The following is a 55,838-nucleotide window of genomic DNA, read 5'->3' on the forward strand; positions in this document are numbered from 1 at the left end:
GTGAGGGCCTTGAGGGTGATCAGGGAGCGTTCGATGGGCTCCTTGTACTTCCCCTGCATTTCGGAACGCGCCACCCAGTCGATCCAAAACGATTGAGTCGTTTCGAAGGCCCGGCGTGCGTCGATCTGCCGGGGTTCCCGTTCGTGGCTAGGAGCCCAGCGCAGGACGAAGGGAATCCTCTCGCCTGCCCGCACCGTGAATTCGCTAAAGGTGCGCTTGTCCCGGCCCTGAAGGGGGACAGGAGTGGTGAGGTAGGCCGAATCCGGCCCGGCCACTGCACTGATGCCATGCTTGCTGCGGCGAACCCAAGGAACCACGGTGCCGTAATCGAAGCGCAGGACCAGTTCCATCTCCATGGTGACCTCACCGGCGAGGCCCTCCACGATCCTGACCAGATCCACGGCATCGTCCCGTACCGGCATGAAGTCCGTGACGCGGACCGCTCCGCCGTCGACTTCCCATTCGGATTCCAGGATCAGGGTGTCTTCGCGGTACCGGCGCCGGGTGCAGTTGCCCTGGGCGCCCTTTGGCGCAAGGAGCCAGCGGCCGGCCTCAGGTGAATCCAGAAGAGCCGCGAAGCAGGCCGGGGAGTCAAAACGGGGGAGGCACATCCAGTCAATGGATCCGTTGCGTCCCACGAGGGCTGCCGTGTGAAGATCGCCAATGAGGGCGTAATCCTCAATCCTGGCCATGGATCAGTTCCTTACTTCGGTGCAATCGATTACGCCTGACCGTACCCTGTCCGTTTGGCTGCCTCAACGCTGACGCGGCTCTTTCCAGGTGATGACCATGCTGGCGGGACCAAATGATCATAAGTATCCTGATGTTACGGACGCGTCCGCTATGGCCGCGTGCCGAACGAACTTGAGGAGCTCGTTATGAGAATTGGTTCTTCCATTGCCCTGATTGCCATCGGAGCTATTCTGGCTTTCGCGCTCGCCCCCGGACTCATTCCCTTCTTGGACCAAGTCCTGGTGGGATACATCCTGATGGTGGTCGGCGTCTTGGGGCTGATCATCTCCATCGCCATGTCGAGCCGCACCCGGCGCACCGTCGTCGAGCGGCGCGTTGCACCGGAAACGATTGTTGAGCGTCGTCCCGAAATCTAGCCGGCTCGCCCGAAGCGTGAAGCGCTCGACGGCGGAGGGTCGCCGTCGTGCGCCAACGCAGCGGGACGTCACAACGTAGGCTTTTGACATGGAAAACTCATTCGTCGTTGAACCTGTAAATGTGAACGAGTATCTGCTCCGCTGGGCAGCAGAGGGGCAGGCAGGCGAGTCCCTGTTCCATACCAACCCGGAGTTCCTCGCGGAGGTAGGCCTGGATGGCTTCGACGAGCAGCTGGTCGTCGAAGAAACCGCGGATTACCTGGCAGAACGCCAGCCGGTGATCGACTTTCCGCAGACCGTCGATCTCGAAGAAATCGCCGCCGCGTACGGGGATTATGCCGAAGAGCTAAAGGCTCGGCTCGAGTCGCGGTAACAGTCCGCGGGTGTTTCCTCCGCGAGTGATTCCCGGGGTCACCACAGTAGGTCGACGTCGAACTCTTCCGGGCGACGTCCGGTGGCGAGGGCCGCAGCCTCACGAACCGCCTGGGCGGCTTCTCCGAGACTGGGGGACTGGACCACGAGGTCGGGAATTTGCGTGACGTGCAACTCAAACCAACTATCGGCGGCCCTTGTCACCATCGCTGTCAGGGCAATCGCGGTCATAACGCAGGTTCCTGCCCTTCCAGGACAGTGATGACCGGGAGGTTAAGGTCGAGGCCCTCCCGGGGCGCAGACTAGCGTAAGCCACCTTCTCGACTTAATTGAGCATACAGAAATTCGTATGCTTAATGTCGGTATTCGGGGAGGAAATTCCGGCTAAATCAGGCGTCGACGTCGGCGCTCACGCGCTCGCCGTTGAAGTACTCCAGCTGCCAGTCGCCGGAGGCATCGTAGGTGGCGAGATTGAGTGCAGCATTGTGTACGTTGCCCAAGGTCCGGCCGATCGCTCGGCTGAGAGCCAAACGAATCAATGTCCCGTGCGCCACCACCAATACCCGCTGGCCTTCAAATTCCTGCGCCAACGCTTCGAGCGCCGCCAGTCCACGGCTTGCTGCATGGTGATCGCTTTCGCCCCCTTGGAAGCCGTCGGCAATTCGGAGGGCTTCCAACTCGGGACCGGCCTGCAACCCTTCGGCGCGGCCGAAGCTGCGTTCAATAAGTTCGGGAATGTGTTTGGCCACTGTGAGCCCCAGTTCGCCCGCGATGATCCGCGCTGTCTCCGCGGCGCGGTCCAGCGGGGAGGAAACCACCACATCCCAGGCGTGGCCTTTCAAGGCACTTGCGGCATCACGGGCCTGGCCACGGCCGACGTCGTTGAGCGGGATATCCGTGGCACCCTGCAGCCGGCGCTCGGCGTTCCAGTCGGTCTGGCCATGGCGGACGAGGGCGAAGGTGGTGAGGGTCATGCCTTCCATTCTGCACTGCCATCGCTGGGGGTGCACTTTGTAAGTCTCCTTATAGACTGCTGATGTAACTGTTCTCGACGCTTAGGGGAAGTACATGAGCTACAACGGAAGTCCATCCGAAAAGGCAGTTCCTGCCGGAGAGTTGGACCGGCGTCACGTGGGCCAGTCGGTGAGTTTTCAAGCCAACGACTTCACGGTGGTTTTCGGTACCATCGCCGGGATTGCCCGCACGGAGGCGCAGGTCTACTTGTCCCTTGCCGGAGTCGGCGGCGGCACGCACCTGAAGGACGAATATGATCTGCCTATCTCCCAGGAGGTCTACCTTCAACTGGATCCACTGAGCAGTGCGGAAAAGGGCTTTTCTGAAGCCGCGAGCCGCATCAAGGACAAGCTTGACGAGCTTGGCAAGAACCTTCGCGACCGGGACCAAGCCAAGGATTCCGAGTAGTCGCCCAGCGAATATATGGCCACCACGGCCGATGACGCCCCGCCGAAGCACTGGCGGGGCGTCAGCCATTTGGTACCAAAAAGACCCGTGACATTGCCCTACCCCCTTAGTACTAAGTATCCTGATGACTTATCCAGCGAAACTGGATGACGCTGTTTGGGCTGGGGGTTGCTCGGGCCGTGCGGGCTGAAGCAGGCGGCCACGCGGCCATCGCTGAAAAAATATGATCGACGGCATTGCCTGGCATTGGCGGACAAGTAACTGTCCGAAGCATCCAGGTGAGCCTGAAGGGCGTGACAATTCGTGGGCAACAATGAAGAGGCCGGGAACATCCCCGGCCCCGATCTCGATCGCGGTGTCCTTGACGGGCGCTATCAACTTGGTCCGATCCTGGGCCGTGGCGCCATGTCCACCGTTTACCGGGCTACAGACCTGCTTCTGGGCCGTGACGTGGCCATCAAGCTCTTCCTGCCAGGCTCGGGGGATGAGTCCTTCCGGGCGCGCCAGGAAACCGAGATGCGCCTTCTTGCGAGCTTCGACCACCCCGCACTCGTGGCTGCTTTCGACACGGGCGTCGACACGCGTAATGACGAGGAGCGGGCGTATTTCGTCATGGAGCTTGCCGAGGGCCGGGACCTCCGCGCCGTGCTCGCCGATGGGCCGCTGCCAGTGTGGGAAGCCGCGAATATCGGTTTTAGGATCGCTGAAGCCTTGTCCGAAGTCCACGCCCGCGGGGTCATCCACCGTGACATCAAACCCGCGAACATCCTCGTCTCGGGCGGGGATGTTCATACCCAATCCGTGAAGCTCGCGGATTTCGGCGTCGCGCTTGTCATGGACGACAACCGCCTGACAGCCACCGGATTCACGGTGGGCACTGCCCAATACCTGAGCCCCGAACAAGCCCAAGGACTCCACCTGACTCCAGCGAGCGACATCTATTCCTTGGGTTTGGTCATTTTGGAGGCCCTTACCGGCAAAGCCGAATACCCTGGCACGCCGGTGGAGACGGCGACGGCGAGGCTGCACCGGTCTCCGCACATTCCCCCGGGGCTGCCGCGATCGTTGCGTTCCTTGCTCGCGGCGATGACAGACATGGACCCCCTAAAGCGGCCCGGCGCCCACGAGGTCGAACAGACATTGGCGGTGGAGCGGACGCGCCCTGGCCGCCCGGCCGCCGTCGTGGCGCCTCTGCCGCCGATGCCGTCCAGGCCGCCGCTGGCGGTCCGGACCAGGCGCCAGTCCGCCGTCGCCGGTGCAGTGAGCCTGGGCAGGCGGCGCCCGAAGACGGTTCGCGGTTTGGCCGCTGCAGCGGTGACCGTTCCACTGGCGTTGTTGATGTTCGCGCACGGGCTGGTCCCCTCTGCGAATATCCCGCCCGCCCAGCGCGCAGACGTCAACGTGTCCCAAGCCGATCCGCAGACATCGGCACCGGCGGAGCCCGCTGGTCAGGGCTCGACCCAGCCAGTGGAAGCCGTGCCGACGGCCGCCCCGGTAGCCGTGCCAACACCCCAGGGTGTCCCGGCAGCAGTAGTTGATCTTCCAGCTGCGGTGCAACTTCCCGCGCCGGCTCCCGTGACGCCTGCCGCGCCTGCAGTCGTTGAGCCGGCGAACCACCCCGCGGGGAACGCCAAGGATTCCGGCGGCGGGAAGCAAACCAAACCTGAGAAGGCAAAAGACAAATCGCAGAAAAACGGCCCCGGCAAGTAGGCCGGCGCCTTATGCGGGCGATTTTATTGCTGCGCTATTACCGACGCCGGTAACGGCGGCTACGCGCCGGCCGGAAAGCTGATCGCCACTGTGGTTCCGCCACCCGGAGTTTCCGTGAGGCTAAGCTCCCCGCCGTGGGACTTCGCGATGCTGCTGCAGGTGGCCAGGCCTAAACCGGAACCGGGTCCATCGCCCTCGCGTCGCAACCGCACCAGAGGTTCCAGGACCTTGGCGCGGTCCTCAGGATTTATGCCCTTACCGTTGTCGGCTACGAAGAGGGTTGCACCCTGGTAGTTGGATACGCCGCTGATCCGGATGCGGAGCTCCCGCTCTTGACTCCGGTAGTTCATGGCGTTGGACAAGAGGTTTTGAAGCAGGACCCGGAGTTGGGCTTCATCGGCGGAAAGTCTGAGGTCCTGGACTTCAACGATGCCGTCATTCTCAATGCCGAGGTCGCGGATGACGTCTACAGCCACGTCCTGTAAGGACAACTGGGTCGGTTGGATTCCGCCCCCAACCCGGGAGTAGTTCAGGACGTCTTCCAGCATCCCCAGCATCCGCCGTCCGCTGGCACCGATCCGGTTCAGGTACTCGGCCGCCACGCTGTGGCCGCCGATGTCGGGGTCGTCTTCCACCAATTCCACATATCCAAGAATGGTGGTGAGCGGGATGCGGAGATCATGGCTGACACGGCCCGCGAACCCCGCCAGCTTGGCGTTGCTCTCTTTGAGCTCGGCGTAGGTCCTGTCCAACTGGACCGTGCGGTGCTGGAGTTCGAGTAGCTCCACCACTTGTTTGGCGAGTACTTCCAGCATGCCCACCTGCTGGGGGCTGAGTTCATTGGTCTTGTTCGAAAAAACGCACAAGGTCCCGGGAACGAAACCCGATTCCGTTTGAAGGGGCACAGACGCATAGAAGCGCACCTTCCCAATGTCCCCGGTCACAAAGGGATTGTCCGCGAACCGGGGATCCTTTGACGCGTCTGACACTATGGTCCGCTCGCGGGACAGGAACACCTTGGCGCACATGGAATCCTCGCGGGAGCAGACGCCGGGGTCCACGCCCCACGCCCCGATCTGGTGCTGGTACTCCGCGCTAATGATGTTAACGACGCCGAAGGGGGCCGAACATAGCTCGGCGGCGAGCCGTACGAGGTTCTGTAAAGCGCTCATGACGGCGGTGTTGGGCAGCAAGGTGGAGTCCGTTGCCGGGTCCAGTCCGTACTCCCTCAATTCGAGGTCACGGCTCGAATCGTCGGTAAAGGACAACCGGCCCAGCACTTCCGTCATATATAACTCCCCCAAGCGTCTTTAGGATTCCTCGCCGATACTATCGGGAAATCCGATGATCCCGGATCAGGCAGCGGCGAGGTGGAATGTGCTGGCGAAGCGATTCAAAAGATCGCCTGGCCCGTGCAACACCCTGACCACGCCTGTGGCCACGGCCTCATCAGGGGTTAGCTCCCCGGAGATGATCCGGTGAATGTCCGGACCGGCTGCAAAGGCAAGGTCGGCCGCTCCTTCCCATCCGGGGTCCTCACGACGCGTCACTTGGAGGGTCCCACCGGAGACCCTCACCAGCAATCCAGCGGAACCGACGTCGGCCTCATAGGAAGTGGCCGGGAACCTAGCTGCCACGTCGGGCTGGAACGCCGTTCGGAGGGACATCGTCATGGAATCCGGGGTGATGATCTGCTCCTCCCGGGGATCACCCAGGGCTTTGAAACCCCAGGCGCCCAGCGCAAGCACGATCGGTTCGAGCTCCCGGCCATACGGCGTCAACTCATAAACGATAACCCGGGAGTGCGGGATCCGGCGGATGATGCCGGCGGACTGTAAATCTTTGAGCCGGGTGGCGAGGATATTGCTCGGAATGCGGGGAAGGCCCCCTGCGAGCTCCCCGTATCGGCGTGGCCCCACCAGTAGATCGCGGACTATGAGCAGGGCCCAACGTTCACCCACGAGCTCCAACGCGCGGGTGATCGCGCAGTACTGCCCATAGTCCCGTGCAGCCATGCGGTATCAGGCCTGCTGGGTCATGTAAGCCTCAGGCCCCTGCTCGGCCGCCATCGGTTCCATGTAGCCGAACTCGAGCACATTTCCGTCAGGGTCAGTGAGTTGCCGTTGGTACATGAAGCCGAGATCCGTGGCGGGGCGATCTTCCGAGCCGCCTGCAGCGAGGCCGTTGGCCACCGTTGTGTCCACGTCTTCCTTGCTGTCGAGGAAGATCGCGGTGGCCACTGACACCGCTGCCGTAGGATCCCCGATGGGACGGTCCGTGAATGTCTGGAAGAACTCACGCACCAGGATCATGAAGTAGCTGTGGTCTTCTTCGACCACAACACAGGCCGCGTTGTGGTCAGTGAACATCGGATTGATGCTGAACCCGATCGCCGTATAGAACGACTTTGCCCGCTCGAGGTCTGTCACGGGCAGGTTGACGAACATTGCAGTCATGGTGGTCTCCGTCTGGTTGGTCCGGTACTGGACACAACCACACTTGCAAAAAACAAGTAGTGCGTCAAGAAGTTTCGTTAACAGACTTCGGGCGGACGCTGTGGCGTGGCCCGACGGGACGTTGCAGGCTTCGCAGAGTCTGGCAATCTTGAGCGAATCTTGAGATGACCCGGCGTCGTTCTTGAGGGGCCGGTCTGATGGTTGAAACATCAGCCAATACAGCTGATGGGAACTTCCAGGAAGGACCACCGGGAATGCCTGACCTGATCACGACCCCCTCAATGAGCGCCGGCGCTGCCTCGTCTGTGAAGTCCGGTCCGCTTGCCTGTGCCGAAGATGACTCGCGCCCCGCACTGGACGTCCTCGGACAAACGCGTTCCGTGTCGGCTGTCCGGGAGCAGTTCAACCCGTTTGGTGTTGGCCTAAGAAGCATCTGGCCGCAATCGGTGTGCGGTTTCTAGGACCTTCTGCTCGGCCTTCTTCCCATGCACATAGCCCTCGGGGGATTCCGGTGGCACCATGGTGTGCAACTAGAAGATAAGGAGGCTTGTCATCAAAGAGGAGATGAAGAAGGCCGCTGACGTGGCCGAGGAGGCTTCCAAATCCCGGACCTTCGAACGCGTAGCCCGCGCAGGGTATGCCGTGAGCGGTATCCTGCACGTCCTGATCGGCGTCATCGCCCTCCAGTTGGCGGTAGGGCGGGGTGGTGAAGCCGACGTCACAGGCGCGATATCCCAGATGGCCAGTCAGCCGGCAGGACCATTCCTCTTATGGGCTTGCTTTGCTGCGTGCGCGGCACTGGCTCTATGGCAACTGGGAAACGCCATTCTCGGTTACCGGAGGGGAGTCGATAACAAAGTATCCACAAGGCTTTCAGCGGCTGGACAGGCCGTTGTATATGCCGCTTTGGCGGCCACACTCATCTCCTTCGTGGTGGGCAAGGACAAGAACAGCCGGGAATCTACTACTGACGTCACCGCCAGCCTGATGAAGGTGCCGTTCGGCACGGCCATCCTGATTGCTGTAGGCGTGGGCATCATGATCACCGGCATAGTTTTCGGGGTGCGCGGCTTCACTAGGTCGTTCAAGAAAGATCTCGCTCTTTCTTCCAAGAAAGAAGACCGCGATTTCCAACTCAGTGTTGGCGTGATCGGTTACGTTGCCAAAGGTATTGCGCTGTTGCTCGTTGGATTGTTGGTGGTCATCGCAGCGGTCACTGCACGGCCCGAGCAATCCACCGGCCTCGACGGAAGCCTGAAGGCCCTGAGGGAACAGCCATATGGGCCATACCTCTTGGGGGCTGTGGCCCTGGGGCTTATTGCGTACGGCCTCTTCCTGATGGTCAAAGCCAAAACGCTGCGCACCTAGCTGCGACATCCGCTTAACTGCAAGAGCCCCGGAAGATGCGCAATGCATCTTCCGGGGCTCTTGGCGTTACAGGCTAGTTTTGCGTCTGCCCGGAACCGGACGCTTCCTCATCCGGTTCCGATGAGAAGGGGCGGTCCTTCGCCGTATCTTCGGTGTTGCGTTCGTCCAACTCGGCATCAGCCGAGGGCACGGTCTTCTCGGCGTAGTCGCCGGCCGTGTAATCGCCCCCGGCGTCGTCGCGCAGAGTCTCGGGGGATACTCCCGCATCACCGTAGTCACCCTCGACGTACTGGCCGTCGAGTTCCTCGCCGTTGGCGTCTGGGTTCTGGTGCTTAGCCACGGTGAGTCCGGCGTCCTGCGAGGAGGCCATAGATCAGCAGAACAATGATGGATCCGCCAATAGCCAAGAGCCAAGTGGTAAGCGAGAAGAAGTCCTGGAGGCCGGTGTGGAAGAGAACGCCTCCGATCCAGCCACCCAAGAGGGCGCCGACGACGCCCAACAGAAGGGTGATGAGCCAGCCGCCACCCTGACGGCCCGGAAGGATAAGTTTTGCAATAGCGCCAGCCAAGAGGCCGAGCAGGAGAAAACCAAAGAAACCCATTTTTGGTCCCACTTTCTTGTTGATGTAAATTCCATGAACTTCCATGAACATTGTCAAGAGGTCCAGTTCATCGGGTGCCTGTTCCAATGTGGAGGCACCGTAAAGGGGCCCCTGGAGGCCCTATGGAACGCGGGGATTGGAACTGTTATGCCATCCCGATGAATGTCTTAAATAAAGCCAATAAAACACTCCTGCCGATGGGGTCGGTCCGTAGCACTGCACAAGCAACGCTAGCGGGTCCCCGGTCGAGTAGCAAGTAACCTGACTATTTTGCGTTACGGCCAAAAGCGTGCTTCCTTCGTCTAGATGCCGCGGATTCGGGGCGACGTCGGCTTGGAAATCCCGATGCCAGCGGTGCGCTGTCAGGTCTGTAGGGGGGCGGCGTGATTGGCGCGGCTCGGTGTGGTTGACCCGCGGGATCTGCATCATCGAAGGCCCTGGACATATGTGATTTCGTGCACGGGGTGGATGCTTTTCCTGAGTCGGAAGCCGCTCTTTGTCCATGATGATTCTGCAATTACAAAGGACTACAAAGGACTCGGGAGAATGAATGAATGTTCACGTGACAGTGGATGGGTGGCAGACTAGGGTCGAAAGATAGTCACCTCGGAAGGAGTGGTTCCCATGAAAGGGAAAGTAATGTTCGCCGTCGGCGTGGCTGTCGGTTACGTATGGGGTTCGAAATCCTGGTCGGAGGTCTACGGCCGGGTTCGCGGAGGGACAGAAAAGGTCCTAAAGAACCCGGACGTCCAGGACGGTGTGCATCAAGCCGCGGAGGCGGTGCAGGAATCGGTACCCGACATTTTGGACTCGTTGTATGAGGCGGGGAAGAAGCTGATCGATAAGGCTGAAGCCATGCTTCCGGGCTCCAAGGGGTCCGAGTCGGCAGGGGACTCGATCGCCACCATGAAAACAGTTCCGGCCGCACCTGCCACGCCAACCGTGGCATCCGATGTTGTGTCAGAGCCTGGTGTGGAGGATGCTGCAGGTACGGGCCGGGCGGACCAGGGCAACTCAGCTCCCTAAACGCCATGCCTGACTGGTAGTCCCTTTGCTAGTCCCTTTGCAGAAAGGGGTTGACGGCGGAGACCTTCGCGGACATAGTTATCGTATACGATTTCGTACTCGATAAATCTTGCCCCAAGGAGGTGCCGTGACAGTGGAGTTTCGGACCCAAGACTTAAGCCAGTCCATGCTGGCCCGGACGCGCAAAGTCATAGCCGTCCACATCAACTACCCCAGCCGCGCAGCGCAACGTGGACGCACTCCCGCGCAGCCTTCGTATTTCCTGAAGCCTCCGACATCCTTGGCGCTGGGTTTCACAGACAATCCGGGGATTGTTGAGCGTCCAGCTGGATGTGAGCTGCTCGGTTATGAGGGTGAGATCGCGCTGGTGATCGGCAAGTCAGCCCGACGGGTCGGCTTGGATGATGCGTGGAGCCACGTCGAATGGGTCACCGCATCCAATGATCTGGGCGTTTACGATCTCCGCTACGCGGACAAGGGCTCCAACGTTCGGTCGAAGGGCGGTGACGGTTTCACTCCGGTGGGTCCGGCGCTCATTCCGGCCGATGCCGTTGACCCTGCCGGGCTGCGGATCCGCACGTGGCATAACGGCGAACTGGTCCAGGACGACACCACCGAGGACCTGCTGTTCCCGTTCGCGCAGCTCGTGGCGGACCTCTCCCAGTTGCTCACCCTCGAGGAGGGCGACATCATCCTCACAGGCACCCCTGCCGGTGCCTCCGTGGCCAAGCCGGGCGACGTCGTCGTCGTCGAAGTCACAGGCGGTGACTTCAGCACCGGCCGCCTGACCACCAAGGTCACAGAAGGTACGACGCCGTTCGCGGACTTTGGTGCCCAGCCCAAGGCAGATGACACGCAGCGCGAAGAAGCATACGGTTCCCGGGAGGCTGCCGGTTTGCCTGCTGCTGGTCCTGCCACGAGTGTGCTGACCCCTGCGTTGAAGGCGAAGCTGGAAAGCGTTGCGACTGCCACCCTTTCGTCCCAGTTGCGTAAGCGCGGGTTGAATAACGTGAGCATCGATGGACTGCAGGCAACCCGTCCGGACCGAAAAGTGGTGGGCTTGGCCCGGACGCTCCGGTACGTCCCCAACCGCGAGGACCTGTTCAAGGCCCACGGGGGCGGGTTCAATGCCCAAAAGCGTGCTATTGACTCGGTCAATGCGGGCGAGATCCTCGTCATGGAAGCCCGCGGCGAGAAGGGCACGGGAACTGTGGGGGACATCCTCGCCCTCCGCGCCCAGGTTCGTGGTGCTGCTGCCATCATCACCGACGGCGGTGTCCGTGACTACTCTGCCGTGGCTGACCTGCAGATGCCCACGTACTTCGCGAACCCACACCCGGCAGTGTTGGGTCGGCGCCACATCCCTTGGGATACGGACATCACCATTGCCTGCGGCGGCGCCACCGTGCAGCCCGGGGACATCATCGTGGCTGACTCGGACGGCATTCTGGTGATCCCGCCGGCGATCGCCGAAGAGCTGGTGGATGACTGCATTCAGCAGGAAAAAGAAGAGACCTTTATCTTCCAAATGGTCAAAGAGGGCAACAGTGTTGATGGGCTCTACCCCATGAACAAGGAATGGCAGGACCGCTTTGCCGAGTGGTCCGCGGGGCAGGAAAGCCCCAGCCCGGAAGGAGCCCCAGGTGACTGAAACCGCCGTCGGAAGCGCCGCCGTCGGGAGTAAGTCCCAGCAGGCCTATGAAGCCGTCAAGGCCAGGATCGTGGAGGGGACCTACACGCCCGGTTACCGGCTGGTCCTGGCCAAAATTGCCGAGGACTTGGGTTTCAGCGTGGTGCCGGTGCGCGAAGCGATCCGCCGCTTGGAAGCTGAGGGGTTGGTGACGTTCGAACGGAACGTCGGCGCCACAGTGTCCGGCATCGACCCCACTGAGTACCTCTACACGATGCAGACGTTGAGCATCGTCGAAGGCGCCGCCACCGCACTGTCCGCGCCCCTCATCGACTCCGTGGCAATCGCCCGGGCCCGTGCAGTGAACGAAGAGATGCGTGAGTGCCTCAAGCACTTCGACCCCGTTCGTTTCACTGCGCTGAACCAAGACTTCCACAGCGTCTTGTTCGAATACTGCCCCAACCCGCACATCCTCGACCTCGTCCACCGTGGCTGGAACCGGCTCGCGTCACTCCGCTCGTCAACCTTCAGGTTCGTCCCCAACCGCGCCCATGAGTCCGTGCGCGAACACGAGGCGTTGCTGGAACTGATTGAGTCCGGAGCCGACGCCGAGACCATCGAAAAAGCGGCCCGCCACCACCGCGCCGCCACCCTGGACGCGTACCTCGCCAAAGCCACCTAACGCACTGCGTTGCTGAAAAGGAAAGACAATGATGACTGCTCCTGTAGAGACCACCGCCAAGCATTACATCCCCGAGAACCTGCCCACGCACATCCAGCACTTCATCAACGGCGAATTCGTTGATTCTGTGTCTGGTAAGACATTTGATGTCCTCGATCCGGTGTCGAACGGCAACTACGCCACCGCCGCGGCCGGCCAGAAGGAAGACATCGACCTCGCGGTCGCCGCCGCACGGGAAGCGTTCGTCAACGGCCCGTGGCCGAAGATGAAACCACGTGAACGAGCCCGGGTGCTGAACAAAATCGCCGACGCCGTCGAAGCCCAGGAAGCGCGACTCGCGGAGCTCGAAACGTTCGACACCGGCCTGCCGATCACCCAAGCGAAGGGTCAGGCCCTGCGTGCCGCCGAGAATTTCCGCTTCTTCGCGGACTTGATCGTGGCACAGTTCGACGACGCCATGAAGGTCCCCGGTTCGCAGATCAACTACGTGAACCGCAAGCCGATCGGCGTCGCGGGGCTCATCACGCCGTGGAACACCCCGTTCATGCTGGAGTCCTGGAAGCTCGCCCCGGCCTTGGCCACCGGCAACACCGTGGTGCTGAAGCCGGCCGAGTTCACGCCGTTGTCCGCGTCCCTCTGGGCCCAGATTTTCAAGGACGCAGGCCTACCCGACGGCGTCTTCAACCTGGTCAACGGCCTGGGCGAGGAAGCCGGCGATGCCTTGGTGAAGCACCCGGACGTCCCGCTGATTTCCTTCACCGGGGAGACCACCACGGGCCAGACGATCTTCCGCAACGCTGCCGCGAACCTCAAGGGCCTGTCCATGGAGCTGGGCGGCAAGTCCCCGTGCGTCGTGTTCGCCGATGCCGACCTGGACGCCGCGATCGATTCGGCCCTCTTCGGTGTGTTCTCGCTCAACGGCGAACGCTGCACCGCGGGCTCACGCATCCTGGTGGAGCGCGCCATCTACGACGAATTCTGCGAGAAGTACGCCGCCCGCGCCAAGAACATCGTGGTGGGAGACCCCCACGATCCCAAGACCCAGGTGGGCGCTCTCGTCCACCCGGAGCACTACGCGAAAGTGGCATCGTACGTGGAGATCGGCAAGTCCGAAGGCCGTCTCCTTGCCGGCGGCGGACGACCCGACCACCTGCCCGAAGGCAACTACATCGCACCCACGGTGTTTGCCGACGTCGCACCTGACGCGCGAATCTTCCAGGAGGAAATCTTCGGTCCCGTCGTGGCCATCACGCCGTTCGAGAACGACGACGAAGCCCTCGCCTTGGCGAACAACACCAAGTACGGCCTGGCGGCCTACATCTGGACCCAGAACCTGACCCGGGCCCACAACTTCTCCCAGAACGTCGAAGCCGGAATGGTGTGGCTCAACAGCCACAATGTCCGTGATCTCCGGACCCCGTTCGGCGGCGTCAAAGCCTCCGGCCTGGGCCACGAGGGCGGCTACCGCTCGATCGACTTCTACACCGACCAGCAGGCCGTGCACATCACGCTCGGCGCTGTGCATACTCCAAAATTCGGCGCCTAGGCTGCCCACTTTCAACGAAGCGAGACCATCATGAGCAAACCCTTCACCGACCCCATCCCAACTCCCACGGTCCCGGCCCCGGATATCGTCCGTTGCGCGTACATGGACATCGTGGTGACGGACTTGGCCAAGTCACGGGAGTTCTACGTCGACGTCCTTGGTCTGCATGTCACTTACGAAGACGAGAACACCATCTATTTGCGCTCGTTCGAGGAGTTCATCCACCACAACCTTGTGCTGCGCCAGGGGCCGGTGGCCGCCGTCGCTGCTTTCGCCTACCGCGTGAAGTCCCCGGCCGAGGTGGACGCCGCCGAGGCCTACTACCGCGAGCTGGGCTGCCGTGTGGAGCGCCGCAAGGAAGGCTTCACCAAGGGCGTCGGAGACTCCCTGCGTGTGGAAGATCCGCTCGGCTTCCCGTACGAATTCTTCTACGACGTTGAGCACGTGGAGCGCCTCACCCAGCGTTACGACCTCTACTCCGCAGGGGAACTTGTCCGCCTGGACCACTTCAACCAAGTCACCCCGGACGTCCCGCGCGGCCGCAAGTACCTGGAGGACTTGGGCTTCCGGGTCTCCGAGGACATCAAGGATTCCGACGGCGTCACGTACGCCGCGTGGATGCACCGCAAGCAGACCGTGCACGACACCGCCCTGACCGGCGGCAACGGTCCCCGCATGCACCACGTTGCGTTCGCCACGCACGAGAAGCACAACATCATCCAGATCTGCGACAAGATGGGCGCGCTGCGCATCTCCGACAGGATCGAACGCGGCCCGGGTCGCCACGGCGTGTCCAATGCGTTCTACCTCTACATCCTGGATCCGGACGGCCACCGCATCGAGATCTACACACAGGACTACTACACCGGCGATCCCGACAACCCCACCGTCACCTGGGACGTCCACGACAACCAGCGCCGCGACTGGTGGGGCAACCCCGTCGTCCCCTCTTGGTACACCGAAGCCTCGCTGGTCCTGGACCTTGACGGCAACCCGCAGCCCATCATCGAACGCAAAGACAAATCGGAAATGGCTGTCACCATCGGCGCTGATGGGTTCTCCTACACCCGCCCCGCCGGAGGCGAGACCGCGGAGGGTTTCAAACTGGGAGCGCAGGTCTAAACCATGTTGGACGCGAAGACGATCGAAGCGATAGCCGACGAACTCCTCGAAGCCGGCCGGAACCGTCAGCCGATTTCCCGGTTGACGGCCCGTTACCCCGACATGACGGTTGAGGACTCGTACGCCGTGCAGCAGTTGTGGATGCGGCGGAACGAGGAAGCGGGACGCACGTTGGTGGGGCGAAAGATCGGCCTCACGTCCAAGGCCATGCAGGCTGCAACCGGGATCACCGAACCGGACTACGGTGCCATTTTTGATGACATGGTCCTGGAAACCGGCTGCTCCGTGGATTGGGACAAGTACACCCACCCGCGGGTTGAAGTGGAGCTCGCGTTCGTGCTGAAGTCAGGTCTCAGGGGGCCGGGCTGCACCATCTTCGACGTCCTCAATGCCACCGACTACGTGGTTCCGGCCCTTGAAATCCTGGACTCCAGGATCGAAATGGAGGGCCGGACCATCGTGGACACCATCTCGGACAACGCCGCGATGGGTGCCATGGTGATCGGTGGCAGGCCCGTGAAACCTGACGCCGTGGACCTCCGATGGGTATCGGCGATCCTGTACAAAAACCAGACCGTGGAGGAGACCGGCGTGGCCGCCGGCGTCCTGGACCACCCGGCGAACGGCGTCCACTGGCTGGCAAACAAGATCGCCGCGCACGGAGACTGCATGAAGGCCGGAGATATCATCCTGGCGGGCTCGTTTACCCGGCCGATGTGGGTGTACAAAGGTGATACCGTGCACGCGGACTACGGACCGTTGGGAGTGGTGACATGCAACTTCGACTGAACCCCACGTTCTACTCGGCCCTGAGTGAAGCGGGCCGTCCACTCGCTGGCATGTGGGTTTGTTCCGGCAGCCCCTTGGTGGCCGAAATTTGCGCCGGCTCCGGATTGGATTGGGTGCTGATCGATGCTGAGCACAGTCCCAATGGCCTTGAATCGATCCTCGCGCAGCTTTACGCCGTCAGCGGTTATCCCGTGCAGGCCATGGTCCGTCCGCCGGTCAACGATGCCGTGGTCATCAAGCAGTACCTCGATCTTGGCGTGCAAAACCTCATGGTCCCCATGGTGAATTCGGCGTTCGAGGCCGCCTCAGCGGTCGCGGCCATTCGCTACCCGCCCCACGGGGTTCGGGGCGTCGGATCCGCGCTGGCTCGGTCCTCACGATGGAACCGTGTGCCGGAGTACCTTGGCACGGCCTCTGACACCATCAGCCTCACCGTCCAAATCGAATCCGAAGCTTCAGCCTCAGCCGTGGAAGAGATCCTGGGCGTAGACGGCGTGGACGGCATCTTCCTTGGCCCGTCGGACCTCGCGGCCTCCATGGGCTTGCTGGGACAGCAGGAAAATCCTTTGGTGAGGGCCGTCGTCGAGCACTGCCTTGAAGCCGCTAAAGCGGCCGGCAAGCCTGCCGGCGTTAACGCCTTCAACCAGGCCACAGCCCGCGCCTACCTCGACGCCGGTGCCTCCTTCGTGCTCGTCGGCGCCGACGTTTCGGTGCTGGCCAGGGCGTCGGAGAGTTTTGCTTCCACCTTCATTCCCGTGTCCGAGGCGACGAAGCGCGAGAGCTACTGACGCCTGGTCCCACCCCTCCTATCGCGGTCACAACGCTGTGCCCGCGGGAAATGAGTTCCCTCATGAGCGCATCAACCTCTGCCCAAGGCGGAGCAGCACACAGTCATTCGGCGCGGAGCAACCGCCGAGTAGCCTTTGCCACGATTGTCGGCACCACGGTGGAGTGGTACGACTTCTTCATCTATGCCAATGCTGCCGGCCTCATCTTCGCCAAACTCTTTTTCGAACCCGCAGGCGCCGATATTGCGCTGCTGATTTCCTTTGCATCAGTTGGTCTGAGTTTCCTGTTCAGGCCGCTGGGTGCTTTCCTGGCAGGGCACTTCGGGGACAAATTAGGTCGGCGCGCCATGCTGGTCCTGACACTGGTCCTGATGGGCGCAGCCACCACCTTGATCGGTGTCTTGCCCACATACCAAACGGCAGGGTTGGCCGCACCGATCCTGCTGCTGCTCCTTCGAATCCTGCAGGGTATCTCAGCCGGTGGCGAATGGGGCGGGGCCGTCCTGATGGCAGTAGAGCACGCGCCCACCAACAAACGGGGACTCTTCGGATCCTTCCCGCAACTGGGAGTACCGCTTGGCATGCTCCTGGCGTCCGGTGTCCTTACCCTGATGTCGGGAGTGATTGCGCCGGGTGCCGCTTTCGAACAATGGGGCTGGCGCGTCCCGTTCCTGCTCAGCTTCGTGTTGATCATCGTCGGGTTCGTTGTCCGCAGGGGGGTGGACGAAAGCCCCGTTTTCTCCGAGATCGCTGCCCGGAAGCAGCAGACCAGGGTTCCCATCGTTGAGCTGTTCAAGAAGCACTGGCTGCTCGTGATACTCGCTGCTCTGATCTTCGCAGGAAACAACGCCGCCGGGTACATGACAACTGGCGGCTACATCCTGAGTTATGCCACGGCACCCAAGGGCCTGGCCATGGACCGCACCCAGGTTTTGCTGGCCATCACCGCCTCTGCCGCCCTGTGGTTCGTTTTCACGCTCATCGCGGGTTACCTTGCCGACAGCATCGGGCGCAAGAAGACGTACATCATTGGCTATGCCTGCTTGATCGTCACCTTCTTCCCGTTGTTCTGGCTGATCAACACCGGCAACATCTGGGCCATGGCGGCCGCGTTGGCACTCTTCAGTGTGGGCCTTGGACTCACCTATGGGCCGCAGGCCGCTCTTTACAGCGAGCTCTTCCCGGCCTCGATCCGTTTCTCGGGAGTAGCTATCTCCTACGCCCTGGGCTCCATCATCGGCGGAGCTTTCGCGCCGACCATTGCCACGGCCCTTGTCCAGGCGACAGGCACAACGATGAGCGTCTCCGCCTACTTGCTGATCGTCGCGTTGATCTCCGCGGGAGCTGTTCTGTTGACCCGCGAGCGCAAGGGAATCGATTTGGGAATCGACAACCAAGCCGAACAAGAGGTAGGCGCAACGGTCTTCGATCGCCGTCGTTCTTCCACCCACAAGGTCAGCCAGGGCGTTTGACGCCAGCACCCAACTGACTTTCAGGAGGGGTTGCTCCCGAGGGGAGTAGCCCCTCCTGCCAGTTAATTGGGCTGGGTACGCGTGCCGTTTAATCCTCGTCGAGCGGCTTGGTGAGGTGGTGCGTGGGGATGCGGTCACGGTCATAGGTGATCTCCGTGTAACCATGCGGCTCCGGGCGTCCGTCACTTCCCAGGTTCACGAAGACGATCTCCTCAATGGTCAGGATGGATTGCCGGGTGATCATGTTGCGGACCTCGGCACGCATGGTCAGTGACGTGCGGCCAAACCGCTTAGCCGTCAGGCCCATCTCGATCAGGTCGCCCTGCACCGCTGAACTCACAAAGTTGATCTCTGAGATGTACTTGGTGACAGCCCGGCCATTGCCAAGCTGGAGGATGGCGTAGATCGCGGCCTCTTCATCAATCCATTTCAGCAGGCTACCGCCGAAGAGCGTGCCGTTGGCGTTCAGGTCCTCGGGCCGCACCCATTTACGCGTGCGGAAGGTGATATCTGCTTTTTCCATGATTTGAGATTATCGAACTGCGCCGAGGTGTGCTTGATGTTGCCGTCTCAAAGCGCGCCCGGTTAGGCCATGGCTGTGTGCGAGGCACTATGTGAATCGATGTGCTTCGAATAGCAGTGCGAATCCGTCACGCCGATGTATGGCTCGAAGTTTGGCACTGGGGCAAACCCTGCGCTCTCGTAAAAGCTGCGGCCATCCGACTGGGCAGACCCCGCCTCCGCTGCGATCACGCCGAAGCCATGCGAGTGGGCTTGGGCTTCCAAGGCGGCGAGTATTGAGCTGGCCACCCCGGACCCGCGGGCATAAGGAACCACGTATAGCCTTTTGACCTCTGCCGTGTTTTCGTCGAGCATCCTCAAGCCTCCGCAGCCCAAGGGTTGTCCCGAGCACCTCTCATAGGCCACCACGAAAACGGCCGTGTCAGCCTCCGATGGGGCCGGACCTGGCTCGTGGTCTGTGGTTCCAAAGCGGGGATCCAATTCGGCCTGTTGTGCGGCTCTGAGGTCTGCACCCACCGGGTTTGCCCATGTGACCTGCCGGATATTGAGCCGTGGATTGGTCTGCACGTATGCCTCTTTTCGCCGCGTGGTGAGGTTCCTATGCGACTCAAGCCTAGGTAGGGCGAGTTACCACTGTGTTTCCTGCTCGTAAGCGTCCGGAGAATTGCGCGCCGCCACCCGAAGGGTATGGCGCGGTAAAGCGATGGTGCCGTTAAGAGGCGACGGCGGACCGGGGCACACAGCCCCGTCCCGCCGTCGACGTGCGTTCGCCACCTGTGATGGCACCGCCGCAGGCGATGGTTCTACCGCAGGTGGTCCACCAGCTTGTCGGCGATGCCTGTGTACTTACTCGGGGTAAGTTCCAAGAGCCGAGCTTCAGCGTCCTTGGAAAGACCCAGGCCCTGCACGAATTCCTGCATTCGGGCACCGTCCACGCGCTGCCCGCGCGTAAGGTCCTTCAACCGCTCGTACGGGTTTTCCATGCCCTCGACACCGGCAATTGCCTCGGCGCGCATCACCATCTGGATCGCCTCGCCAAGCACTTCCCAGTTGGTGTTGAGGTCGGCTGCGAGGACTTCTTCGGCCACATCAAGTGCCTTGAGGCCCTTGGCAACATTTGAGATGGCGAGCAGGGAGTGACCGAAAGCAACGCCGATGTTGCGCTGGGAGGAGGAATCCGTGAGGTCGCGCTGCCAACGCGAGGTAACCAGCGTAGCGGCCAGTGTATCGAGAAGGCCGTTGGAGATTTCCAGGTTGGCTTCGGCGTTCTCGAATCGGATCGGGTTGACCTTGTGCGGCATGGTGGAAGAACCCGTGGCACCGGCAACCGGGATCTGCCGGAAGTAACCGATGGAAATATAGCTCCAGATGTCGGTGCAGACATTGTGCAGGATGCGGTTGAAACGCGCGATGTCAGCGTAAAGCTCGGCCTGCCAGTCATGGCTTTCGATCTGCGTGGTGAGCGGGTTCCACGCCAGGCCGAGCCCTTCCACGAACGTCTTGGCAACGGCCTCCCAGTCAGCGCTGGGGACAGACGCTACATGCGCGGCATAGGTGCCGGTTGCGCCATTGATTTTGCCAAGGTATTCGGTCTTGGCAATGCGGGTGAGTTGCCGATTCAGGCGGTGGGCAATCACCGCAAGTTCCTTGCCGAGCGTAGTAGGAGTCGCGGGCTGCCCGTGCGTGCGGGAAAGCATCGGCACGGAGCGGTTGGCCTCTGCCATGGCCTCGATCTGCTGGACCAGGGCTTTTGCGTTGGGGAGCCAAACGTCCTCCACGGCACCTTTGATGCCCACAGCGTAGGAGAGGTTATTGATGTCCTCAGACGTGCAGCCGAAGTGGACCATGGCGGTCAGGTTCTCGATGCCGATGGCGGCCAGGCGACGCCCGATGTAGTACTCCACGGCCTTGACGTCGTGAACAGTGACCGCTTCGATTTCCGCCAGTTCATTGACCGACTCCGCATTGAACTCCGTCACGATGGACCGCAACTGAGAGACCTGCTGGTCCGTGAGGGGACCGGCGCCCGGCAACACCGACTGGCTGGTGAGGTGAATCAGCCACTCGACTTCCACATGAACACGGTCGCGGTTCAGGGCCGCCTCGGACAAGTAGTCAACGAGCGGCGCGACGGCGGCGCGATAGCGGCCGTCGAGGGCGCCAAGGGCGAGAGGTTCGGAAGCGAGGGACACGCGAGGGGATTCAGCCATGGTGCCTATTCTTTCATGCTCTACGGCTGTCCCGGGCGTTGGTGACAGGCGCTCTGTGGACAGTCATTTGCGTTTTCCACATAGGGGAGGTCAGCAGTTCCTTGCGCTCCCAGGGCTCCGTAATCTCATAGCCACAGAACCGCGTAACAAACCAGATGGAGCAAAGGACATGAGCGTCGGCTTAATCCCTGCGGCCACTCCGCCCACCTTCAACCCCCTGGAGTGTGCCTCACGTAGCCATGACGTGCAAAGGCTCGCCTGGCGCATCAAGGCATGTGTGGACCTCGCCGATACCGCGTTGGCGTCGCTGCGGAGAGCGCAGATGGAAGACTGGCAATCACCGGCCGGGCAGGCTTATCGAACAACGGTTGCCCTGCAGGCCGCAGCCCTGATGCGTGCAAGGGGGACCATGGAGCACGCGGTAGCCATGGTGCTCCGTTATTCCAGAAGTGTTTCCGTCTCCGGCGGGACCGGTCCCTGATGGCCGATGCGGTTTCTTTCGGTGACGGATCCGCTCTCCAGCCCTTGCCGCCGGTCGGGGATGGCAGCCTTTCCATCAGGGGCGGGGTGGGTGGCATCTCTTTTCAACTGGAGGAGCTTTCCCGCGGTGCAGACCAGTTGGACGAGGTTGCCCAACAACTCCTGGAGATCGAAGCGGAGGCCCGCAAGGTTCACGATGAGCTGGAGATGTTCGCCCAGAACGCCGTGGTGTCCGGCTACCCGGCAGTCAACGCTGTGGGAGAAGCTCGCAGTGACGTCGGCAAGGTGCGCGAACAACTTGTCGGCATCAGCGCGCAGGTTCGGTCGAGCCGCCGCGCTTACGAGGATGTTGAAGCCCGGAACGCGCTGCCACACGTACTGCGTCCCGATCAGATCAGATGGTCCGGGGCGCCGGGGGTTTTGGCTGCCGGTCGGGATGTGACCCAAGAAACCTATAACAGACTCATTGCCACCGGGTACCGGGTGGGCGACGTATTGCATGAGCTGCTGAAGTCGCCACTCTTGGAGGGGATGCAGCCGCGACCCGTCACGATCGAGAAGATGGACGAGTCCGTGGAGGAATTCCGGCCAACAATGGCTGGTAGCCTGCGTCGGCTTGAAAAGCTGCACGCCCTCAACGACGGCGAAATCGAGGTCATTCAGCTCGGAAACAGGGGATCTGCTTCGTGGATGGTCCTCATCCCGGGAACCCAACTGGAACCCTCCTCATCCAATCCTTTCGACGCTGCCGGTGTCGGTGAGGCGCTCGGGTATGGCTCCCAAGAAGTCATACCGGCAATCGGTCAGGCACTAAAGGCAGCCGGCGCAGCGGCCGGGGACCCAGTGGTCGCTGTCGGCCACAGCCAAGGGGGAATCCACGCCATGAATTTGGCTCAAGACAAGGCGTTCCTTAGCGAGTTCAACCTCAAGTTTGTACTGACCGCGGGATCGCCGGTCGGCGGTATCACGTCGGAACCGGGCATCAGTGCGCTGCATTTGGAACACATCCAGGACTGGGTACCAGGAACAGATGGGGCCGATAATCCAGACACCAAGGACAGAGTTACCGTCACGCTGACAAACCCCGTCGCAACCCCAAAGGGACAAGATCCTGGGCTGGGCCCCGGGCACGACCAAGAGAACTACGCGGCCGGGGCGGAGCTGGTCAGCGCGAGCCACGACCCCTCATTGTTAGCCTCAAGTGCTGCCTTCGCGGGGGCTGTGGGGGGTGGAGGTGCGGTAAAAGTAACTCACTTCAAACTCAAGCGGCAGCCGATGCCGCAACGGAAGGACATCCTGCCTCCCAAGGATCTGCCCGAGACCCGATCAGTGGCAGGGGCACGATAAGTGTTGGATACTCAGCGTCGACGGGCGCCGGGGATTAAGCCGGCAACCATGGAAATAATGCTGATGATGATTGCAGCCAAGACAGCCGTCCAGAAAAAGGAATCGATGGTGAGGTGGACCGGCGTGAAACTACTTAGCCACGCAGTCAGGTACAGCATGGCCGCATTGATAATGATGGTGAACAGTCCCAGCGTCAGGATGGTCACGGGAAGCGAAAGTACCCTGACCAACGGGCGAACGAACGCATTGACCACGCCGAAGATGAGGCCGATGAAGAGGTACGCAAGGACTATGCCCACGGTGTCCGCTCCTTGCACGAGCCCGGCATTTGCTGCCGCCCGCTCTGTGGCACTCGTTGAGATATCCATACCGTCCAGCAGCCATGTGGCAACCCACAGGGCAAGCCCGTTGATGAGGACGCGGATGATGAATGAACCCATAGACCCATGGTTCCACACAGGCCGGCCGATCAGCCCAACAACAGCCACGGATCGGCAAGTAGGCTTGAATCCATGACTACTACTGACAACGCACCGGAGGGCGTACTCCCTCGCCCGGTCGTGGACAGGCTCCCCAAGTACGCAGCCGGCAAACCTCCCGCTGCGATTGAGGGCCTCACTAGCTACAAATTGTCGTCAAACGAGAATCCCTTACCCCCGGTTCCTGCAGTGCTGCAGGCGATCGCGGACCAGACCGACATTAACCGCTACCCTGACCCCTTGGCCACCAAGCTGCGAAATGCCTTGGCCGATTTCCTCGATATCCCGGCCGGCGACGTCGTCACTGGCGCCGGCAGCTTGGGGGCATTGAACCAGATCCTCGCCACTTTCGCCGGACAGAACGACGACGGGAAACAGGACGAGGTTATCTACGCTTGGCGTTCTTTCGAGGCATACCCGATTTGTGTCGGGTTGGCGGGTGCGGGAAGCGTCCGGATCCCGCTTCTCCCGGACGGTCGCCATGACCTGGAAACCATGGCCGCTGCGGTGACCGTTCGTACCAAAGTCATTCTGCTCTGCACACCGAATAACCCGACGGGTCCCATCCTCACCGCAGAAGAAACTGAGCGATTCATCCAATCGGTTCCGCCCGGCGTCGTGGTGGTCATCGACGAGGCCTATCAGGAATTTGTGCGGGATGAACGGGCCGTCGACGGGATCCAGCTCTATCGGAAGTATCCCAACGTGGTGGTGCTGAGGACTTTCTCCAAGGCTCATGGCCTTGCAGGTCTGCGGGTTGGGTACAGCGTTTCCGGCCCCTTGATTACCCAGCACCTCCGTGTCACCGCCACACCCTTCGCAGTATCGCAAATCGCGGAGCGGGCAGCGGTGGCTTCCATCGAGAACTACGACCAGGTTGTGGAGAGGGTACAAAGCCTGGTGGACGAGCGGGACAGGGTCACCGCTGGCCTGCGGGAGCTCGGCTGGTTCATTCCGGAGCCCCAAGGCAACTTTGTCTGGCTCAATTTGGGTAAGCACAGCGGTGAATTCTCGGCACTCGCAGCCGAGAAAGCCCTGTCAGTGCGTGCCTTCGGTGATGAAGGCGTCCGCGTCACCATCGGGGAGGTCGAGGCCAACACCCGCTTTCTGGAACTCTGTGCAGGTTATACAAACCCGCCGCAGCGTTCCTAGCGGTTAACATGTGCACCAAGATTCCTTACTCCCGATAAAGTAAGGACGAAAGCCAAAATATATGCCAGTTCCGGAATGCATTCCAGAATTGGCATATATCCCAGCGAAAGACATCGCCGCGGCGCCGCCGTGGAAGCAAGGAGACGGGTATGGGCCAGGGACAACTACCCCACGGTACGGAAGAAACTCTCGCGGCGACCACCGCGGCAGCGGCCGCGCCGGCCGAACCGGTGGACATGGTTCAGTTGCTCGGGCCCGACGGAAAACTCGGAACTGATCCCGTGTTCTCGGATTACGCCAAGCGCATCGATCCGGAAAAACTGAAGGTCTTCTATACCGACATGGCCCGAATCCGTCGCTTCGACCAGGAAGCCACGGCGTTGCAGCGCCAAGGAGAGTTGGCTCTCTGGGTGCCGCTGACTGGCCAGGAAGCCGCGCAGATCGGTTCCGGACACGCCAGCGAACCACAGGATTACATCTTCCCCACGTACCGGGAACATGGCGTTGCCCTGGTCCGCAACGTGGACCTGGCCGAATTGCTCAAGCAATTCCGTGGAGTTTCCAACGGTGGCTGGGACCCGCGCGAGAACAACTTCCACCTCTACACCCTGGTGCTTGCCGCGCAGACTCTGCACGCGGTCGGTTACGCCATGGGCATCCAGCGGGACCAGAAACTTGCTGCTGCGGACTCCGCTGATCCGAAGGCCGCCGTCATCGCTTACTTCGGCGATGGCGCCAGCTCCGAAGGCGACGTCCACGAGTCCATGGTCTTTGCCGCTTCGTACGATGCGCCCGTGGTCTTCTTCTGCCAAAACAACCATTGGGCCATTTCGGTCCCCACGGAAGTCCAGACCAAGGTCCCTCTGGCCAATCGGGCGAAGGGCTACGGTTTCCCAGGGATTCGCGTAGATGGCAATGATGTCATCGCAGTTCACGCCGTCACGGAGTGGGCTCTCGAACATGCCAGGGAGGGCCGAGGGCCGGTTCTGATTGAGGCCTACACCTACCGCGTCGGTGCCCACACCACTGCCGACGATCCCACTAAGTACCGGGAATCTGCGGAAGAAGCTGCCTGGCGCGAAAAGGATCCCTTGGATCGGCTGGAGAAGTACTTGCGGGCGGAAGGCTTGGCCGATGAAGCCTTCTTCGACCAGGTCGCGGCCGACGGCGATGAACTGGCCAAATACGTCCGGAGCACCACTCATGGCATTGAAGTCCCTGACATTCGGGAAGCCTTCGCCAGCGTCTACGCCGAAAAGCATCCGTTGATTGCTGAGGAATTGGCTTGGTTTGAGCAATACTCGGCAGGGTTCGAAAGTGACCAGGAGGCAACCAACTAATGGCGACCATGACCATTGCCAAGGCCATTAACGAGGGCCTGCGAGCATCACTGACCGCGTATCCCAAGTCGTTGTTGATGGGCGAGGACATCGGGCACCTCGGCGGCGTCTACCGCGTCACGGATGGCCTGATCAAGGAATTCGGCGATGATCGCGTTCTGGACACGCCATTGGCTGAATCGGGGATCATAGGTACCGCGATCGGCTTGGCGTTGCGGGGGTATTCGCCCGTGTGCGAGATCCAGTTCGACGGCTTTGTTTATCCTGCCTTCAACCAGATCACAACGCAGTTGGCCAAGATCCACTCGCGGAGCCTGGGGAAGCTGAGCGTTCCGGTGGTCATTCGCATCCCTTACGGTGGCGGCATCGGATCCATTGAACACCACTCCGAGTCCCCCGAGGCGCTGTTCGCACACACGGCAGGGTTGCGCATCATTTCACCCTCGAACCCGCACGACGCCTATTGGATGATCCAGAAGGCAATAGAGTGCCAGGATCCGGTGATCTTTTTCGAGCCTAAGCGCCGTTATTGGCTCAAAGGTGAAGTCGACGTTGAGAATCCCGGTTTGTCGGAGGATCCTTTCAAGGCTCACGTGGTCCGTGCGGGAACCGATGCGACCATCGTGGCTTACGGGCCGTTGGTGCCTGTCGCACTGGCAGCGGCAAATGCAGCTGAGGAGGATGGTCGAAGCGTTGAAGTTATCGACCTCCGCTCCATTTCGCCGGTGGATTTCGACACCGTGGAAGCCTCGGTAAAGAAGACCGGCCGTCTCATCGTTGCCCATGAGGCTCCTACCTTTGGTGGCATTGGCGGCGAGATCGCGGCGCGAATCAGCGAACGGGCGTTCCTCCACCTTGAGGCCCCCGTGATAAGGGTCGGCGGTTTCCACATGCCTTACCCTGTTGCCAAAGTTGAAGAGGATTACTTGCCGGATATCGACAAGATCCTCGAAGCGCTCGATCGATCCCTGGCCTACTAGCCCGCTCTGATTCGCCCTGCTTCGTGCCTGGCAAACGACAATCGAGGACCCAGTGACTGTAAAGAAATTCAACTTGCCGGACGTCGGCGAAGGCTTGACAGAGGCCGAGGTAGTGGCGTGGAAAGTCAAGCCGGGGGACACCGTGGCCATAAACGATGTACTTTGCGAGATTGAGACTGCAAAGTCGCTCGTAGAGTTGCCCTCGCCATTTGCCGGTACGGTCACCGAACTGCTGGTGGAGGAGGGCATCACGGTGGAGGTCGGCACTGCCATCATTGCCGTTTCCGAGGGGCAGGAGGGTGATCCAGCACCCGCCACCCCCCAAGCTCCCCCCGTGTCGCCAGAGGTGGACGAAGTATTCACACCCGTCTACGGAAAGCTCTCCGCGGAGGACACTGAGCAGCCCGCCACCAGTCCCTTGGTTGGATCCGGTCCGAAGGCCGATGCCGTCAAGCGCCGTGCGCGCAAACGGCCACTCGAAAGCGTGGTCGTCGCGGCTCCGGTCGCCGAGGACGCTGAAGGTACAGTGCAGGACGTGACCTCTGTGTTGCAAGCCAATGCAGCCGAGGTGCCGGCCCCGAAGCGGGTCACGTCGGTAGCCCAAGAGTCGCCCGCAACCCGTGGGAACAGTGTGGGTGTGGCCCTTACAGGCCTCGTGAACAAGGTCCTGGCAAAGCCGCCGGTGCGCAAGTTTGCCCGCGACCTCGGGATTGACCTCGCGGACGTGGTCCCCACAGGACATCGTGGTGAAGTGACGCGCGAGGACTTGGTCAGTTACCAGGCGCAACGAGACGCGGAACTCGACCAAGCGGAAAGTTTCTGGAGCGCATCCAAGAAGCCACAGGATCAGAGGATCGAACGCATCCCGGTCAAGGGGGTACGCAAGGCGACGGCCCGCGCCATGGTTGACTCTGCGTTCTCAGCTCCCCACGTCAGTATCTTCGTGGACGTTGATGCGAGCCGCACCATGGAATTCGTTAAGCGGCTGAAGGTTTCCCGCGACTTCGAAGGCATCAAGGTTTCCCCCCTCCTCATCCTCGCCAAAGCAGTGATCTGGGCCGCCGCGCGCAACCCCAGCGTCAATGCGACGTGGGTGGATGACTCCGACGGGAAAGGCACCGCCGAAATCCACGTGAAGCACTACATGAATCTCGGGATTGCGGCCGCAACCCCGCGGGGACTCATGGTGCCCAACATCAAGGATGCGCAGGACCTCTCCTTGAAGGAGTTGGCGCTGGCACTTAATGAACTCGCCACCAAAGCCCGGGCCGGCAAAACCCAACCTGCCGAGATGCAGGGCGGTACTCTAACCGTCACCAACATTGGTGCGCTCGGTATTGACACCGGAACGCCCATCATCAATCCGGGCGAGGTAGCAATCGTTGCCTTCGGAACAATCAAGCAAAAGCCTTGGGTCCTAGACGGGGAAGTCATCCCACGCTGGATCACCACTCTTGGGGGTTCTTTCGACCACCGAGTGGTCGATGGCGACCTGTCCGCCCGGTTTATGGCGGATGTGGCGGCGATCCTTGAAGAACCGGCATTGCTGCTTGACTGAAGGTACAACCTCGGTCGCGCAGCTTTCCGGCAAGTGGCGCACTGTTGCCCGCGTGCTGACGGAGGTATTCCAACCGCCTGTAGTAGTGACGGTCCTGCTCCTGATCAGTCCTGTCATCGAGCCGGGGTTTCCCGGAACAATATGGTTCGGAGTCTTGGCCGCGGTCTTCGTTTGCTTGTTGCCCCTGGCCTACGTGCTGGTGATGGTGAGGCTGGGCAGGATCACGGACCACCATGTCAGTGACAGACGGCAAAGGCCCGCTTTGCTGTTGACGACGCTGGTGTCAGTGCTCGCCGGGCTTCTTCTTCTGCAGGTCCTTCACGCCCCTCTGAGCGTGTCGGTGATGATACTTGCCCTTATTGGCGGCATCGCCGTGTTGGCGGTTGTCAGCGCGTTCTGGAAGATGAGCGGGCATGCCTCGGCGCTTGCCGGCACCACCGTCATAGCCATTCTCATGTTCGGGCCTGCCTGGCTGCCGTTGCTGTTGCTCGTGCCCGCTGTGGGCTGGTCGCGCCTCGTTCTGCGGGCGCACACCGTTGCCCAAGTTGTTATCGGCTCGCTGTCCGGCGGTGTCATCATAGCCGGACTGTGGTGGCTGCTTCGCGAATACCTGCTTTGACGAGCAACTCGGAAGACGAGCAACCCGAAACACGAGCAACCCGAAACACGGGCCACCCCGTGCGGCGCTTAGTACGCCGGGTAGTTGACCAGGAGCGCTTGAAGTTCCGTTGTTGACATGTGCTGGGCCATTTCCACGCTGACTCCCAAGGCTACTGCGGCGACGGTCAGCACGGCGACGGAGACCACCGACAGGAAGCGCCAGTCTTTGCGAAGGATGCTCCGGATAGTCTCCGGCATTTGAATGCTGGGGGAGATCAGGTTCGGTGCGCTGTCCCAGGATCCGTCGTCGAGCATTGCAATGACCCGGTCATTGGCGCGGTCCAAGCGCATGGTGCTGATGCTGTTGCCGTGACGGGCAAGCAGGATGTCGTGTCCAACGCGTTGGCGCGGCTGCATAGTAAGCATTGAGGATCCCCTGAGATCGAAAAATGGAGGCGGCTCGCACCTTTGGGGGCATCTCAATTTTATAACGGTGGCCTCGGGCGCCCGGCTCAAGGGGACGCGAATGCCGGGTGAGAATCCCCACCCGGCACCGTGATTCTGCTCGCTTTAGGCTTCGTCGGTTTTCACGATGTACACGTCGCAGGGGGCCGTGTGAGCCACTGTGTTGGCCACGCTTCCCAGTACGCGGCCAAGTCCTTGCATGCGCCGGTTTCCCACCACGATCAGTCGGGCGTGCAGGATTTCGGCCTCCTTGACGAGGGCCTCGCCCGGCTTGCCGTAGGCCGGACCATAGGTCACCTCAAGCCTGTCGTCTTTGAGTTGCTCGGCTACTGTGCGGGCCACGGCCTCAGCTTCGGCGGCGTCGGACACCACCCACTTGTCGGTTCCGATCTCAACCACTTCTGTCTTGTTGCTGTCGAAAGCACTCACGACGTGGAGCTTGGCACCCAGCGCTATGGCTAGCTGCTGGGCAGAATGCGCGGCTCTGAGGGCAGTCTCGCTGCCGTCTACTCCGACGATCACAACTCCGGTCATTGTGCTGCTCCTTCATTGGTAGCTTCAATGGCTTCAGCCAGGATGGGGGCCAGTCGACGCACCCCTTCGGCAATGGTATCCGGCGGGACGGCGCTGAACGCCAGGCGGAGCTTGTTCGATACTCCATCCGCCGGCGAGAAAGCGGCCCCGGGGATGAACACGACGCCGGCGTCGATGGCCTTACCCAAAAGGGGATAGGTATCCAAGCCCTCGGGCAAGGTGACCCACACGAAGAATCCGCCTGCGGGCCTGGTCCACGTCACTCCGGCGGGCATGTAGGTTTCCAATGCTGACAGCAGGGCCTTGCAACGCTCCGAGTAGAGGGAGCGGTACGTCTCGATCTGGCCTTCCCAGTCGTACTCGCGGAGATATGCCGAGACAAGCATTTGGTTCAATGGCGGAGGACAGAGGGTGACTGCCTCGGAGGCCAGATAGAACCGTCGTTGCAGGTGTGCCGGGACCAGGGCCCAACCGATGCGGAGTCCGGGCGCGAAGATTTTGGAGAAGGAGCCCAGATAGATGACGTCGTCCGGGTTGGCTGCCCGCATGGGCGCAAGCGGTTGTCCGTCAAAGCGGAGAAGGCCGTAGGGGTTGTCTTCGAGGACGATGATATTCGACCTCCGGCATATGTCGACGATCTGCTGCCTGCGTTCCTCAGCCAACGTGATCCCTGAGGGATTGTTGAAGTTGGGAATCGTGTAGAGGAACTTGATGGTCTTGCCCTCTGCCTGCAACGCAGAGATCCGGGCCTCCAGTAGCTCCGGGACCAAGCCGTCGTCGTCCATTTCGACAGGTTCAACCTGCACCTGGTAGGCCTCAAAGGTGTTGAGCGCACCAACGTAGGTTGGGTTCTCTACCAGGACGACGTCGCCCGGGTTGCAAAAAACCTTCGTGGCTACGTCTTGGGCTGACTGGGAGCCTGCGGTGATGACGATGTTCTCCGGGCTGGCATTCGTGATGCCTTCCGCGGCCATGATCGTGCAGATCTGGCTCCGTAACTCGTCCGTGCCCTGCCCTCCGCCGTACTGGAGTGCGGTCATGCCTTCCTCGGCGATGATCTTGGCTGCTGTCTGGCCCAGCTTTTCCAGCGGCAAGGATTGAAGGTAGGGGTTACCGCCGGCGAGGGAGACCAGCCCCGGCTGCATCGAGATGTCGAAAACGTCCCGAACAGCGGACTGCTTGATGTTGGCGGCCCGCGCGGAGAAGAGTTCCTCATGCGGGTGAGCGGCCGTTGCGGCCCGCTCGATGGCGTCGATGGCTTCAGCGGGCAGCGTGGTGCCGGCATCCAATGTTTCGTGGGTCACACGGAAAGAATACTCCTCAATGTTGCTAAAGAGGCAACACTTGTTGCTCAAAATCGCCCGGAGGGTCGGAAGAGCTTTACGACACGATGCCGAGCGGCTGGAATGTAGCTATGACAACGCACTCGGGATCCGTGACTAAGGCCGAACACTTCCGAAAGCTCCACGATCCTGGTCCTCAGCCCTTGGTGCTTGTGAATGTTTGGGACGCGGCTTCTGCTCGCGTCGTGCAAGAGGCGGGGGCGTCCGCCATTGCTACATCCAGCTCCGCGGTGTCGTGGAGCTTGGGATACCGGGATGGTGATCACGTGCCGTGGGGATTGGCCATGGCAGCCCTGGGCCGCATCGCACATGCGACCCGGCTGCCCGTCACTGCCGATATCGAGACCGGTTATGGCCGCACCGACGATGAACTTCGAGCCACCATTCACGCCGTGCTGGACGCTGGGGCGGTGGGAATCAACATAGAGGACTCGGCGGAGGACCCGCTCACGGATGTCGGTGAGCAATCACGGCGAATCGCCGTGATCCGTGCAACTGCTGATGAACGCGGGGTTCCGCTTTTCGTGAATGCACGGACGGACACCTATCTTTCAGGACGCTTCCCGGATAAGGCCTACGAGGAGACGTTACGGCGGGCCGAGTCGTACCTCACTGCCGGCGCGGACGGCATCTTTGTGCCCGGAGTGGTGGATTTGCACGTCCTGCACCAGATCTCCAGCCGCATCGCAGCACCCCTGAACGCACTGGCTGGCGTCGGCTCGCCGTCGCCGGCGGAATTGCACGACGCCGGTGTTCGGCGGGTGAGTATCGGAGGCAACACTGCCAAGGCCGCCTACGCCAAAGTAGCCAAGGTGGCCAGTGAAATCCTGGCTGATGGCAATTGGGCAGGCCTGGCAGGCACCCGAAGCCATGCGGAGATGGATGGCCTGTTTCAGCAAGGACCCAAGTACAGCCTTTAAGGGATGCAGCCGGACGAAGCCGGCTTAAAAGCGAAGCCCCCTCCCGAGCCTGTGTAAACGGCAAGCTCGGGAGGGGGCGGCGACAGGAGCCGGGTTAGGCGGCTACTTCTTCTTCTTCATCCTGAACTGCAGTCAGCGGCTCAAAGATGCCCTTGATCTGCTCGACAACCTCAGCGTCGTCCTTCGGGTGCAGTTCGGCGAAACGGATCATGGAACCCGGGATGGCCAGCTTAACGTCCTCGAGCACCTTGGCGCCGGCGATCCCGGCTGCCTTGCGGGCCTCGTCCTGGGCCCAGACTCCACCGAACTGGCCAAATGCGGTACCGACGACGGCGGTCGGCTTGCCGGCAAGGGCCCCGGCACCGTACGGGCGCGACAGCCAGTCGATGGCGTTCTTGAGAGAGGCAGGCATGGCGCCGTTGTGCTCGGGCGTGACCAGGAGGAGCGTGTCGGCGTCGGCGGCTGCGGCACGAAGAGCGGCAGCCGCGGATGGGACCTGGCCCTCCACATCGATGTCTTCGTTGTAGAAGGGGATGTTACCCAACGAGTCGTGGATCTGGACTTCAACGTTCTCGGGGGCGTTGAGCTGGATGGCTTCGGCGAGCTTCCTGTTGTGCGACTCGGCGCGGAGGCTGCCGACGAGGGCGAGGACGGTGTGCTTGGACATGATGTCTCCTTTTGTTGGCCTGACAGGCGGGCTGTAGGCCTACGGTTCGGGGGCTTTGGTGCCTTCACTGAGTATAAACGGACCATGGTCCGCTTAATATTCCCGGGGGCTAGAATGAGTTTGTGAGCTCGATTCCATTCCAGCCGGAGGCATCCCCGGGTGCGCCACAGGAGCGTAGCGACGCTGCCCGGAACCGTGAGCGGCTTCTTTGTGCCGCCCGCGAGTTGGTAGCGGAATTCGGAGCCGAGGCTTTGACCATGGACGCCCTCGCATGCAAGGCCAAGGTGGGCAAAGGGACTGTTTTCCGTCGTTTCGGCAGCCGGGCGGGACTGATGATGACGTTGCTCAGCGACTCGGAGGCAGACTTCCAGCGCGGCTTCATGTTTGGGCCGCCGCCACTGGGCCCGGGCGCTACGCCTGCGGAGAGGCTCATCGCCTTCGGGGAGGGGCGCGTCTACTTCGTCCTGGAGAACGGGGAACTGTTACGCGCTGCAGGAACCTCTGCCCACCACCGCTTTGAAGTCCCCGCGACAGTTCTTGCGCACAGGCATGTGGAGCTACTGCTGCGGGAGGCCGGCGCGCCAGACCCGTGGGTCATGGCGATGTCGCTGATGTCTGCGTTGGATCCGGAACGGATTATCAATGCCGTGCGGACCCACGGAATCTCGCCGACTCGCATCACTGATTCCTGGCGCGAACTCGTGACGCGCCTCCTGAAGCCGCGGTAGCCCGGAGCTGCCCTGCATAACAATCTGGCCGCAGGCGCGGTTCAAGCCGCCGTGAAGCAAAACGTGAAGCAGTTATTGTGGTAGTTTCCTCTTGAATGTGACCCATGCCATATCAAGGCTGGTGGTCGCTGAAGAGGTGCGGGGGACACCCACATACCCGTGTGCCCCTGCAACTGAAGCCGGCCACAGCCGGGTACCGCGGAAGGACGAGCTTTTGAATTTTGCCCTGATTCGAGGCAGCCGACCGACATGCTGAAGTACTTGATGAAGCGATCAGGAATCTACCTGGTCATGATCTTCCTAACCACCAGCGCCGGGTACTTCCTGGCGGTGTCCTCACTGAAGCCGGCAGTCCTCGAACAGGAGAAAATTCCGCGGCCAACCCCTGAGCAGGTAGCGGCATCGTTCCGGGGGCTCGGCTTGGATCCGGCCAAGAACGCGTGGGAACGCTACGTGGATTGGCTCGGAAACATCGTGACCCACTGGGACTGGGGCCGTAGCCCGAATGGCGCATCAGTTAATGCTGAATTCGGAGACCGCGTCCTGGTCTCTACCCGGCTGTTCATTGCGTCGATCATCCTGACCCTGATCATCGGCGTGGCCCTGGGCGTGTACTCCGCGGCACGGCAATACAAGTTCCAAGACCGGGTCATCACCTCCTATAGCTATCTGGTGCACATCCTGCCCGCCCCGATCGCCTACTTCCTGGTCCAGTTGGGCGCCATCAGCGTCAATGAGGCAGTCGGCCAGCGGATTTTCTTCGTGACAGGAATTTCGACGCCGGGAATCGACCCCGGGTGGCCTGCTTTCGTTGACCTCGTGGCCCACTACGCCGTGCCCACCTTCGCGATGACGATTTTCGGTTGGGCCGGCTACCAGATCGCCCAGCGCCAGTATCTTTTGGACAACGTCAACGCAGACTTCGTCCGAACGGCGCGAGCGAAGGGCCTGACCCGCAACCAGGCCATCCGTCGTCATGCGCTGCGAGTGTCTTTTATCCCGGTGGCGCAGAGCATCGCGTTCACCATCCCCGCGATCTTTACCGGTGGCTTCTTCGCTGAGGCGATCTTCGCATGGCCGGGCATTGGTCTTTGGAGCATCCAGTCCATCGGGTTGCAGGACGTCAATGTCGCTACCGCAACCCTGGCCTACGGCTCGGTGATCTTTGCCATCGGTGCAATCCTGGCGGACTTCGCCACAACGCTGGTCGATCCACGAGTGAGGGTCCAGTAATGACGAACATCATTGATCCGATTGCAGAGATCGACGAATCCCGCGTCTCCGATGGCCAGGACGTGGTCATCGCCAAGTCCCGCATTATCTTCCGGCGGTTCATGCGTAACCGAACCGCCGTCGCCGGATTGTTCGTTTTCCTTGCTTTGTTCCTCTTTTCATTGGTGGGCGGGTTCCTGACTCCGTGGAATAAGGACACGATCGATCCCTACAACATCGGCATGGGTCCTTCCCCGGACCACTTCCTCGGTACCTCCCAGGCCGGAATCGACCTCTTGGCGCTGATAGTGGAAGGCACCAGGATCTCCATCTTCATCGGCTTGATCGTGGGCGGCGTGTCCGTCCTGGTCTCCGCGGTGTACGGCTGCACCATGGCGTTCTTCGGCGGGAAAGTGGACGCGATCATGCTGTTCATTCTCGAAGCGCTCATCATGATGCCAGCCATCTTGGTGGTCGCAGTTGCAACCAGCGGCAGCGGGGGGCTGAAGAACCTCCCCAGTTGGCTGTTGCTGATTGTTGTGCTGCTCTTTTTCAGCTGGATGGGCACTGCCCGTTTGGTGCGCTCCCTGTCTATGTCCCTCATGCAACGTGACTACGTCAAGGCAGCCAAATACATGGGTGTTCCATCCCGGCGCATCGTCTGGCGGCACCTGGTTCCCAACATCGGCTCCCTCCTGGTCCTGGACTTCACCCGGGGCATCACCGGTGCGGTCCTTGCCGAAGTGGCGTTTTCCTTCATCGGTATTGGCATCAAACTTCCTGACGTCAGCCTCGGCGTCCTCATCGGCCAGGCCACCGGGCAAGTGTCCTCGTTTCCGTGGATGTTCTGGGTTCCGCTGACGGTCATGTTCCTGCTGACCGGCTCGCTTGCCATGATGAACGACGGCCTCCGTGACGCGTTCGACCCCAGCTCCAGTTCCATCGGCCGGGCCAAGCGGACCGCAGTACGAACAGTAAAGAAGACCACCAAATGAGCACCAATATCTCCCAAACACCTTCAGAGCGGCTCCGTGAGGTGGGACTTTACGCTCCCGGCGATGCCGTCCTCAGCGTCCGCGACCTCAACGTGCGCTTCAACACGGAAAACGGTGTGGTCCACGCAGTCCGTGGAGTCGATTTCGACCTCCTCCCCGGTAAAACCCTGGGCATCGTGGGCGAATCCGGTTCCGGGAAGTCCGTGACGTCCATGGCCATCATGGGGCTGCTTCCGGAGACGGCGGACATCACTGGATCGGTCCGGTACAGGGGAAAGGAACTCCTGGGCCTCAGCGATAAGGCCATGTGCAAACACCGGGGCAGCGACATCGCCATGGTGTTCCAGGACCCGCTGTCCTCCTTGACCCCGGTCTACACGGTGGGCAACCAGATCATCGAAGCCCTCACGGTTCACAACCCCATCATGAGCAAACAGGCCAAAGAAGCCCGCGCCGTCGAACTTTTGCGCATGGTGGGCATCCCGAGCCCCAAGGACCGGCTGAAGGCCTTCCCCCACGAGTTTTCCGGCGGCATGCGACAGCGCGTGATGATCGCCATCGCGATCGCCAACGATCCGCGGATACTCATCGCAGATGAACCCACGACGGCGCTGGACGTCACCATTCAGGCTCAGGTGCTGGAAGTCCTGCACACCGCACAGGAGGAGACCGGCGCCGCCGTCGTCATGATCACGCATGACCTGGGCGTCGTCGCGGGCATGGCCGATGACATCATGGTCATGTATGCCGGTAAGCCTGTGGAAAAAGGCACTGTGGAGGACATCTACTACAACCCTCGGATGCCATATACCTTGGGCCTGCTCGGAGCGGTTCCCCGAGTAGATACCGCCAACAAACAGTCGTTGGTTCCCATCGAAGGCGCACCGCCCAACTTGGCGCTTCCGGTGACCGGCTGCTCCTTCGCGGGGCGCTGCCCGCTCGTCAGCGACGCTTGCTTGGGCGGCGAGCCGGAGCTCTTGTCCGTGCGTGTCCTCGCAAACAGGCCCAACACAAACGGCACCGATGCGAAGACCGCCGCCAGCCATAGGGCCGCCTGCATCAAAGCTGAGGAACTGGGCGGCGAAACGGACGCTCACCACATTTTCAGGGCGCCCGCCAAGCCAGTATCAAAGTTCGACGGCGTGGACCGCGGCGAGCGCGAAAAAGTCCTGGAACTCAAAGACGTGAAGAAGCACTTCCCGCTGCTCAAGGGTGCCCTGATCAAGCGGCGGATCGGCACGGTAAAAGCCGTGGACGGGCTGAGCTTCGATATCCGCGAAGGGGAGTGCCTCTCGATCGTTGGCGAGTCCGGTTGCGGCAAAACCACCACCCTGCTGGAGATCATGGAGTTCCACCCGGACCAGCAAGGGGAGGTGGTCATCAGCGGTGTCAGCAACAAGGTGGCCACGGACTCCAAGACCAAGATGGCTATGCGCAAGGAAATGCAGATGGTCTTCCAAGACCCCACCGGCGCCCTGGACCCTCGCTTCACCGTGTACGAAGTCCTTGCCGAACCTTTGGAAAACCTTGGCATGCCCAAGGCTGCCATCAAGAAACGGATCATGGAGCTAATGCGCCTGGTTGGCCTGCAGCCGGACCACGTTAACCGCTTCCCCAACCAGTTCTCGGGCGGACAGCGCCAACGAATCGGGATCGCCCGCGCCCTCGCCGTCAACCCCAAGCTCGTTGTGTTGGATGAACCTGTGTCCGCGCTGGACGTTTCGGTGCAGGCCGGCGTCATCAACCTGCTGGACCAACTCCGCGCCGAACTGGGCCTGAGCTACCTGATGGTTGCCCACGATCTGTCTGTAGTGCGGCATATTTCTGACCGGGTGGCAGTGATGTACTTGGGCAAAATCGTGGAGACCGGTGACGTGGACGAGGTCTTCGACAACCCGCGGCACCCTTACACCCGGGCTTTGTTGTCGGCCATCCCGGTACCGGACCCGAACCTTGAACGCACCCGTGAACGGATCATCCTCCAGGGCGACCTCCCCAGCCCCCTGGACGCCCCGCGAGGTTGTAACTTTGCGACTCGTTGTCCGGTGTTTGCTGCGCTTCCCGCCGCGAAACAGGAGAAGTGCCTTACTCTGGAGCCGCCACTGGCTTCAGAAGAGGCATACGGACAAGAATTCGCCTGCTTCTTCCCGGATGGAGAGATAGATGCCGACATGCTGGTGGTGCATACCTGACGACAAATGACGCAGAGATGACACCCTGAACTCAACTCGCAAAGATTTCCAGTCGTAAAAAATGAAGGGCAAACCATGAAGAAGTACACGACGATCGGCGGCGTGGCGCTCGCAGCTGCGCTGACGCTGACCGCCTGCGGTGGGGGAACGCCGTCGGGGCCGGCCTCCCAACAGGCCCAACAGGCAGGCGGTGACATCAACAAACTGATCAGCATCAACGCCAAGGACCCCAAGGACTTGGAACAGGGCGGCACGGTGACGCTTCCTGTCAGCAGCATCGGGCCGGATTTCAACATCAATTCCAATGTGGGAAACAGTGCTGACACCTCCGCCTTGTTGACCCCGGTCAACATGGCTTCGATCAGCAGCGGTGGCATTGGTGGCTGCTGGAAGCTTGACTTCGACGGCAAGGCCGTGCCGAACAAGGACTTCTGTGAGGACATCAAGAGTGAGGTCAAGGACGGCAAGCAGACCATCACCATCAAGGTCAACGACAAAGCGACCTGGAATGACGGCACGCCGATTGATGCCAAGACCTTCATCAACACCTGGAAGATGCTCCGCGGAGACGACAAGTCCATTGACATCGTCACCGCCGGAAACTACCCCTTCGTGGACTCGGTAAAGGCAGGCGCCAATGACAAGGAAGTCATTGTCACCACCACCCAGCCGGTCTACCCACTGACTTCATTGTTCTTCGGCCTGATCCACCCGGCCATCAACACCGCCGAAATCTTCAACAAGGGCTTTGCGGGCAACATGCACCCCGAGTGGATGGCTGGTCCGTTCAAAGTAGAGAACTACGACACGACTGCCAAGACGGTCACCATGGTTCCGAATGAGAAGTGGTGGGGCCAGAAGCCTGTCCTGGACAAGGTCATCTGGCGCCAGATGGAACCCAGCGCCAGCATCGCCGCCTTCAAAAACGGCGAAATCGACGCTGTGGACGGACGCACCTTGGGCCGTTACAAACAGCTGGAAGGCACCAAGAACACCGACATCCGCCGCGGGCAGCGCTTGTTCGCCGGTGGCCTGAACCTTAATGCCAAGCGCCCTGCATTGTCGGACGTGGCCGTGCGTAAGGCGATCTTCACCGCCGTCGACCGCAAGGCCATCCGCGACGTACGCTTCAACGGCCTGAACTGGTCCGAACAGAGCTCCGGCTCCATGATGCTGATGCCGTTCTCGCCGTATTACCAGGACAACTACCCTGTCAAGGACACCGGGGCTGACGCCGCCAAGAAGGTCCTGACGGACGCAGGCTACGCACCGAACGACAAGGGCGTCATGGCCAAGAACGGCGTGCCGGTCTCCTTCAAGATCACCAACTTCGGTGATGATCCCACCATCGGAGCAACGTCGCAGACCCTCCAAAAGCAGCTCCAGGCTGCCGGTATGGACGTTGGAATCGATCAGCGCGGCGACGCCGATTTTGGCAAAGTCCTGGGTACCCGCGACTTTGACCTCACTATCTCCGGCTACACCGTGGGTGCCGACGCCACGGATGCGGTGAAGCAGTACTACGATTCCAGCACCAACGAAAATGGCCTCGGCGATCCCCAGCTTGATGCGCAGATCAAGAGCGTCGCCGGCATGGCCGATGACGCCCAGCGCAACAAGGCCGCCATGGACATCGAGAAGGCGCACATGGCGAAGTACTACTCCATGGGTACCATCCTGAACGGCCCGGAGATCCAGTTCGTGCACACGGGCTTGGCCAACTATGGCCCGTCGCTGTTCAAGAGCCTCTCGGACGTACCTGACTGGACAACCCTGGGTTGGGAAAAGGGCGCCAAGAAGTAGCTCTTAACTGACCGACCCGGCTTTCTGGAGGCCGGGAACTCCGCGCTCCGCTCACGGTGGTGCAGGGTTCCCGGCCTTTGCCGTGTCGTAGCCGCCCGGTGGCGCGGGCCCCATGGTGGAGTGTCCTGAACTAGCCTTGGCACATGACTTCCAGGCCTATCCGCACAGCGATCGCAGGTTTCGGGTTATCGGGCAGCGTTTTCCACGCGCCCTACATTGCCGGCAACCCTTCCTATGAGCTCACGGCCTTCGCAACGTCGGACCCCGAAAGGCAGGCCCAAGCCGCCAAACGGTACCCGAACGCCAAGATCGGGGACGCCCCACTGGACCTCGTGGCGCTCGCGGACGAACTGGACCTGATCGTCCTTGGCACACCGCCCGCAACCCATCATCGGCTGGCGAAGGCGGCGCTGGAAGCCGGCCTGGACGTTGTCGTCGATAAGCCGTTCGTGGTCCACAGCGCCGACGGTGAGGAACTCATCCGACTCGCCGCCAGCCTGGGACGCGTCCTCACCGTCTATCAAAACCGCCGTTGGGACGGCGACGCCCTCACGGTGCAGAAACTGCTCGACGCCGGCACCCTGGGTGAAGTGACCAGGTTCGAGGCGGGCATGGAGCGGTGGGCGCCGGAGATCGCCAAGGCGTGGAAGGCCAGTGCCACAGCCGAGGACGGTGGGGGAGTGCTGTTCGATCTCGGTACGCACGTGCTGGATCTCGCGCTCCGATTCTTCGGGCCTGCAACCGTTACCTACGCGGAAATCGCGGCACGCCGCGCGCAGGAAAATGCTGATGACGACGTCTTCCTGACCCTCCGGCACGAGTCCGGCGTCATCAGCCACGTCACCATCAACCTCAACAGCCACCTGCACGGACCGCGCTTCCGGGTGCTCGGTAGCCGCGGTGCGTTCGTGAAATTCGGCAGCGACCCGCAGGAGCCGTTTGTCCGCAAGGGCGGGTTGCCGAGTCACCCGGCCTACGGCGTCGAACCTCCCGAAAACCATGGCACGCTCGAGGTGGATGGGCAGCAGCGGACCATACCCACGGAGCGCGGGGCGTACCCGGAGTTTTACCGGTTACTCGCCGAGAAGCTCAACGACGGCGGCATCACCTCGGCGCGTCCGGTACCCGTGGATCCGGCCGACTCGGTTGCGGTGCTCCGGCTCATTGAGCAGGCCCGGAGGCTGGCGTGAGATCAGGACGAAAAAGAATTTTCGACACCGCGTAACCTCATGGCACCCAAGAACGATGTAAGGGGTGTGCGGGCCACGTCCGCACCTGATCATCCGGTAGCGGATCCATCGCTGCCGGGGCAATCCACACCGTATGTCGGAGGGTTTCATGTCCTTGTTCACTGTTATCGCCACCAGCAAAGTCGCCGCGGGCGTCCTGGCCGTCGGAGCCGTAGCTGCCGGTGGAACCGGCGTCGCCGCTTTCAACGGTGCTCTTCCCACTGAGATCCAGCAGGGCGCGCACAACCTCGTCGGCGCTCCCGCACCGGTTGCTGCCAAGTCCGCCGTAGACGCGAAGACCGCAGAAGCAGCCGACGCCGGGGCTGACGCCAAGACCCGCGTGGCAGGCGCCGTCGAAAGTGCAGAGGCGCGCGCAACCGCTGCCGCGGACGCCGCGACGGCCAAGGCGGGTAACACCGTTGCCGGCGTCCATGCGAAGGCGACTGACGCCGTCAAAGATGCCACGTCCCCCGAGTCATTCGGCCTTTGCACCGCGTTCCTGAACGGCGGCCTGAAGGCCGACACCAAGGTCCCTGGCTACCAGTCCTTGGTTGTTGCCGCGGGCGGCGACACCAAGGTTGACGCACACTGCAAGGCCGTCGTTACTGCAGGCAAGGCAGCTGGCCTGAAGGCCGACGCCAGCGTGCAGGGTGACGCCGCTACCGGTACTACAGTGAAGTCCGCTGTACCTGCCGTGCCGGCAACCCCGGCGGTGCCGGCTGTACCCGCCGTCCCAGCGACCCCCGCTGTTCCGGCCGTACCCACCCAGGTGCCTTCCGCTGTACCGACCGTTCCGGGCGCAGCCCTGGATTCTGTCCGCTAAGCAAGTAGCGGTTACGGTTTAACGGCAGGGCTCCTTGGCTAGGACAGGGAGCCCTGCTACGTGACAGACCGCAGCGACGGTGCCGGGCATAGGCCGCGGCGAAGCTTCGCTGTGCGGACGGAGGCAGCCTAGGGTGCTTGACCCTTTAGTTGATGAATATGTGCAGGCGGACCACCATGATCCCGCCCTGCTGTTCACTGCTGCCTACAATGAGTTCGCCGGGCCCGTCTGCGGTTACCTCCGGGCGCGCGGAGTGGACGATCCCGAAGCGGTCACCCAAGATGTTTTCCTCGCGCTGTATCCAAGGCTCGACACCCTGCACGGCGGGCTGCAAGGGGCAAAAACCCTGCTGTTTTCGATCGCGCATGCCCGGATGGTGGATCACTACCGTCGTCGGGAGCGCAGGCCCGAACCTGCGCCATACGAGGTCGAGACGGACACCCGGAGGGCCCCGTCCGCCGAAGACCAAGCCTTCGGCGCTGGCTCCTTGGGGGTTACCGAGCTCTTGCACGGCCTTCCCGACGACTACCGCGAGGTCCTTGCTCTGCGGGTGGTCGCAGACCTCTCGGTGGAAGAAACTGCGGCGATCATGGGTAAGTCCCAAGGCGCCGTGAAACAACTGCAACGCAGGGCACTGGGCGCGTTGAAGAAGCGCGCACTACTAAGGAACGGCTCAGAATGAGTGAAGAAACCGCACGGCGCAGGATGAACGACGAGCAGGCCATCGACCGCCTCCTCGCCGATGCCGACGCGTGCTCGGACGACCTCGGCGGCATCCGGTCCGAATTACTTGAACTGCGCTCTTGGGCAAGCACGCCGCCGTCGCCCTCGGCTGCCGTCCGCGCGTTGATGGTCAGTGGCCCTGCAGCGGTCACCAGCAAACTTACGACGGCGGACGGTCCTGCCGCATTGTCGGAGGTGCCGACGTCGGTGCTCGCCACGGTGGCAGCCCCGGCTTCCTGCGCCAACGAGGACGAACTCGCGGCCCGGCGTCGTCGGAAGCGCCGAACCGCTCTGGCAGGCTTCGCTGTCGCGGCAACCCTGGCCGGCGGAGCCACGGCCGCAGCTGCCTCGGAGGGCGGCATCCCTGCCGTTGTCCAACATGTTGGCGAAGCGATCGGCTCCATGGTCACCCAGTTGGTCCCGGCATCCGGCAAGGCTCCCCGGCAGGGCGAGCCTGCTGTCAGTACCCCGGATCCGCTTCCCGTCAACGAAGCGACGCATCCGGCGGCCCCGGCCCGAGGGACAGCGCCGGCTAACCCCGGCCCGTCCGGCGCCGCGCACCCAGACCCACGTTCCACGCCCGGAGAAGGCGCTTCACGCCCGAGCCCCAAGGCTTCACCCCGCGTTGATCCTGGCAATCTCAGCATTCCCAGCCCACCGGTGACGGCACCCGTCACCCCGCCAGGTGTTGAGCTTCCCCCTGTGGAACGACCCGACATCCCTGTGCCGGCCAGCCCGGCCGTGCCCGGTGTCCTTGGTGTCCCCACGCTCCCGGCGAGATAACACGTAAGGGCAATGTTCCTGGGGAACATTGCCCTTACGTGTCAATCCGGGGAGTTGAAGGTCCTTATGCAGAGACCAGGCTGTGCCAATCGGTGACGAGGGGCAGGTTGTGTGCCTCGGAGACGGAGTGGTGGGCCACGTGGCCTCCGGCGATGTTGAGGCCGGCAGCGAGGGCAGGATCGCGATCGAACGCAGCCCGGACGCCCAGGTTGGCCAGAGCCACCGCGTAGCGGAGGGTGACGTTGGTCAGTGCGTACGTGGAGGTGTTCGGGACGGCGCCGGGCATGTTGCCAACGCAGTAGAAGATCGAGTTGTGGACCTTGTACGTGGGTTCCTGGTGCGTGGTGGGGTGTGAATCCTCGAAGCAGCCGCCCTGGTCAACTGCGATGTCCACCAGTACCGAACCGGGCTTCATCCGGGCTACGAGCTGGTTGGTGACGAGCTTGGGGGCCTTGGCGCCCGGGATCAGGACTGAACCGATGACGAGGTCTGCGTCGACTACTGACTTCTCGATCTCGTAGGCGTTGGAGGCAACGGTCTTCAGGCGGCCCTGGTAAAGGGCATCCAGTTCGCGCAGCCGGTTGATGTTGATGTCCATGATGGTGACGTCAGCACCGAGGCCCAGGGCCATGGCGGCGGCGTTGGTTCCGGCCACACCTGCGCCCAGGACCACGACCTTTGCCGGGCGGACGCCCGGTACGCCGCCCAAGAGGACGCCCTTACCGCCGGCCGGGGCCATCAGCGAGGAAGCGCCGACAACCACGGAAAGCCGGCCTGCGACCTCGGACATGGGAGCGAGCAGCGGAAGCGCCCGGCCGTCCTGGACGGTTTCGTAGGCGATCGCGGTGACGCCGGAGTTGATGAGCTCGGCGGTGAGTTCCGGTTCCGCGGCGAGGTGCAGGTAGGTGAAGAGGATCAAGCCCTTGCGGAAGCGGTGGTACTCGGCCGCGATGGGTTCCTTGACCTTCATGACCATGTCAGCGCGGGCCCAGACGTCATCAGCTTCGTTGACGATCTCGGCGCCGGCGATCGAGTATTCCTCGTCCGTGATCCCCGAGCCGAGGCCTGCGCCGCGCTCCACCAGAACCGTGTGTCCGTGGGTGCGGAACTCGTGAACACCTGAGGCCGTGATGGCTACGCGGAATTCGTTGTTTTTGATTTCTTTGGGGACGCCGATGATCATGTGGGGGCTCCATTGTTCCCGGCCTTTTTCGGCCGAATCCTTGCTGCGGGCTGTGATTCCAGAATAAATCCGGCTGTGAGGCAGGCGACATGGTTTCCTGATAGCGGTAACGGGAAAACCCCGGAAAATCAGGGTTTTCGGCGTGCGTGGTTCGACATTTGTCGATCGCTGGGCCGTCAGGTGTCGTCTGGTGTTGGTACGCTTTCGGGATGCAGCAGGACGTGGAGCAGATCGTTGAAAAGGTAGCGGCCAAACTGGGCCGGGGACTGTCCTTGGAAGACCTCGACGGGCTGCTTCTTGCTTACAGCTCCAACCAATCCCACGCCGATCGCGTCCGCGTGAACTTCCTCCTCAGTAAACGGGTTCCCTCCGACGTCAGCGTGTGGCAGCTATCGCACGGAATCTCGACGGCGGTCCGCCCCGTCGTCGTCCCCGCCAACGAGGAACTGGGCATGTTGGGCCGCGTCTGCGTCCCCCTGCTGGTGCGAGGCTTCCGGGTTGGCTACCTCTGGGTGCAACAAGACGCCGAGGAACAAAGTGCGACGGCGATACTCGCCCAGTTGCCCGCCGTACGTGACGAGCTGGACCTGCTGGCCGGTTTGCTCCTCGATTCCAACACCGCAGAGTCCGAATTCCGGCGACGCCGGGAACAGGAGTTCATGGCGGCCTGCAGCGGGGAATCAAACGCGGTCGCAGCCGTGGCGGGGTGGAAGGAAATCCAAGGCCGGGGTCCGTGGCAACTGGTGACCATCCTCGACGCGGACGGTGCGAGGTCCGACGTCGACCCCCTCGCCGCGACCCTGACGCACCGTTCGGCAGCGCTGCAGTCCACTATCGGGGTCAACCCGGCCCTCTTCAGTGCCGGCACAGAGACCCACTCCGTGGTTTTGTTCCGCGAATCCGGCGGCAGGGCCGATCACGCCCAGGTCTTGGTGCACTACCAGCTGGAGCTTGCCAAGCGCGCCGGACGAACCGTGGACCGTGTCATTTTGGGGATCAGCGAGCCGTTCAATGTGATCCGGCAACTTGGCGCTGCGTACCGGCAGTCAAAAGTGGCTGCGCAAGCTGCCGCTGTGGATCCGCCGTTGGGCGAGCTCGTGGACGTCAGGGCCGTAGGCGTTTACCAACTTTTCGACCGACTTCAGGCGCCGGGCGGCTGGGATGACACAGGCAGTGTGCATTTCCGCGCTTTGGAGGATCACGACCGCAACGGTGAACTCCTACCGGTGCTGGAACTCCTTTACGACAACGACAGTTCGGTCCAAGATGTCGCCACCAAGCTTCACCTTCACAGAAGCAGCATCTACAACAGGCTCGGCCGCATTCGGCAACTCATTGGCGCGGATCCCTTGAATGGTGCGGTCCGGCTTGAGTTGCACGCGGCGTTGAAGGCACGGCGCTGGGCCGGCAGGCCGAGGATCTAGTCCTGTGACCCTGGGCCTCTTAGGAGCGCTGGAGTCGTTGGCAGCTCCAGCGGCCAATCCGGCCCCGAACCAGGGCCGTGCGGCTCGCGCGGCAGTACCGGCCATGCCAGCCAGTGTGTCCGAAAGCCGTAGGGAGCCGAGGGCTCATTTCAGTACCTTCTTGACTGTGCCGAGAAGGGATCCGAGCGCCGACTGCCCCGAGGATTGTGGTGCAGGGCTCGGGGCCTGGGTGGCGGTGGGCTGAGGTGTGGGTGTTGCCGTAGGGCGCGGCGTTGAGGTAGCAGTAGGCGTCGAGGTGGGCGGCGTCGTCGGAACGTTGTCCGAAGCCGCGCCGCTCGCAACTGGCTGGGCGGGAACTGGCTGGGCGGGAACAGGCGCGGGTGCGGCTGGCGTGCCCGGCGCTGCTGGTTGGGCTGCCGAAGGAACCCACACTGGCGGCGCAAGGGAAACTGTGGGAGTGCCGGAGGCCGCGGGCGACGACGACGCCCCAGTATCCGGCGCGCCCGAAACAATGGCGGCTTGGCTGACGTCTGATGACTCCGCAGTAGGCGTTGCACCCGCCGAGGCAGCGACAGCGGATGCGGCGCTGGAACCGCCGGGCACGCCGGAGATCGAGGCCGTGGTTTGTGCAGTCGCGTCACCGGCGCCGCCGCCACTGGCGTCCGTGACCTTGCTTTCGCTGCCAAAGAACGGAAGATCGAGAGCGTGGCCCACCGTGCCCACAGTCAAGGCCAGGCCCAATGCCCCTGCCACCATGGCCATGCGTTGGCTCATGTGGCGGACTGACGCGGCCTTGTGTAGTACCGCGTATGGTTCGCGACTGTATTGGCGCGGCCGGTGGTGCGGAAACGAAGAGACCTCGGCAGCTTGGAGCGGGATGGCTGCCGTGACTGCTGCGGCGACTGGTTCCGCGGTCGCTTCAGTAGGGGCGGGCTGAACGGCTGGAATCTGAACTGTGGCCAGATCGTCGCCGGCCAGATCTGCTCCGGCCGGTGCTTCTCCAGCCAGGGCCTCGGGGACGGTCGCGGTTTGCTCGAACGCGGTTTGCACGGGCTGGGGCCCAGCTGCGGCGGGTCGTTCGGCGTCGACGGCGTGGCTGGCGTCGTCGACGCCCACGCCGGAAGCGTGCTCGCGTTGCCGCTCGGCGGCACGCCGTGCCGCACGGGTCATCGGTAGTGCCGGGTCCGCAAGTGCGGGACTGTCAGTAGACGCCCGACGGCGGCCTGTTGGTTTGGCGCGCTCGCTCTCACGCAGGGCGCGTCGCGGCTGATCCATGGTTGGGGACATGGTTGTTGCCTCTCGACGCCTTCGAGGTTAGCTGTCGGGTTCGGACGAGGCCGTCCGGCCGCGGTTGGCGGCTACACCCCAAGGGCTTGTCGGGGAACAAGCCCGGAACACTGGGTCCCCCGTCTCTGCCGTGGGTCTAGCGGAATCCCGGATTGCGGCAGAGCTCGGCGTCAGCCCGGAAACGGCCCAGCGGAGTTCCGGGTCGCCCTATGAAGTTACCCTAGCCGGAAAACAAAGTCACATTAATGTAACGGCTGCGCGGCCGTCACGGCTCCCGCCCGCAACACGGCCGGATATCCATCGCCCAACACTAGCTTCACTGGGCCAGGGCAGGTAGACATTGACCTATGGACCTGCCCGTGATGCCGCCCGTCTCGCCCATGCTCGCCAAGTCAGTCCCTGACATCCCCGATGTTGGGCACTACGAGCCCAAGTGGGATGGCTTCCGGACCATCGTCTTCAAGGATGGGGACGAGATAGTCCTCGGCAGCCGGAATGAGAAGCCCATGACCCGGTATTTCCCGGAGCTTGTGGCGGCGCTGCAGGGGAACCTTCCGGACAAGTGCGTCATCGACGGCGAGATTGTCCTGATCCAAGGCAACAGGCTTGAATTCGAGGTTCTCCAGCAACGCATCCATCCTGCCGATAGCAGGGTCCGGATGCTGGCGGAGAAGACCCCGGCGTCGATGGTCGCCTTCGACATCCTTGCCCTAGGTGACGAGGACCTGACGGGGCGGCCTTTTTCGGAACGCCGAGCAGTCCTGGAGCAAGCACTCTCCACGGCCGAACCCCCTGTGTACATCACCCCCGCAGTGACCGACTTGGAGAGGGCCAAGGAGTGGTTCGTCCAACTGGAAGGCGCAGGGCTCGACGGCGTGCTGTCCAAACCACTGGACGGCACATATCAACCCAACAAGCGCGTCATGTTCAAGACCAAGCACGTGCGAACCGCGGACTGCGTGGTGGCGGGCTTCCGTTGGCACAAGACGGCAAAGGTCGTCGGGTCCATGCTGCTGGGCCTTTACGACGACGACGGGCGGCTTCACCACGTGGGGGTGGTGGCATCGTTCCCCATGGCCAAACGGGAGAGCCTGGTGGCCGAGTTGGAACCGTACCAAGTGGACCTCGGCGACCATCCGTGGGGTGAGTGGGCCACGCAAGATGAAGCGGCGGGTGGTTCCAGGATGCCCGGGGCCCAGAGCAGGTGGAGCGGCGGCAAGGACTTCTCTTTCGTCCCGCTTCGCCCTGACCTGGTGATCGAAGTGGCGTACGACTATATGGAGGGCGATCGTTTCCGGCACACCACCCAGTTCCGGCGGTGGCGGACGGACCGGACACCCGACAGTTGCACCTACTCGCAGCTGGAGGAACCGGCCGACTACGATCTCGGCAAGATCCTGAAGCTCACGTAGCCCGGGCACGCTGGCGTGCGTTACTCGTCGTGTCCTTGATCCATGCTCATGCTGTCCTCGGCGGGCGGGGTTTCACCTGGCGGGACGCCCCCTCCCGGTTCCAGCCCGGTGATGTTGCCGTTGAGGGGGTCGGGGTTTGCCGAGGCTGCGGGATCATCGTCACGATCCCGGCGCATGTCCGGGTCTTCATGGATGCTGTCCGCTGGGGCCGTGGTGTCCACGGGTCCCTTGGCACCGGTTACGCCGAAGCCTTGTGTTTCTTCCTTCGAGTCCTTGGTCACGAGCAACCCTTTCGTAAGCAAACTTACTATTGCGCTGACATGGCAAGCCTAGCCGGGCAACACGGACCCAACAAGGGCAGGCGGGGTGACCGGCCGGCGTCGTACGCTTCCGGGGCCGCCGCTCAGCGGTGGCGGGCCGTGGCGGAGACGAAGCTGCGAATGGCGTCGGCCACTGCCTTGGGGCGCATATGCTGGGCCACATGTCCGACGCCGGGAATCTCCACCAGGCGCCCTTGGGGGACAGTCCTGGAGAGCCGCAGGCACCACTCCGGCCCGGCCACGTGGTCGCGGCTTCCACGGAGGATCAGCACCGGCACCGTGATCCCGGCCAACCGTGCATGGGTTGGATACTGCATCATGACGGGCAGCTCGGTGAGGTACCAGCGGGGTCCGCAACGCAGGTAATCACTGATGACCAACCAGTTGGAGGACGGGCTCTCGCGCAGCAGGCCATCGAGGCCGAGCGCGACGGACTGGCGCCACAGGTTCTTGTGTTTGGCGTCGACCACCGGGCCCATCAAGACCACCCGATCGGCACGCTCCGGTGCATGCAACGCAGCCTCGATCGCGAACTGCACCCCCATGGAATGGCCCACCAAGATGTAGGACTCGATTCCGCAGGACACCAGGGCCTCGGCAATGAACGCCCCGTAATCTTCCACCTGAAGTCGCCGTCCCGGCTTCGGTGTGCCTGCGAAGCCTGGCAGGTCCAAGGAATAGGTGGGGGAACCCGCGCCAAGGACCGCATGGAGCCGGGCGAGGTACCTGTGCGATACCCCGATGCCGTGGATCAGGATGTAGGCCGGTCCGCTGCTCGCGCTGCCGTGGCTTGAAGTGGGTGTTGGTGGTGTCGCTGTTGCTGGTGCTGCACTTGGAGCGGGGGTTCCGTCAGCCCAGTAGATCCGGCCGGTCAGGCCCAAGGCTTCGACGTCGGCGGAGAGGAGTGCTGTCATGCGTGCTTGGGTCCCGTTTCCTTGGTCCCGGTTTCCGCGGGGGTGGCGGCCTCGGCCTCGGAGCGCTTCTGCTTTTCCAGCCACTCGATGATCGCAGCTTGCCGGATACGACGATGCGTTCCCCTGTATTCCACCGGGATTTCGCCACGATCCGTCATGTTGCGCAGGTAGGTGTGCGAGATGCCGGCCAGTTCCGCAGCTTGGGACGTGGTGAGCATTTCCTCCACGCTGCTGACCGTCACCGTTTCACCCCGGCCAAGCCGTGCCAAGAGGTCCAGGACGGCGTCCCTCGCGTCACCGGGCAGGCGGTGGACAGTGCCGTCCACGAACACCGTGACGTCGTTGCTGTCCTGGAGGGAACGCGCGAGATTCCTGGCGTCGTCGGCGGGAAGGCCTGCCGTGACGCGGGGAGCTATCAATGCCATGGCAGAAGCCTAGCGTGTGGCGTCCAACGGGTGCGGACGTGCCCAATTCGATGGCCCGCTGCGGGCAGTGCCGTTCGCACGGCATGCTCCGCAGCGAAGCATCGAAACGGGCAGGCGGCCGGACTGTTAAAGCCCGAGCTCGTCCAGCACGGGGAGCTTTGCGCGCACCCAATCGCGGGCTTCGATGGCGCTGGGGGCCGAGAGCGCCAAGCGGGCGAGCTCTTGGGCCTGTTCCAGCGTGACCGTCTTCAACACCGTCCCCACCGCTGCTAGCGAGCGCGCCGTCATGGACAGCGTGGTGACACCCAGCCCGGTAAGCACGACGGCGAGTGCCGGGTCCGCTGCCGCCTCGCCACAGACTCCTACCGGTTTGTTGTCGCCTTCCCGGCCGGATCCTTCGAGCGTCGAACCTTCCACGGTGAGCTGCACCAGGCGGAGAACTGCCGGCTGCCAGGGCGTGTTGAGCTCGGCGAGGGGCCCGAGTTGGCGGTCGGCGGCCATGGCGTACTGGGTGAGGTCGTTGGTGCCCAGGGAGGCGAACTCTACTTCGCGCAAAACCGCGGCGGACGTGAGGGCGGCAGAGGGAACTTCCACCATGACGCCCGGGGTCTGGATTCCGGCGGCAGCGCACAATGAAGCAAAGCGACCTGCTTCGGCGGCGGTGGAGATCATCGGGGCCATGACCCACACATCTGCCTCGGACTCGGAGGCAGCCCGGGCGATCGCCTCAAGTTGGCGCTCCAAGACGCCCGGGGTGGTGAAGTCGGTGCGGTAGCCACGAACGCCCAGGGCAGGGTTGGGCTCGCTGGCGTCGGTGAGGAAGGGCAGCGGCTTGTCAGCCCCGGCATCCAAGGTGCGGAGGACAACTTTCTTGCCGGGGAAGGCGTCAAACACGGCCTTGTACGCCGCTGCTTGTTCATCGACGGATGGCTCGGTGTCGCGCTCCAGGAAGCAGAATTCGGTGCGGAACAGGCCCACACCCTGCGCCCCGAGGCCTGCTGCTGCCACAGCATCCTTGGCTCCGCCCACGTTGGCGAGGAGCGGCACCAAGTGGCCGTCCGCCGTCGTGCCATTGCCGTCAAATGCCGCCAGGGTGGCGGAGGTTTCCGCCCAGGCTGTGGCCGCAGCCCGATGCTCACCCGAAGGCGACTCTGCGACAAATCCAGCCGCGCCGTCGACGTACACCTCTGTGCCGTCGGCGATGGCGTCGACACCCTGAGCCGCGACTACCGCGGGCAACCCCAACGAGCGGGCAATGATTGCCGTGTGCGACTGGGGTCCGCCGCCGGATGTCACCAGTGCCAGGACCACTGCGGGATCCAGCGTCGCGGTGTCTGCCGGTGCCAGGTCTTCAGCGACCAGGATGAAAGGTGTGTCAGAGGAGGGGATGCCGGGCGCGGGGACGCCACGGAGTTCGGCCACGATGCGGGCGCGGACGTCCAGCACATCGGTAGCGCGCTCGGCCATGTAGCCGCCCAGATTGTGCAGCATTTCGGAGACCGAGGCGCCGGCCTCCCAGATGGCCCGCTCTGCGGAGGAACCGGCATTGATCAGCTTCGCGGCAGATTTCAGGAGCATGGTGTCCTTGGCCATCAGGGCCGTGGCTTCCAGCACCGCTTTGCCGTCCCCCGAGGCGGAGTCCGCGCGCCGCTTGAGTTCGTCATGCACGGACTGCGCGGCGGCCTTCAGGCCTGCGACGGCGTCTTCCGGGCTGGTGTTCGCGGCCAGGCGCTCGCCCGACGCCGGTTCGCTCACCGGCTTTGGCATCTGGCGGACGGAACCAATGATGCGGCCAGGGCTGACCCCGACGCCTTGGAAATTCTGCACTGAATCCTCTGTTCCTGCTTGTTGGTTCAACCCGCCGACGACGGCATTGGGAGCCTACGGGATTAGCTTACAAAATACTCTTGTGAGCCACTTCATATAGCAACGCTATAGGTGTTAGGGTAGCGGTTATGAGTTTCGATGACCAGCTTCCGCCGAAAATTCGGTTGCTTCGTGCAGCTGCCGAATTGCTGGCGAATTCGGAGGGGTCAGCGGTCTCAACGCGCCAGATCACCAAGCTCGCCGGAGTCACGGCCCCTACGCTCTACCACCACTTTGGCGACAAAGAAGGTCTTTTTGACGCCGTCGTTTCCGCCGGTTTCGAAGAATACGTGGCGGGGGAACGGGATTTTGCGCCGTCCGGGGAGCCCCTGGAGGACGTCCGGCGGATGTGGGATAACCACGTCCAGTTCGGGCTCACCCAGCCCCATCTATATCTGGTGATGTTCGGCAATATCCGGCCGGAAAGCCGCCCGGCAATCGTGGCCGATGCTGAGGCGCTCCTGGAGGAGATGCTGAACAAGGCGGCCATCGCAGGCCAGATCAATGTGCCGCCCCGCGAAGCGGCACGCAGCATTTTGGCGGCCAACGTGGGTGTCACGCTCATGTTGATCGCCGAACCGGTAGAGGACCGGAATCTCGAGCTCTCAACGATGACCCGGGATTCCATGATCTTTGCCGTCTCCACGGACACCGCCCCTGGCGCCGCAACGGACGACTCAGGCAAGTCATCGGTAGTTGTTGCGGCAATCGCACTGAATGCGGCATTGCAGGCCTCGCATTCGGACCAGCTTTCCAGTTCTGAATTAAAGCTCTTCCTTGAGTGGCTCCACCGTATTTCCAGCAGCTCCTAAGGCTGTTATCTCTCGATCTATATCGACTGACCCCGCGCCGCAGCGGGACACACGTTAGGAATTCACATGGCAACAGAGACCGTTGCGAAGCCCCGCACCAGCGTGCGCGTTGGCGTCCAAAAGTTCGGAACATTCCTTTCCGGCATGATCATGCCCAACATCGGCGCGTTCATTGCCTGGGGCCTTATCACGGCCCTGTTCATCGAAAAGGGGTGGATACCCGTAGCCGCCCTGGGTGGCTTCGGTACTAACGCCGATGGTGCCCCTAACGTGGGCCTCGTCGGGCCCATGGTGACGTACCTCCTCCCGCTGCTGATTGCTTACACGGGCGGCCGGATGGTCTACGACGTCCGCGGCGGCGTGGTGGGTGCCATCGCGACGATGGGCGTCATCGCGGGAACCAGCTCCCCGATGTTTATCGGTGCCATGATCATGGGACCACTGGGTGGTTGGACCATCAAGCAGCTCGACCGCTTGTGGGACGGCAAGATCCGTCCCGGCTTTGAGATGCTGGTGAATAACTTCTCCGCTGGAATCTGGGGCGCCGCGCTGGCCCTCGGCGGCTTCTATGGTCTGTCAGCTGTTGTGAAGTTGTTCACCACCGTAGCTGGAAACGTGGTCCAGTTCCTCGTGGATAACGGCTTGCTGCCGCTGACATCCATTTTCATTGAGCCCGCCAAAGTACTCTTCCTCAACAACGCCATCAACCACGGCGTCCTGACGCCGCTGGGCATCCAACAGTCCCTGGATCACGGCAAGTCCATCCTGTTCCTGCTCGAAGCCAACCCCGGCCCGGGCCTTGGCATCTTGCTGGCGTACATGTTCTTCGGCCGTGGTGCTGCCAAGGCGTCGGCTCCCGGCGCGGCGCTCATCCACTTCCTCGGTGGGATCCACGAGATCTACTTCCCGTACGTGTTGATGAAGCCGATCCTGATCCTGGCCGCCATTGGCGGCGGCATGACCGGTATCGCCACCTTGGCCATCACCAACTCAGGCCTCGTGGCACCGGCTGCACCAGGTTCCATCATCGCCGTCCTCGCCCAGACCTCGCGTGACAGTTATGTCGGCGTCATCCTGGCGGTCATCCTCGCCGCCACGGTTTCCTTCCTGATCGCGTCGGTGATCCTGCGCACCTCCAAAGACAAGGGCGACGACGACCTGACGGCAGCCACGTCCCGCATGGAAGCCATGAAGGGCAAGAAGAGCTCGGTTTCCTCGGCACTGGTTGGTGAGCGGGCCGCGGGCCGTGATGGCAACGTCCTCACCCGCCCCGTCCAGAACATCGTGTTCGCTTGCGATGCCGGCATGGGTTCGAGCGCCATGGGTGCATCGGTCCTGCGCAACAAGATCAAGGCCGCCGGCTTCCCGGAGGTCAAGGTGACCAATTCCGCGATTGCCAACTTGAGCGATACTTACGACGTCGTGGTTACTCACCAAGACCTGACCGAACGGGCCCAGCCGAGGACCTCCAGTGCCATGCACTTCTCGGTGGACAACTTCATGAACAGCCCTAGGTACGACGAGATTGTGGATCTGGTGCGCACCAGCAATTCCGAGGACGCAGGAGCCACGGCTCCGGCCGAACCCGCCAATCAGGGAGCGCATGCCGCGGAACCGGCTGGCGTCGAAGGCAAGGACATCCTGCTCAGGGACAGCGTGGTGCTTCTCGGGTCCGCCCGGGACCGAGACGCGGCCATCGACGAAGTCGGCCGACTCCTCCTTGACCGTGGTGCCGTGGACATGAGCTACGTCCACGCCATGCACGAACGCGAGGAATCCGTATCCACCTACATGGGTAGCTTCCTTGCCATCCCGCACGGCACCAACGATGCCAAAGAGCACATCAAGCACTCGGCCGTTTCCATCATCCGTTACCCCGAGGGTATCGATTGGGGAGGCAAGCAGGTGAAGTTCGTGGTCGGCGTCGCCGGTATCAACAACGAACACCTCCACATCCTGTCCTCCATTGCCAAGATCTTCACCAACAAAGCCCAGGTGGCCCAGTTGGAAGAAGCCACCACCGTGGATGAAGTCCTGGAACTGTTCGGAAAGGTCAACGCATAGTGAAGGCAGTCCATTTTGGGGCAGGAAACATCGGCCGCGGCTTCGTGGGGCTGCTGCTTCACGAGGCCGGCTATGAGGTGGTTTTCGCTGACGTCGCTGATGCGCTGATCGGCCAGTTGGCCTCGGCTGCAAGTTATGACGTCCACGAGGTCGGCGAAAATCCTGCCGTCAAAACCGTGGAAGGGTTCCGTGCCCTGAACTCGGCAACGCAGGAGGCTGCGGTCGTGGAGGAAATCTCGACGGCGGATGTGGTCACCACTGCGGTGGGCCCGCACATCCTGAAGTTCGTGGCTCCGGTCATCGCCCGCGGCTTGGCTGCCCGTTCCACATCGTTGCCTCCCCTGCAGGTGATGGCGTGCGAGAACGCGATCAACGCCACGGATCTTCTTCGCACCGAGGTCAGGGCTGCGTGGGATGATTCGGCAGGCGACCTGGACGGTGTGGCCGTGTTCGCCAACACCGCCGTGGACCGAATCGTTCCCAACCAAGCTCCGGGCCAAGGCCTGGACGTCACGGTGGAGACGTTTTACGAGTGGGTCATCGATCGCACGCCCTTCGGGGACAATGCACCGGTGATTCCGGGAGCGACGTTCGTGGACGAGCTCGGCCCGTACATCGAACGCAAGCTCTTCACGGTCAACACCGGCCATGCGTCCGCGGCTTACTTCGGCTACCAGGCGGGCCTGGAGAAAATTTCGGACGCCATGGCCGATGCCTCCGTGGCCGCCAAAGTTCGGGCGGTACTGGAAGAAACCAAGGAGCTCCTGGTTGCCAAGCACAGTTTCGCCGAGGCGGAGCAGGAAGCGTATGTTCAGAAGATCCTGTCCCGCTTCAGCAACCCTTACCTGCCGGATACCGTGATCCGGGTAGGCCGGGCACCCCTGCGGAAGCTGGGACGCCACGAGCGCTTCGTCGGGCCTGCGGCGGAGTTGGCCGAACGTGGCGTCACTCC

General features: G+C 62.3%; 58 protein-coding genes and 1 riboswitch (2 of these 59 cut by a window edge). Of the genes, 36 read left to right on the forward strand and 22 right to left on the reverse strand.

Annotation, left to right across the window (positions count from 1 at the left end; all coding sequences use genetic code 11):
* On the reverse strand, positions 1-692 hold the beginning of the coding sequence (locus QRN42_RS08165; protein WP_284978749.1) for a glycoside hydrolase family 15 protein. Its footprint begins 1,162 nt before the window's first position; only the first 692 of its 1,854 coding nucleotides appear in the window; it begins with the start codon at positions 690-692; the stop codon falls past the left edge of the window.
* A gap of 186 nt (positions 693-878) precedes the next feature.
* Here QRN42_RS08165 and QRN42_RS08170 point away from each other — a divergent pair, with 186 nt between their 5' ends.
* Positions 879-1,109, forward strand: coding sequence for a DUF6458 family protein (locus QRN42_RS08170; protein WP_284978750.1), 231 nt, complete (start codon positions 879-881; stop codon positions 1,107-1,109).
* Between the two features lie 88 nt (positions 1,110-1,197).
* Positions 1,198-1,482: a hypothetical protein gene (locus tag QRN42_RS08175; RefSeq protein ID WP_284978751.1), complete on the forward strand. Its 285-nt coding sequence runs from the start codon at positions 1,198-1,200 to the stop codon at positions 1,480-1,482.
* 38 nt (positions 1,483-1,520) lie between these two features.
* Here QRN42_RS08175 and QRN42_RS08180 read toward each other — a convergent pair whose 3' ends face one another.
* Together QRN42_RS08180 and QRN42_RS08185 are read right to left on the reverse strand one after the other, a co-directional pair.
* Positions 1,521-1,712: a hypothetical protein gene (locus QRN42_RS08180; protein WP_284974943.1), complete on the reverse strand. Its 192-nt coding sequence runs from the start codon at positions 1,710-1,712 to the stop codon at positions 1,521-1,523.
* Between the two features lie 158 nt (positions 1,713-1,870).
* Positions 1,871-2,464 carry a histidine phosphatase family protein gene (locus tag QRN42_RS08185; RefSeq protein ID WP_284978752.1) on the reverse strand — a complete coding sequence of 198 codons (594 nt, stop codon included), beginning with the start codon at positions 2,462-2,464 and terminating at the stop codon, positions 1,871-1,873.
* A gap of 85 nt (positions 2,465-2,549) precedes the next feature.
* Here QRN42_RS08185 and QRN42_RS08190 point away from each other — a divergent pair, with 85 nt between their 5' ends.
* Positions 2,550-2,903, forward strand: coding sequence for a hypothetical protein (locus tag QRN42_RS08190; protein ID WP_284978753.1), 354 nt, complete (start codon positions 2,550-2,552; stop codon positions 2,901-2,903).
* 303 nt (positions 2,904-3,206) lie between these two features.
* The gene (locus QRN42_RS08195) at positions 3,207-4,613 is read left to right on the forward strand and encodes a serine/threonine-protein kinase (protein WP_284978754.1); all 1,407 of its coding nucleotides are present in this window, start codon (positions 3,207-3,209) and stop codon (positions 4,611-4,613) included.
* 59 nt (positions 4,614-4,672) lie between these two features.
* On the opposite strand, the gene QRN42_RS08200 is transcribed toward QRN42_RS08195, so the two are convergent.
* From QRN42_RS08200 to QRN42_RS08210, 3 genes are all read right to left on the reverse strand, one after another.
* Entirely contained in the window at positions 4,673-5,902 is a 1,230-nt protein-coding gene (locus QRN42_RS08200) for a GAF domain-containing sensor histidine kinase (RefSeq protein ID WP_284978755.1), read from the reverse strand.
* Positions 5,903-5,968: 66 nt separating this feature from the next.
* A complete protein-coding gene (locus tag QRN42_RS08205; protein ID WP_284978756.1) occupies positions 5,969-6,628 on the reverse strand; it encodes a winged helix-turn-helix transcriptional regulator in 660 nt (219 codons plus the stop codon).
* 6 nt (positions 6,629-6,634) lie between these two features.
* Entirely contained in the window at positions 6,635-7,069 is a 435-nt protein-coding gene (locus QRN42_RS08210; RefSeq protein WP_284978757.1) for a VOC family protein, read from the reverse strand.
* Positions 7,070-7,323: 254 nt separating this feature from the next.
* Here QRN42_RS08210 and QRN42_RS08215 point away from each other — a divergent pair, with 254 nt between their 5' ends.
* Together QRN42_RS08215 and QRN42_RS08220 are read left to right on the forward strand one after the other, a co-directional pair.
* Entirely contained in the window at positions 7,324-7,530 is a 207-nt protein-coding gene (locus QRN42_RS08215) for a hypothetical protein (protein ID WP_284978758.1), read from the forward strand.
* A 103-nt stretch (positions 7,531-7,633) separates the two neighbouring features.
* Positions 7,634-8,437: a DUF1206 domain-containing protein gene (locus QRN42_RS08220; protein ID WP_284978759.1), complete on the forward strand. Its 804-nt coding sequence runs from the start codon at positions 7,634-7,636 to the stop codon at positions 8,435-8,437.
* 73 nt (positions 8,438-8,510) lie between these two features.
* On the opposite strand, the gene QRN42_RS08225 is transcribed toward QRN42_RS08220, so the two are convergent.
* Together QRN42_RS08225 and QRN42_RS08230 are read right to left on the reverse strand one after the other, a co-directional pair.
* Entirely contained in the window at positions 8,511-8,777 is a 267-nt protein-coding gene (locus tag QRN42_RS08225) for a hypothetical protein (RefSeq protein ID WP_284978760.1), read from the reverse strand.
* Complete coding sequence (locus tag QRN42_RS08230; RefSeq protein WP_284978868.1) at positions 8,770-9,039, reverse strand: GlsB/YeaQ/YmgE family stress response membrane protein; 270 nt, start codon at positions 9,037-9,039, stop codon at positions 8,770-8,772. Before QRN42_RS08230 ends, QRN42_RS08225 begins: the two co-directional genes overlap by 8 nt.
* Positions 9,040-9,663: 624 nt before the next feature.
* On the opposite strand from QRN42_RS08230, the gene QRN42_RS08235 reads away from it, so the two are divergent.
* The 8 genes from QRN42_RS08235 to QRN42_RS08270 all read left to right on the forward strand — a co-directional run bounded on the left by QRN42_RS08235 (position 9,664) and on the right by QRN42_RS08270 (position 18,094).
* A complete protein-coding gene (locus QRN42_RS08235) occupies positions 9,664-10,065 on the forward strand; it encodes a hypothetical protein (protein ID WP_284978761.1) in 402 nt (133 codons plus the stop codon).
* 127 nt (positions 10,066-10,192) lie between these two features.
* Positions 10,193-11,716: a fumarylacetoacetate hydrolase family protein gene (locus QRN42_RS08240; RefSeq protein WP_284978762.1), complete on the forward strand. Its 1,524-nt coding sequence runs from the start codon at positions 10,193-10,195 to the stop codon at positions 11,714-11,716.
* Positions 11,709-12,377, forward strand: coding sequence for a GntR family transcriptional regulator (locus QRN42_RS08245; protein ID WP_284978763.1), 669 nt, complete (start codon positions 11,709-11,711; stop codon positions 12,375-12,377). Before QRN42_RS08240 ends, QRN42_RS08245 begins: the two co-directional genes overlap by 8 nt.
* A gap of 31 nt (positions 12,378-12,408) precedes the next feature.
* Positions 12,409-13,923 carry a 5-carboxymethyl-2-hydroxymuconate semialdehyde dehydrogenase gene (hpaE, locus tag QRN42_RS08250; protein ID WP_284975065.1) on the forward strand — a complete coding sequence of 505 codons (1,515 nt, stop codon included), beginning with the start codon at positions 12,409-12,411 and terminating at the stop codon, positions 13,921-13,923.
* A gap of 30 nt (positions 13,924-13,953) precedes the next feature.
* The gene (gene hpaD / locus QRN42_RS08255; protein ID WP_284978764.1) at positions 13,954-15,045 is read left to right on the forward strand and encodes a 3,4-dihydroxyphenylacetate 2,3-dioxygenase; all 1,092 of its coding nucleotides are present in this window, start codon (positions 13,954-13,956) and stop codon (positions 15,043-15,045) included.
* Between the two features lie 3 nt (positions 15,046-15,048).
* Complete coding sequence (gene hpaH / locus QRN42_RS08260; protein ID WP_284978765.1) at positions 15,049-15,834, forward strand: 2-oxo-hept-4-ene-1,7-dioate hydratase; 786 nt, start codon at positions 15,049-15,051, stop codon at positions 15,832-15,834.
* Positions 15,819-16,622, forward strand: a complete 804-nt coding sequence (locus tag QRN42_RS08265) for an HpcH/HpaI aldolase family protein (protein WP_284978766.1) — start codon at positions 15,819-15,821, stop codon at positions 16,620-16,622. The genes hpaH and QRN42_RS08265 overlap by 16 nt, the downstream gene beginning before the upstream one ends.
* A gap of 62 nt (positions 16,623-16,684) precedes the next feature.
* A complete protein-coding gene (locus QRN42_RS08270; RefSeq protein ID WP_284978767.1) occupies positions 16,685-18,094 on the forward strand; it encodes an MFS transporter in 1,410 nt (469 codons plus the stop codon).
* 88 nt (positions 18,095-18,182) lie between these two features.
* Here the strand turns inward: QRN42_RS08270 and QRN42_RS08275 are convergent, their stop codons facing one another.
* From QRN42_RS08275 to purB, 3 genes are all read right to left on the reverse strand, one after another.
* Positions 18,183-18,617 (reverse strand): acyl-CoA thioesterase, encoded by a 435-nt coding sequence (locus QRN42_RS08275; protein WP_284974959.1) that lies wholly within the window; start codon positions 18,615-18,617, stop codon positions 18,183-18,185.
* A 62-nt stretch (positions 18,618-18,679) separates the two neighbouring features.
* A complete protein-coding gene (locus tag QRN42_RS08280) occupies positions 18,680-19,183 on the reverse strand; it encodes a GNAT family N-acetyltransferase (RefSeq protein WP_284978768.1) in 504 nt (167 codons plus the stop codon).
* A 236-nt stretch (positions 19,184-19,419) separates the two neighbouring features.
* On the reverse strand, positions 19,420-20,826 hold the full coding sequence (gene purB / locus QRN42_RS08285; RefSeq protein WP_284978769.1) for an adenylosuccinate lyase: 1,407 nt from the start codon (positions 20,824-20,826) through the stop codon (positions 19,420-19,422).
* A 169-nt stretch (positions 20,827-20,995) separates the two neighbouring features.
* On the opposite strand from purB, the gene QRN42_RS08290 reads away from it, so the two are divergent.
* Together QRN42_RS08290 and QRN42_RS08295 are read left to right on the forward strand one after the other, a co-directional pair.
* Positions 20,996-21,307: a hypothetical protein gene (locus tag QRN42_RS08290; protein WP_284978770.1), complete on the forward strand. Its 312-nt coding sequence runs from the start codon at positions 20,996-20,998 to the stop codon at positions 21,305-21,307.
* On the forward strand, positions 21,307-22,653 hold the full coding sequence (locus QRN42_RS08295) for a hypothetical protein (RefSeq protein WP_284978771.1): 1,347 nt from the start codon (positions 21,307-21,309) through the stop codon (positions 22,651-22,653). The genes QRN42_RS08290 and QRN42_RS08295 overlap by 1 nt, the downstream gene beginning before the upstream one ends.
* Positions 22,654-22,664: 11 nt before the next feature.
* Here the strand turns inward: QRN42_RS08295 and QRN42_RS08300 are convergent, their stop codons facing one another.
* Positions 22,665-23,093: a phage holin family protein gene (locus tag QRN42_RS08300; protein WP_284978772.1), complete on the reverse strand. Its 429-nt coding sequence runs from the start codon at positions 23,091-23,093 to the stop codon at positions 22,665-22,667.
* Positions 23,094-23,165: 72 nt separating this feature from the next.
* Here QRN42_RS08300 and QRN42_RS08305 point away from each other — a divergent pair, with 72 nt between their 5' ends.
* The 5 genes from QRN42_RS08305 (at position 23,166) to QRN42_RS08325 (ending at position 28,781) form a co-directional block, all read left to right on the forward strand.
* Positions 23,166-24,284 carry a histidinol-phosphate transaminase gene (locus QRN42_RS08305; RefSeq protein WP_284978774.1) on the forward strand — a complete coding sequence of 373 codons (1,119 nt, stop codon included), beginning with the start codon at positions 23,166-23,168 and terminating at the stop codon, positions 24,282-24,284.
* Positions 24,285-24,433: 149 nt separating this feature from the next.
* Entirely contained in the window at positions 24,434-25,624 is a 1,191-nt protein-coding gene (pdhA, locus tag QRN42_RS08310; RefSeq protein WP_502869484.1) for a pyruvate dehydrogenase (acetyl-transferring) E1 component subunit alpha, read from the forward strand.
* Positions 25,624-26,604: an alpha-ketoacid dehydrogenase subunit beta gene (locus QRN42_RS08315; protein ID WP_284978775.1), complete on the forward strand. Its 981-nt coding sequence runs from the start codon at positions 25,624-25,626 to the stop codon at positions 26,602-26,604. The genes pdhA and QRN42_RS08315 overlap by 1 nt, the downstream gene beginning before the upstream one ends.
* A 52-nt stretch (positions 26,605-26,656) precedes the next feature.
* Positions 26,657-28,162, forward strand: coding sequence for a dihydrolipoamide acetyltransferase family protein (locus tag QRN42_RS08320; protein WP_284978776.1), 1,506 nt, complete (start codon positions 26,657-26,659; stop codon positions 28,160-28,162).
* The gene (locus QRN42_RS08325) at positions 28,155-28,781 is read left to right on the forward strand and encodes a phosphatidic acid phosphatase (protein ID WP_284978777.1); all 627 of its coding nucleotides are present in this window, start codon (positions 28,155-28,157) and stop codon (positions 28,779-28,781) included. The genes QRN42_RS08320 and QRN42_RS08325 overlap by 8 nt, the downstream gene beginning before the upstream one ends.
* Before the next feature lie 68 nt (positions 28,782-28,849).
* On the opposite strand, the gene QRN42_RS08330 is transcribed toward QRN42_RS08325, so the two are convergent.
* The 3 genes from QRN42_RS08330 to QRN42_RS08340 all read right to left on the reverse strand — a co-directional run bounded on the left by QRN42_RS08330 (position 28,850) and on the right by QRN42_RS08340 (position 31,065).
* On the reverse strand, positions 28,850-29,188 hold the full coding sequence (locus tag QRN42_RS08330) for a hypothetical protein (protein WP_284974969.1): 339 nt from the start codon (positions 29,186-29,188) through the stop codon (positions 28,850-28,852).
* Positions 29,189-29,332: 144 nt separating this feature from the next.
* Positions 29,333-29,761: a universal stress protein gene (locus QRN42_RS08335; RefSeq protein WP_284978779.1), complete on the reverse strand. Its 429-nt coding sequence runs from the start codon at positions 29,759-29,761 to the stop codon at positions 29,333-29,335.
* Positions 29,758-31,065, reverse strand: a complete 1,308-nt coding sequence (locus tag QRN42_RS08340; RefSeq protein WP_284978780.1) for an aminotransferase-like domain-containing protein — start codon at positions 31,063-31,065, stop codon at positions 29,758-29,760. The genes QRN42_RS08335 and QRN42_RS08340 overlap by 4 nt, the downstream gene beginning before the upstream one ends.
* A 110-nt stretch (positions 31,066-31,175) precedes the next feature.
* Between QRN42_RS08340 and QRN42_RS08345 the strand changes: the two genes are divergently transcribed.
* Complete coding sequence (locus QRN42_RS08345; protein WP_284978781.1) at positions 31,176-32,024, forward strand: isocitrate lyase/PEP mutase family protein; 849 nt, start codon at positions 31,176-31,178, stop codon at positions 32,022-32,024.
* 94 nt (positions 32,025-32,118) lie between these two features.
* On the opposite strand, the gene QRN42_RS08350 is transcribed toward QRN42_RS08345, so the two are convergent.
* Entirely contained in the window at positions 32,119-32,691 is a 573-nt protein-coding gene (locus QRN42_RS08350; RefSeq protein WP_284978782.1) for an NAD(P)H-dependent oxidoreductase, read from the reverse strand.
* Between the two features lie 122 nt (positions 32,692-32,813).
* On the opposite strand from QRN42_RS08350, the gene QRN42_RS08355 reads away from it, so the two are divergent.
* The 9 genes from QRN42_RS08355 to QRN42_RS08395 all read left to right on the forward strand — a co-directional run bounded on the left by QRN42_RS08355 (position 32,814) and on the right by QRN42_RS08395 (position 43,179).
* A complete protein-coding gene (locus tag QRN42_RS08355) occupies positions 32,814-33,419 on the forward strand; it encodes a TetR/AcrR family transcriptional regulator (RefSeq protein WP_284974974.1) in 606 nt (201 codons plus the stop codon).
* A gap of 249 nt (positions 33,420-33,668) precedes the next feature.
* Positions 33,669-34,652, forward strand: a complete 984-nt coding sequence (locus QRN42_RS08360) for an ABC transporter permease (protein WP_284974975.1) — start codon at positions 33,669-33,671, stop codon at positions 34,650-34,652.
* On the forward strand, positions 34,652-35,626 hold the full coding sequence (locus tag QRN42_RS08365) for an ABC transporter permease (protein WP_284974976.1): 975 nt from the start codon (positions 34,652-34,654) through the stop codon (positions 35,624-35,626). Before QRN42_RS08360 ends, QRN42_RS08365 begins: the two co-directional genes overlap by 1 nt.
* Positions 35,623-37,818 (forward strand): dipeptide ABC transporter ATP-binding protein, encoded by a 2,196-nt coding sequence (locus tag QRN42_RS08370; protein WP_284978783.1) that lies wholly within the window; start codon positions 35,623-35,625, stop codon positions 37,816-37,818. The genes QRN42_RS08365 and QRN42_RS08370 overlap by 4 nt, the downstream gene beginning before the upstream one ends.
* A 75-nt stretch (positions 37,819-37,893) precedes the next feature.
* Positions 37,894-39,621 carry an ABC transporter family substrate-binding protein gene (locus QRN42_RS08375; protein WP_284978784.1) on the forward strand — a complete coding sequence of 576 codons (1,728 nt, stop codon included), beginning with the start codon at positions 37,894-37,896 and terminating at the stop codon, positions 39,619-39,621.
* Between the two features lie 143 nt (positions 39,622-39,764).
* Positions 39,765-40,811: a Gfo/Idh/MocA family protein gene (locus QRN42_RS08380; RefSeq protein WP_284978785.1), complete on the forward strand. Its 1,047-nt coding sequence runs from the start codon at positions 39,765-39,767 to the stop codon at positions 40,809-40,811.
* Positions 40,812-40,959: 148 nt separating this feature from the next.
* Positions 40,960-41,673 (forward strand): hypothetical protein, encoded by a 714-nt coding sequence (locus QRN42_RS08385; RefSeq protein ID WP_284978786.1) that lies wholly within the window; start codon positions 40,960-40,962, stop codon positions 41,671-41,673.
* Positions 41,674-41,806: 133 nt separating this feature from the next.
* Positions 41,807-42,355, forward strand: coding sequence for an RNA polymerase sigma factor (locus QRN42_RS08390; protein ID WP_284978787.1), 549 nt, complete (start codon positions 41,807-41,809; stop codon positions 42,353-42,355).
* Positions 42,352-43,179, forward strand: a complete 828-nt coding sequence (locus tag QRN42_RS08395; RefSeq protein WP_284978788.1) for a hypothetical protein — start codon at positions 42,352-42,354, stop codon at positions 43,177-43,179. The genes QRN42_RS08390 and QRN42_RS08395 overlap by 4 nt, the downstream gene beginning before the upstream one ends.
* Before the next feature lie 64 nt (positions 43,180-43,243).
* On the opposite strand, the gene ald is transcribed toward QRN42_RS08395, so the two are convergent.
* The gene (gene ald, locus QRN42_RS08400; protein WP_284978789.1) at positions 43,244-44,362 is read right to left on the reverse strand and encodes an alanine dehydrogenase; all 1,119 of its coding nucleotides are present in this window, start codon (positions 44,360-44,362) and stop codon (positions 43,244-43,246) included.
* A gap of 209 nt (positions 44,363-44,571) precedes the next feature.
* Between ald and QRN42_RS08405 the strand changes: the two genes are divergently transcribed.
* Positions 44,572-45,786 (forward strand): PucR family transcriptional regulator, encoded by a 1,215-nt coding sequence (locus tag QRN42_RS08405; protein ID WP_284978791.1) that lies wholly within the window; start codon positions 44,572-44,574, stop codon positions 45,784-45,786.
* Positions 45,787-45,930: 144 nt separating this feature from the next.
* Here the strand turns inward: QRN42_RS08405 and QRN42_RS08410 are convergent, their stop codons facing one another.
* Positions 45,931-47,061, reverse strand: a complete 1,131-nt coding sequence (locus tag QRN42_RS08410) for a hypothetical protein (RefSeq protein WP_284978792.1) — start codon at positions 47,059-47,061, stop codon at positions 45,931-45,933.
* 14 nt (positions 47,062-47,075) lie between these two features.
* Positions 47,076-47,225: riboswitch (cyclic di-AMP (ydaO/yuaA leader) on the reverse strand.
* A gap of 195 nt (positions 47,226-47,420) precedes the next feature.
* On the opposite strand from QRN42_RS08410, the gene QRN42_RS08415 reads away from it, so the two are divergent.
* Positions 47,421-48,485: an ATP-dependent DNA ligase gene (locus tag QRN42_RS08415; protein WP_284978793.1), complete on the forward strand. Its 1,065-nt coding sequence runs from the start codon at positions 47,421-47,423 to the stop codon at positions 48,483-48,485.
* A 20-nt stretch (positions 48,486-48,505) separates the two neighbouring features.
* On the opposite strand, the gene QRN42_RS08420 is transcribed toward QRN42_RS08415, so the two are convergent.
* From QRN42_RS08420 to ptsP, 4 genes are all read right to left on the reverse strand, one after another.
* A complete protein-coding gene (locus QRN42_RS08420; RefSeq protein WP_284974987.1) occupies positions 48,506-48,766 on the reverse strand; it encodes a DUF6480 family protein in 261 nt (86 codons plus the stop codon).
* Between the two features lie 122 nt (positions 48,767-48,888).
* Positions 48,889-49,719, reverse strand: coding sequence for an alpha/beta fold hydrolase (locus tag QRN42_RS08425; RefSeq protein ID WP_284978795.1), 831 nt, complete (start codon positions 49,717-49,719; stop codon positions 48,889-48,891).
* Positions 49,716-50,144, reverse strand: a complete 429-nt coding sequence (locus QRN42_RS08430) for a helix-turn-helix domain-containing protein (protein WP_284978796.1) — start codon at positions 50,142-50,144, stop codon at positions 49,716-49,718. The genes QRN42_RS08425 and QRN42_RS08430 overlap by 4 nt, the downstream gene beginning before the upstream one ends.
* A gap of 126 nt (positions 50,145-50,270) precedes the next feature.
* Positions 50,271-51,971, reverse strand: a complete 1,701-nt coding sequence (gene ptsP, locus QRN42_RS08435) for a phosphoenolpyruvate--protein phosphotransferase (RefSeq protein WP_284978797.1) — start codon at positions 51,969-51,971, stop codon at positions 50,271-50,273.
* Positions 51,972-52,099: 128 nt separating this feature from the next.
* Here ptsP and QRN42_RS08440 point away from each other — a divergent pair, with 128 nt between their 5' ends.
* The 3 genes from QRN42_RS08440 to QRN42_RS08450 all read left to right on the forward strand — a co-directional run.
* A complete protein-coding gene (locus tag QRN42_RS08440) occupies positions 52,100-52,822 on the forward strand; it encodes a TetR/AcrR family transcriptional regulator (RefSeq protein WP_284978798.1) in 723 nt (240 codons plus the stop codon).
* A 66-nt stretch (positions 52,823-52,888) separates the two neighbouring features.
* Positions 52,889-54,886, forward strand: coding sequence for a PTS mannitol transporter subunit IICBA (locus QRN42_RS08445; protein WP_284978799.1), 1,998 nt, complete (start codon positions 52,889-52,891; stop codon positions 54,884-54,886).
* On the forward strand, positions 54,886-55,838 hold the 5' portion of the coding sequence (locus QRN42_RS08450) for a mannitol-1-phosphate 5-dehydrogenase (RefSeq protein WP_284978800.1). Its footprint extends 196 nt past the window's final position; the window shows 953 of its 1,149 coding nt (coding positions 1-953); the start codon lies at positions 54,886-54,888; its stop codon lies beyond the right edge, outside the window. The genes QRN42_RS08445 and QRN42_RS08450 overlap by 1 nt, the downstream gene beginning before the upstream one ends.

It is taken from the genome of Arthrobacter sp. fls2-241-R2A-200, assembly GCF_030209745.1.
In the GTDB taxonomy this organism is placed as follows: domain Bacteria; phylum Actinomycetota; class Actinomycetes; order Actinomycetales; family Micrococcaceae; genus Arthrobacter.

Bases quoted from the DNA above. Each gene is read 5' to 3' on its own strand.
- hpaE (WP_284975065.1), top strand. From the start codon at position 12,409: ATGACTGCTCCTGTAGAGACCACCGCCAAGCATTACATCCCCGAGAAC.
- QRN42_RS08405 (WP_284978791.1), top strand. From the start codon at position 44,572: ATGCAGCAGGACGTGGAGCAGATCGTTGAAAAGGTAGCGGCCAAACTG.
- QRN42_RS08365 (WP_284974976.1), top strand. From the start codon at position 34,652: ATGACGAACATCATTGATCCGATTGCAGAGATCGACGAATCCCGCGTC.
- QRN42_RS08345 (WP_284978781.1), top strand. From the start codon at position 31,176: ATGACAACGCACTCGGGATCCGTGACTAAGGCCGAACACTTCCGAAAG.
- hpaH (WP_284978765.1), top strand. From the start codon at position 15,049: ATGTTGGACGCGAAGACGATCGAAGCGATAGCCGACGAACTCCTCGAA.
- purB (WP_284978769.1), bottom strand. From the start codon at position 20,826: ATGGCTGAATCCCCTCGCGTGTCCCTCGCTTCCGAACCTCTCGCCCTT.
- QRN42_RS08410 (WP_284978792.1), bottom strand. From the start codon at position 47,061: ATGGATCAGCCGCGACGCGCCCTGCGTGAGAGCGAGCGCGCCAAACCA.
- QRN42_RS08350 (WP_284978782.1), bottom strand. From the start codon at position 32,691: ATGTCCAAGCACACCGTCCTCGCCCTCGTCGGCAGCCTCCGCGCCGAG.
- QRN42_RS08190 (WP_284978753.1), top strand. From the start codon at position 2,550: ATGAGCTACAACGGAAGTCCATCCGAAAAGGCAGTTCCTGCCGGAGAG.
- QRN42_RS08445 (WP_284978799.1), top strand. From the start codon at position 52,889: ATGGCAACAGAGACCGTTGCGAAGCCCCGCACCAGCGTGCGCGTTGGC.
- QRN42_RS08220 (WP_284978759.1), top strand. From the start codon at position 7,634: ATGAAGAAGGCCGCTGACGTGGCCGAGGAGGCTTCCAAATCCCGGACC.
- QRN42_RS08300 (WP_284978772.1), bottom strand. From the start codon at position 23,093: ATGGGTTCATTCATCATCCGCGTCCTCATCAACGGGCTTGCCCTGTGG.
- QRN42_RS08215 (WP_284978758.1), top strand. From the start codon at position 7,324: ATGCCTGACCTGATCACGACCCCCTCAATGAGCGCCGGCGCTGCCTCG.
- QRN42_RS08330 (WP_284974969.1), bottom strand. From the start codon at position 29,188: ATGCTTACTATGCAGCCGCGCCAACGCGTTGGACACGACATCCTGCTT.
- QRN42_RS08185 (WP_284978752.1), bottom strand. From the start codon at position 2,464: ATGGAAGGCATGACCCTCACCACCTTCGCCCTCGTCCGCCATGGCCAG.
- ald (WP_284978789.1), bottom strand. From the start codon at position 44,362: ATGATCATCGGCGTCCCCAAAGAAATCAAAAACAACGAATTCCGCGTA.
- QRN42_RS08200 (WP_284978755.1), bottom strand. From the start codon at position 5,902: ATGACGGAAGTGCTGGGCCGGTTGTCCTTTACCGACGATTCGAGCCGT.
- QRN42_RS08335 (WP_284978779.1), bottom strand. From the start codon at position 29,761: ATGACCGGAGTTGTGATCGTCGGAGTAGACGGCAGCGAGACTGCCCTC.
- QRN42_RS08270 (WP_284978767.1), top strand. From the start codon at position 16,685: ATGAGCGCATCAACCTCTGCCCAAGGCGGAGCAGCACACAGTCATTCG.
- QRN42_RS08275 (WP_284974959.1), bottom strand. From the start codon at position 18,617: ATGGAAAAAGCAGATATCACCTTCCGCACGCGTAAATGGGTGCGGCCC.
- QRN42_RS08360 (WP_284974975.1), top strand. From the start codon at position 33,669: ATGCTGAAGTACTTGATGAAGCGATCAGGAATCTACCTGGTCATGATC.
- QRN42_RS08180 (WP_284974943.1), bottom strand. From the start codon at position 1,712: ATGACCGCGATTGCCCTGACAGCGATGGTGACAAGGGCCGCCGATAGT.
- hpaD (WP_284978764.1), top strand. From the start codon at position 13,954: ATGAGCAAACCCTTCACCGACCCCATCCCAACTCCCACGGTCCCGGCC.
- QRN42_RS08205 (WP_284978756.1), bottom strand. From the start codon at position 6,628: ATGGCTGCACGGGACTATGGGCAGTACTGCGCGATCACCCGCGCGTTG.
- QRN42_RS08385 (WP_284978786.1), top strand. From the start codon at position 40,960: ATGTCCTTGTTCACTGTTATCGCCACCAGCAAAGTCGCCGCGGGCGTC.
- QRN42_RS08230 (WP_284978868.1), bottom strand. From the start codon at position 9,039: ATGGGTTTCTTTGGTTTTCTCCTGCTCGGCCTCTTGGCTGGCGCTATT.
- QRN42_RS08175 (WP_284978751.1), top strand. From the start codon at position 1,198: ATGGAAAACTCATTCGTCGTTGAACCTGTAAATGTGAACGAGTATCTG.
- QRN42_RS08315 (WP_284978775.1), top strand. From the start codon at position 25,624: ATGGCGACCATGACCATTGCCAAGGCCATTAACGAGGGCCTGCGAGCA.
- QRN42_RS08415 (WP_284978793.1), top strand. From the start codon at position 47,421: ATGGACCTGCCCGTGATGCCGCCCGTCTCGCCCATGCTCGCCAAGTCA.
- pdhA (WP_502869484.1), top strand. From the start codon at position 24,434: ATGGGCCAGGGACAACTACCCCACGGTACGGAAGAAACTCTCGCGGCG.
- QRN42_RS08210 (WP_284978757.1), bottom strand. From the start codon at position 7,069: ATGACTGCAATGTTCGTCAACCTGCCCGTGACAGACCTCGAGCGGGCA.
- QRN42_RS08375 (WP_284978784.1), top strand. From the start codon at position 37,894: ATGAAGAAGTACACGACGATCGGCGGCGTGGCGCTCGCAGCTGCGCTG.
- QRN42_RS08440 (WP_284978798.1), top strand. From the start codon at position 52,100: ATGAGTTTCGATGACCAGCTTCCGCCGAAAATTCGGTTGCTTCGTGCA.
- QRN42_RS08370 (WP_284978783.1), top strand. From the start codon at position 35,623: ATGAGCACCAATATCTCCCAAACACCTTCAGAGCGGCTCCGTGAGGTG.
- QRN42_RS08305 (WP_284978774.1), top strand. From the start codon at position 23,166: ATGACTACTACTGACAACGCACCGGAGGGCGTACTCCCTCGCCCGGTC.
- QRN42_RS08265 (WP_284978766.1), top strand. From the start codon at position 15,819: ATGCAACTTCGACTGAACCCCACGTTCTACTCGGCCCTGAGTGAAGCG.
- QRN42_RS08170 (WP_284978750.1), top strand. From the start codon at position 879: ATGAGAATTGGTTCTTCCATTGCCCTGATTGCCATCGGAGCTATTCTG.
- QRN42_RS08290 (WP_284978770.1), top strand. From the start codon at position 20,996: ATGAGCGTCGGCTTAATCCCTGCGGCCACTCCGCCCACCTTCAACCCC.
- QRN42_RS08430 (WP_284978796.1), bottom strand. From the start codon at position 50,144: ATGGCATTGATAGCTCCCCGCGTCACGGCAGGCCTTCCCGCCGACGAC.
- QRN42_RS08295 (WP_284978771.1), top strand. From the start codon at position 21,307: ATGGCCGATGCGGTTTCTTTCGGTGACGGATCCGCTCTCCAGCCCTTG.
- QRN42_RS08380 (WP_284978785.1), top strand. From the start codon at position 39,765: ATGACTTCCAGGCCTATCCGCACAGCGATCGCAGGTTTCGGGTTATCG.
- QRN42_RS08395 (WP_284978788.1), top strand. From the start codon at position 42,352: ATGAGTGAAGAAACCGCACGGCGCAGGATGAACGACGAGCAGGCCATC.
- QRN42_RS08425 (WP_284978795.1), bottom strand. From the start codon at position 49,719: ATGACAGCACTCCTCTCCGCCGACGTCGAAGCCTTGGGCCTGACCGGC.
- QRN42_RS08235 (WP_284978761.1), top strand. From the start codon at position 9,664: ATGAAAGGGAAAGTAATGTTCGCCGTCGGCGTGGCTGTCGGTTACGTA.